Origin of the sequence: Psychroserpens sp. (assembly GCF_036960315.1) — a bacterium.
Classification (GTDB): Bacteria; Bacteroidota; Bacteroidia; order Flavobacteriales; family Flavobacteriaceae; genus Psychroserpens.
The window spans coordinates 403,700-461,370 of sequence record NZ_JBALVR010000003.1 but is presented as its reverse complement, the minus strand read 5'-3'; the positions used below and the strand labels follow the sequence as shown (position 1 = coordinate 461,370).

Genomic DNA, 57,671 nt, shown 5'->3' with positions numbered 1-57,671 from the left:
ATTATTTGTATTATACGCTTCAATGATACCTTCTGTTTTATCAAATAATACCAATCCTTTGTTTTCAGTACAGAGCCAGCTCCGTGCTGGTGTTTGCGAAAATATTCTCCAGATGGTATAGTCAGAAATAGTAGGGAAGTACTTGTATTCTCCAGAGGGTTCTAAAATATCTAAACCATAACCTTGATGTCCAATCCATAAATCATCACCAGAATGAGATAGGCTAATAATTCGGTTACTAGCCAAACCTGAATTTCGAGATGAAATCGTTTTATAGACATTGTTTTTATTATTTATAAATGCTAGTCCTTTACCGGAAGTGCCTATCCATATGTTGCCTTGATTATCGGTAGAAATGCTCCTAACAACATCAATGTTAACATTTTTGGGCATTTGCTTATTTGTAAGGACATTAAATTTAATTAAATGTTCGTCATAGTAACTTGCTCCAGCACCATCACTACCTAACCAAATGATTCCTGTATTATCTCTATATAATGATAACATATCATTGTAGTGTATGGCAAAAGGATTGGTTTTGTTCTCTTGAAAGTTAGTCAGTTTATTTTGCTCAAAATCCAGTAAATATGCACCATTACCATAACTAGCTATCCATAGACGATTTTTACTGTCTACTAGAAGATCTTCTATGTTTAAATCACTAGGAATGTCAATGTTAGAAGTTTTTTTAAATTGTGTAACCGTATCGTTTTTAAGTTTTTTATAAAAAAGACCATACCCATAACTCCCAATCCAAAGTGTGCTATCTTGAGTTTGCTCTATTGTACTATAGTGAATATTATTATCATTTTCAATTAAGCTTTGATAGGAATTGTCTTTTTTTAATCTAATAATATCACCAGAAGTAGCAATGATTAGGTCATCCTTTAATTGATGAAAATCATAAGTTATTCTGTTCAAGTCTTTTGGCTTGAAGAGCTGAATAGTGTCTTTGGTAACGGCATCTATTTTAAAAAGTCCTTTACTATATGTACCAATAAAGGTGTTAAAATATTTGTCTTGAAAAATAGTGCTTACAGCCTTAAACCGTTTTACCTCATAAAAACTATCCGTTTCTGGTTCATACAATTCTAACCGACCAGAATTGGTAATAATCCATAACTTATTTTTCTTGTCAATATATACCCTTCCTAATCGACTGAATGTAGGCCTCGTAATATCCTCAAATTGTTTATTATATATCTTAAATGAACGACCATTATATCTATTTAAACCATCTTGGGTTACAAACCACATATACCCAATACTATCCTGAACCATACTAAGGACGCTATTTTGTGAAAGCCCATTTTCTATTGATAAATGGCTAAAGGCAATTTGTTTCTCTGGAAATTTACGAAGTGAATCATTTTCTATAAGAGGTTGAGATAACAAAACGTTACTCATAAAAATTGATATGAAAACATATAAAAGTTTCACTTTATGACATTATAAGTTGGTGGCTAATACTATAAAGTTAGTGAAGAAATCATGAAAACAATAAAGGGAAGCAAAGTTTTTTATTATAAACCCTTGATAATTAGAAGTTTTATTAAAAACATTTAGATTGTACGATTAAGATTTCTTAAACATACTATCCATAATTGTTTTTAATCCTTTAAAGGCAAAGTAGATGGCTAGAATGCAAATGATGGCTGCTGCGATTAGAATTGGAATATATAAAGGCTTATCTGGATTACTGAGTCCGACATAGAACAACGTAGGGCCTAAGAACATGAGTATTACAGTAAGACCCATAGTTTTAATGCCTTTAACCAATACCTCTTTGTCGGTTCTTTTAGTTTCAGTTTCCATGATTATAGTTTTGAATTGCAGTTCTAACGTTTTTATGTTTTTCTAATAAACTCTGGGCTTCCTCAAAAGTAATATCTAATTCTTTAACAAGCATTTTGATACCTCGATCAACCAGTTTATTATTACTTAATTGCATATCTACCATTTTATTCCCTTTCACTTTATTGAGTTTAATCATGGTAGAAGTCGTAATCATATTTAGGACTAGTTTCTGCGCTGTACCTGCTTTCATTCGTGAACTTCCTGTGACAAATTCTGGTCCGACAACGACTTCAATAGGATATTGTGAGACATGTGATAGCGGACTATTTTTATTACAAGTGATACAACCCGTTATCATCTCTTTTGAATTACATTGTTCTAGCGCTGCAATAACATAGGGTGTCGTTCCCGAAGCTGCAATACCAATTACAACATCTTTTTTTGAAATATTAAATTCTTGTAAGTCTTTCCAGCCTTGTGTTGTTGAGTCTTCAGCAAATTCTACAGCTTTTCTGATTGCTATATCTCCACCTGCGATAAGACCAATGACTAAATCATGAGAGACTCCAAAGGTTGGCGGGCATTCTGATGCATCTAAAATACCAAGTCGTCCACTAGTTCCAGCTCCAATATAGAACAAACGACCACCATCTTTTAACTTGGCTACAATTTGCTCTATTAGTTTTTCAATTTGAGGAATGGCTTTTTCTACAGCGAGAGGAACAGTTTGATCTTCACTGTTCATATGTGTCAGCAATTCATTTATAGTCATTTTTTCTAAATGATTATGATTTGAATCTTGCTCAGTTGTTTTTGTGAATGTCATAGTGTAAAAATAGCTAAATTTTTCTTTTGCGTTAGTGGTAGCAGTGACATCCTTTTTGTGTTTTTTGACAAAAAGATATAACGTATGACACGACCCTTTGAAGTTTTTACTTCAAAGGGTAACGCCCAAAATCAGTTACTCAACCGTATAAATTAGTTCGGCAACTTCAGATAACCTGAAATATCCAAGTGGAAAATTCTCGGGGTTGGTTTCATTGATGCAATTGCCTCGAACGGTTGCAGGTTGTGTTTCAAAAGGGCCTCCGCCTTCTTCTGAGTTTTGTTGAAGTAGTATAAACATAAACTCGTAGAAACGTTCTGAAACACCGTAATTTCTTATGGTCACTAGGTCACCAGCTTCAAGCTCTTCTTCGGTGTAGAACCCGAAAATTTGATTACCATCGGTGAACTCATCATCATATACCTCAAGGTCTGGAATTTCTGGAATATCACTTATAAACTCAAAGAAATAGTAGTTCTCTTCGTCAACAGGATCGGTGTAAAATGCTTTAAGTTCGGTTTCATCACCTGAAAAACCACCCTCATCATTTTGTTCTACATAATCGATATCGACTACAGATTTTAAAGTTTCTGTTGCCGTATACGTTTCACCTTGATAGGTAATCTCCAAACTATAAGTTTCATTTAATTGCGGAATAAACGAACTGTTTTTATAAATTCCAGTAGTGCCTTCTTCAGTGAAAATAAAAACAGCATCACTGGCTTTTATAATACGAACTTCGGCTCCAGTTGCTGGAGGAACTGCGTCATCAAAGTAAGGTGCAGATAAGGATAATTTTACACTTTGATCATTACCAGTAGTATTTTTAAACCAATTAATTGAAGCATCAATCACTAGTTTTGGTCCAGCGTTATTTAAATCGACATCAATAACATCCTCGCAAGAAAATATCAATAGACCTAATAGTATGTAAATGTACTTTTTCATTGCTTAGAATTTAAAATTATACGAAACGGATGGAATAACGCCAAATATGGCCAATCGCGTTGCCTCATTTCTTCCAGTCATTCTATTCTCTCCAAAATTAATAGAGGCTGCGTTTCGTCTGTTATAAACATTATATATTCCAAAAACCCATTCGCCTTTCCATCGTTTTGTTGAGTTTGGTTTAGGATTATAGGTTGCTGAGATATCTAATCTGTTATATGATTGGAGTCTACTAGAATTTCTGGATTCATAATTCGGAATAGTGATTCCGTTGTATTCATATTGTCCGTTTGGAAATGTTGTAGGTTGCCCAGTTTGAAATAGGAAATTACTACCAAATGTCCATTTATCATTGAGTTCATAACTTCCAGTTAGTGAAATATCATGTGTTTTATCATAAGCTGTGCTATACCATTGACCATTATTGATGCCTGTTTCTAAAGCTGTTCTGCCTTCTGTTTTTTGTTCTGATTTTGATAGTGTATATGCGAACCAGCCTTTAAATTTTCCTTCATTTTTTCTAAATAAGACTTCTAATCCGTATGCTCTAGCTTCTCCATTTAGGATCACTTGCTCAATGGCATTGTTTGCAATTAAATCGGCACCATCTACATAGTCTATTCTATTTTTAATGGTCTTATAAAAACTTTCTACCTCTAGTGAGAATTCATTGTCTTTAAACGTTCTAAAATAACCAACAGCCACTTGATCTAGCAATTGTGGTTTTGCATATTTCCCGCTTGGTGTCCATACATCTAATGGTGTTGGTGATGTTGTATTTGATAATAAATGCAAGTACTGGCTCATTCTATTGTAGCTGGCTTTTACAGATGAATTATCATTAATTTGATACGCTAAAGACAATCTAGGCTCTAGATTCATAAATGATTCGATGACATCACTTCTACTGAAATTTTCGGTATCTATAGGCTCGGCTTTTTCATAAATTTGAAGCTCTTCATTAAAAATGATCGGATTGTTATTTTCGTAAACGTTTAATTCATCTTGGCCTAATCTCAAAAAGGAACTTAACCTCAATCCATAGGATACAGATAATTTATCTGAGATTTTATGTTCGGCATCGATATAGACGGCGTTTTCGAACGCATATTTGTCTGTTAATTTAAACGGATTAATTCCAGAGCTTTCTGTTGAAGGTTGTATCTCTCCTGGATTAAATTTATAGTAGATACTATTTAAACCATATTCCAATTTGAAATTATTATTGACGTAGTGTTTTAAATCATATTTGAAGTTGAAATTCTGAATTCCTGAATCCCAATCAAATTCTACAAAATCTAGATTTAAGCCATAGTAGTAATCCGAATAGATCAAAGACATGTTTGAGAATAACTTGTCAGAAAATAAATGATTCCATCTAAAGTTCACGACCGTATTTCCGTAGGTGTTCTCAAAGCTATCTGAGATATTAAAGACATCCCTTCCGAAGTAACCCGAAAGATAGATACTATTATTATCATTCAATCTGTAACTTAACTTGGTGTTTAAATCGTAGAAGTAAGCAATATTGTCTATATCAAAAAGCGGTAGAAATAAATGTGCATAGCTACTGCGTCCACCAAACAGAAAAGAGCCTTTTCCTTTTTTAATTGGCCCTTCGGCTAATAGTCGGCTGGATACAATTCCGATGCCACCATTCATATGAAATTCGTTACTATTACCATCCTTTTGGTAGATGTCAAGCACTGAAGATACACGTCCACCATACTTTGCTGGAATTCCACCTTTATAAAGTTTAATGTCTTTTATGGCATCTGGATTAAATACAGAAAAGAATCCAAAGAGGTGAGACGAATTGAAAATCGTTGCCTCATCGAGTAGTATTAAATTTTGATCTACAGCGCCACCTCTCACGTTAAATCCAGACGAACCTTCACCAGCATTAGTAACTCCAGGAAGTAAGGTGATGGACTTTATAACATCAACCTCTCCAAAAATCACAGGCATTTGTTTAATCGTATTAATTGACAACGCATTGACACTCATTTGTGGTTTTTTGATATTGAGCTTTTCTACATCTTGCTTTATGACAATTTCGTCAAGACTCTCTGTAGTTTCTGCTAACTTGTAGTTGATGCTTTTATCTTCGGAAAAAGATATGGTTTCAGTAATCGTCGAATATCCTAAGTAACTGATTTGTACTTTATAATTGCCTTCTGGAAGAGAAATAGAGTAGAAGCCGTATTCATTTGTATTGGTTCCTGTTTGTAAATCTGGAAAAATGATATTGACTCCGATTAGAGTTTCGTTACTATTGGTATCAGTGATCGTGCCACTTAGAGTGAATTTTTCTTGAGCAAAGACATTATTGAGAACGAATAGAAGTGAAAGTAAGAGTAGGAGGCTTTTCTTAATGGATATCATAAAGCAAAATTAAGAAAGAACTCTCTGACAATTATGACTTTAAAAGTTAATTAATTATTAAAAGGGAAGATTGTTGACGTCTACATTTCCACCAGAAATAATGACACCAATTTTTTTGTCTTTAAATTGTTCTTTTTCCTTTAAAACAGCAGCAAATGTTACAGCACTTGAAGGTTCGATGATGATTTTCATACGTTCCCAAATAAAGCGCATGGCTTCTATGATTTCATTTTCAGAAACCCTTATAATTTGTTTGACATGCTTTTGAATGATTGGGAAGTTATGATGTCCTAACTGTGTCCGTAATCCGTCAGCAATCGTATTTGTGGTAGTATTAGTTTCTATTTTTCCGCTTATTAAGGAACGATAGGCATCGTCGGCTTCCAGAGGCTCGCCTCCTAAAACTTCGCAATAATTTCCAAAATAAAAAGCCGCCAATGCAGAACCTGCAATTAATCCACCACCTCCAACTGGACAGAAAATTGCGTCTAAGTCAGGGTGTTCTTTTAGTAATTCCATACAAGCTGTTCCTTGACCTAAAATGACCTCTGGATCATTTGATGGATGAATAAATGTTGCTCCAGTTTCGTTTACAATATGATCAGCAGCAGCTTGTCGGGCTTTGATGGTTGGTTCACATTCAATAATGTGACCACCATATTCTGCGACTGCATTTTTCTTTACACTTGGCGAATTGGAAGGCATCACTATCGTAGCTTTTACATTTTGGCTTTTAGCAGCTAATGATAAGGCTTGAGCAAAATTTCCAGATGAATGCGTCACGACACCTTTTGATTTTTGATCATCTGTGAGTTGCATGATAGCATTGGTCGCACCACGCATTTTGTATGCTCCAGCCTTTTGAAAGTTTTCACATTTAAAATAGACGTCTGCTCCAACAAGATTATTAACAAGTCTTGATGATAAGACAGGTGTATTATGAATAAAGGGTTTAATTCTATTGTGGCAGGTGCTAAGATTATCTTTTGTCATAATGTAAATTTACGATATGTTTAAAACAAAAAAAAGACTGTCTCAAAAAGACAGTCTTTAAATTTATGTACTAATAGATTATTATCCTATAATCTTATTTAATGTAGTACTTGGCCGCATCGCTTTCGATGTGATTGCTTCATTAGGTTCATAGTATCCACCAATATCCATTGACTTCCCTTGAACTGTATTTAATTCTTCGACAATTTTGGCTTCATTGGCTTGTAAATCCTTATATAATTGAGCGAACTCATTCTTCAAGTCCTCATCTTTAGTTTGGTTTGCCAAAGCTTCTGCCCAGAACAATGCTAAGTAGAAATGACTTCCTCTATTATCGAGTTCGTTGACCTTTCTAGAAGGTGACTTTCCGTTAGCTAATAATTTTTCGGTAGCCTCATCTAAAGTTTCAGATAATATGATTGCTTTTGGATTACTGTTTGTCGTTCCGAAGTGTTCTAAAGACACTGCAAGCGCTAAAAATTCGCCTAAAGAATCCCAACGTAAGTGATTTTCTTGTGTAAACTGCTGAACATGCTTTGGTGCAGATCCGCCAGCTCCAGTTTCGAATAAACCACCACCATTCATTAATGGGACAATCGATAACATTTTTGCACTCGTTCCTAATTCTAAGATTGGGAATAAATCGGTTAAGTAATCACGCAATACATTTCCCGTTACCGAAATTGTATCATTGCCATCTTTAATACGTTCTAATGTGAATTCAGTTGCTTTAATAGGCGAGAGGATTCTAATATCCAATCCTGAAGTATCGTGATTTGGTAAATATATATTTACTTTTTTGATCAATTCTGCATCATGTGCTCTGTTTTCATCTAACCAGAAAACCGCAGGTGTTTGAGATGCTCTTGCTCGTGTGACAGCTAATTTTACCCAATCCTGAATTGGTGCATCCTTAACCTGACACATTCTCCAGATATCACCATCTTCAACATTGTGAGATGTTAATACATGTCCTGAAGCATCAATAACCTCAACTTTTCCGTTTGCAGACATTTCAAAAGTCTTGTCGTGTGAACCATATTCTTCAGCTTTTTGAGCCATCAATCCAACATTTGGAACCGTTCCCATAGTTGTTGGATCAAATGCGCCATGTTGTTTACAAAAGTTGATGGTTGCTGTATAAATTCCGGCATAACTACTATCAGGAATTACCGCTTTAATATCTTGTAGTTTCCCTTCGGTATTCCACATTTGTCCAGATGTACGAATCATTGCTGGCATAGAAGCATCAATAATCACATCACTAGGGACGTGTAAATTGGTAATGCCTTTGTCCGAATTTACCATCGCTACATCAGGAGCATTTGCAAATGCAGTTTTAATATCAGCTTCAATTTCAGCACGTTTAGCCTCAGGTAACTCACTTAATTTACTAATTAAGTTTCCAAAACCGTTATTCACATCTACACTAATGGCTTCGAATGTATCTCCATGCTTTGTGAATAAATCTTTAAAGAATACGCGAACAGCATGACCAAAAATAATTGGATCAGAGACTTTCATCATAGTCGCTTTCAAGTGTAATGAAAATAAAACACCTAACTCTTTAGCGTCTTTTACTTCCGCTTCTAAAAATGCTAATAATGCTTTTTTGCTTAGTACTGTAGCATCAATAATTTCGCCTTGTAATAATGCTAGACCATCTTTTAGAACAGTTGTGTTTCCAGAGTTGTCCCTATGTACAATTTTTATAGTCGTTGCTTCAGGTAAGGTTACAGAAACTTCATTATGTGCAAAATCACCATGTGCCATTGTAGAGACATGTGTTTTAGAATCTGAAGACCATGCTCCCATAGAATGCGGATTCATTTTCGCGAAATTCTTAACCGCTTTTGGAGCACGTCTGTCTGAGTTTCCTTCACGTAATACTGGATTTACAGCACTACCTTTAATTTTATCATAACGCGTTTTTATCGTTTTCTCATCATCATTTTTTGCCTCATCAGGATAGTTTGGTAAACCATAACCTTGAGCTTGCAATTCTTTGATGGCAGCTTTTAACTGCGGAATAGATGCACTAATATTTGGAAGCTTGATAATATTTGCTTCTGGGTTTTTTGCTAATTCTCCTAATTCTGCTAATGCATCTGGAACACGTTGCGACTCCGTTAAAAAATCTGGAAAATTTGCCAAAAGACGTGCAGAGAGTGATATATCTCTACTTTCGATATTGATATTAGACGATTTTGTAAACGATTTTATAATTGGTAACAATGAATGTGTAGCTAATGCAGGAGCTTCATCTGTTTTCGTATAAATGATTGTAGGAGTATTTGCCATAAACAATGTAAAATTTAGTGTATTGTAAATGCTTAATTTTTAAGCTGTGCAAATATACGAAAAACTAAGGTTTTTTTTAAACAGCTTATGTCTTTAAAATAAGTTTTTAAAATGATAGATTGAGTCTGTTCTATATCAATTTAAGCTTTGATAAACACGAAATGTCAGTAAATATAAATTTGGTGCTGAGATAGAAGTCCGAGTGCATTTTCTTTAGAAAATTTCGCATTTTTAATTTTATTTTTCTTTGGGTCGATTGTAAGATTATGAGCGCTGGTGAAATCGACTTTTTCTAAAATGGACTGGTCAAAAATAGTTTGATGCAAATCACAGTTTATGAATTTTGAACCGCTCAAATCTGTATTAGTAAAATCTGTTTGTTCTAGCTTACAAGTATTAAATGTAGTGGCTTTTAGTTTTAAATTGAAAAAAGAAGACAAGTTAAGTTGTGTCTTAATAAATGTCATAGATATCAAAAAGGGATTGCACTCATGAAACGGGAATCCTAAAAGTTTACAGTTATCAAAAACAACATCCTTTAAAATGGCACCTTTAGCCTTAGCCATACTAAAGTTGCAATCGATGAACTCACATTCTAAAAAGCTAATATTGGAGATATAAGATTCTGAAAAATCGCAATGAATAAAGGTACAATTATCATATTCCGCTTTTGGTAGATGATGGCTTGTGTAATTTTGGCTTTTAAAGGTTTTATCACTAATAAAGGGAAGCTCCATAAATACGTTGGTTTTTGCAAACCAAAGTTATAAAAAGAATAGACTCTTAAAAAACAAAAGCCATATCACTGTAGCTGACTACTTTGACATGGCTTTTTTGAGATAGTGTCGCATGACCTATTTAACATTGCTGTTAAAACCAAGACAGCTGAACTTTCGTTCCCTCGTCTCTTTTCGGTTCAAGTCTCACTATATCAATGAAACGTTTCGTAACTTTCAAAATGTATTGACATGTTACTACTTAGCTTCGGTTTAGTTTGTTTTTCTTGATGCTTATTTCTCTTAATCTTTCACTTACGTGTTAGATAGTCTGTATAAACATTGCCCATCCTTTTCACATTCGCTTTCGCTCGTGTTACTTTTTCAAAGCTTTCCACCTAAACCATATCACCTGCTTGCACATCTAATATACTTTAAACTTCATGATCTTGCCACTTACAGGCATACACCTGCAGTTTTCAAAATCTCAAAAAACATCACTATATAAAGAACGTTACTTTATTACAATTTAACACAAATTCAAAATTTCTTTCAAAACCAAACTAGGTTTGTTGTTAATTGTTTAGCTAAAGTATGTTTTTGTTTGAGGATTCCAACGCTTTGATGTGATTAGATATTCACATTTTATGAACCGCAGTTATTAACTTTTGTTAATAACCAAAAAAGCCTTGACATTAATGTCAAGGCTTTTTTAAATTTATGTGGTCGAAGCTTATTTTCTTCTAACTTCTTTGATTCTTGCTTTCTTACCAGTAAGACCTCTAAAATAGAAGATTCTTGCTCTTCTAACTTTACCTTTTTTATTCACTTCAACTTTTTGAAGTGCAGGTAAGTTAATAGGGAATATACGTTCAACTCCTACAGTTCCAGACATTTTTCTAATGGTAAATGTTTGTGAACTTCCAGATCCTTTTACTTGTAAAACGACACCTTTAAAAAACTGTGTACGTACTTTTTCACCTTCTCTAATTTCGTAATACACTGTGATTGTATCACCAGCTCCAAATTCTGGAAAATCTTTTTTTGTTACAAATTCGTCTTGTACAAATTTTACTAAAGAACTCATCTTTTATTGTTTATATAAATTATTCCAAACCAACATTCACGATTCTCGCCAGAGGTTAATCCAAAAGTGGTGCAAAGATAGTTAATAATTGATAAATCGCAATTATTAATTAGTTTTTTTTGGTCTACCAAGACTATATCGTTTCGGGTGTTCCCAAGACGAAAATGTCTTGGTCAGGCTTTCGTTACTCGCTTCCTGACTGTAAACGCCAGGAGAGCTCAAACAGGCCACTCAATCCTTAACACGGATTAAGACATTTGTCATGAGGCACTAGACATTAGAATATTAACTTATGTGAATTACTTATAACTTGAAACTAGTCGTCTAACAAGTCTGGGCGACGTTCTTTGGTTCTCTTATAAGCTTGTTCTTCGCGCCATTTTTCTATTTCAGGGAAATTTCCGCTAAATAAAACTTCAGGGACTTTCATGCCGTCATACTCTCTTGGCTTAGTGTAAATAGGAGGCGCGAGTAAACCATCTTGAAATGAATCGGTTAGGGCAGAAGTTTCATTTCCTAAAACACCAGGTATTAATCTAATAATTGCATCGCATAATACAGCTGCTCCTAATTCACCTCCAGATAAGACATAATCACCAATGGATATCTCTCTAGTCATAAACTTATCACGAACTCGTTGATCCACGCCTTTGTAATGTCCACATAAAATGATAATATTTTCTTTAAGAGACACTTGGTTGGCGATACTCTGGTTAAGGCGTTCACCATCTGGCGTCATATAAATGATTTCGTCGTACTCACGTTCGCTTTGTAATTTGGTAATGCATTTGTCTATAGGTTCTACCATCATCACCATGCCTGCACCACCACCAAATTGCGTGTCGTCTATTGCTTTGTAACCACCTGTGGCGAAATCTCTTAAATTATGAAAATGTACGCTTACCAAATTGGCTTCTATTGCACGTTTTAAAATTGAGGCTTCAAACGGGCTTCTTAGTAATTCTGGTAAAACGGTTATGATGTCTATGCGCATTGTATGAGTTTATAGAATGCAAAGATAATTTAAATGATCTATAGAGTGAAGAATATTTTTTGAAGGTCGATTAACTAAATAAATGAGGATTAGATTTCAATGAATTAGAATCGGAGTTAAATTAGTTTTGCTTTTTTTGTAATACCAGATTACTCATTCCTCCAAAAAAATTGTAAATCTGGATCTCTTACAAAACCAAGCCTTTCGTATAAATGCTGTGCAGGATTATCAAATGCGGTTTGTATAGCCAGCCCTTTATTGTTTTCAGATTGGCATAAGTGCTTTGCGCGATTAATTAAGGCTTCGCCAACACCTTGGCCTCTATAATTACTATTAACATATAAATCGTTAAGCATATAAATGGCTTTCATTGATACAGAAGAAAATAGTGGATAGAGTTGTGTAAACCCAACAGCTTGGTCATCTATATAAGCGATATAGATAATCGAATCATTTTTCATGAGACGCTGTGTTAAGAAACTTTTGGCTGCAGCTAGATTAGAATCTTGTTTATAGAAGACACGATAGCCATCAAATAAGTTAATTAGTTCATCTAAATCTTTGAGTTGTGCATGAGTTATAGTCATAAAAAAAGCGTTTCGATTGCACTTCGATTGCGCTCAGTGTGTCACACTAAACGTGATAAGGTTAACACAATCAGAATTGAACAAAAAAAATCTGTAATCGAAATTACAGATTTTATATTTAATAATCTATTAGATTCTTTGGTCGCTAAAAAGCGCCTCAGAATGACAAATTGATGTTTAAGCCTTTTTCTGCTCGTTAATCATATCTTGTAATTGACGTCTTACCTTTTGTTCACGCTCTAAAGCATTACGTCTGTGTTCTTCAAACTCTTCTTCTGTTTCTGCTAGTGTTTGCTTAGCTTGTTTTGTCGTCGAATTGCTGTTTTTGAATTTGTAGATAAAAAACAATAATAATGCCGATAATACACCAACAATACTCCACAATATCAGACTATAGTTTGGCTTGGTCATTGGTATGCCAAATAATTTCATACTATCCTTTTCAACGATTGTATCACCTAATTCGGTTTTTGTACTAGATAAATTTATCTTTAAATCTTCGATTTCTTTAGCTTGCACATCAACAATTGCTTGCGTCTCATTTAAATCTTTGTGAACAGCTTTCAATGAATCAATCGTATGAGCCTTAAGCGCATATAGCCATGTTTTCTTTACCGTTTTGTAATCTTGCCAGCTGTTTGAACGTCTAATAACAAATTCAAATTGGTTGTTGATAGTTCCACTATTTAAGGATAATTTCTCTTCTTCATCTGCCTGCTGTGCGAAAGAAGTTGAAAAACAAAGTACAGTAAATGCAGTCAGTAGGAGTGTTTTGAAAGTTTTCATCTTGGTTTGGTTGAATTTAATAGCTTAATTAATCGTTGGCAATATAATAATTTATGTGTAAATCAACATGTTAAAGTAAATATTTAGCCTCACAAAATGTGAGGCTAAATTATATACGGTTAAAAATTTATTTTAGATGTTAGTGTCTATTAGTAGTATGTAAAGCGTCTTACCTTGGCAATATACTTCGCCAATCTAATCACTTGATGGCTATAGCCATATTCATTATCATACCATATATATAGTATCGCATTTTTTCTATCGGTACGAACAATTGTTGCTTTACTATCGTAGATTGAAGGAGCAGAGCTACCAACAATATCACTAGATACCAATTCGTCACTCATCTCGTATTTAATTTGCTCAACCAAATCACCTTCGAGTGCGTATTTTTTCATAGTAGTGTTAATCGCTTCTATTGAAGTTTCCTTTTCTAACTCAAGGTTCAATATTGCTAAGGATCCATTTGGAACAGGGACTCTAATAGCATTAGAGGTCAATTTTCCTTCGAAAGATGGCAAAGCTTTTGATACCGCCTTTCCTGCACCAGTTTCAGTAATCACCATATTAAGTCCTGCAGCTCTACCACGACGATATTTACTATGGAAATTATCTACCAAGTTTTGATCGTTCGTATAGGCATGGATGGTTTCTAAGTGTCCCGTTACTACGCCAAAAGTATCTTCCATAGCCTTTAAAATTGGAGTGATGGCATTGGTTGTACAAGATGCTGCCGAAAATATATCAACTTTATCAGGATTGTGTTCCAAGTGATTAACACCATGAACAATATTTGGGACACCTTTTCCTGGAGCAGTTAATAATACTTTGTCTACACCTTTAGATTTTAGGTGTCTGCCCAAAGCTTTGTCATCTCTAAACGCACCAGTGTTATCAATAACCAAAGCATTATTGATTCCTAATGCTGTATAATCAATATCTTCAGGAGCATCTGCCGAAATTATATTGACAGTAGTTCCATTAATAATTAAGGCACTGTTTTTTGCGTCTGCAACGACAGTTCCCGAAAAATCACCATGCACAGAATCGTTTCTTAGTAAAGAAGCTCTCTTTTCCAAAACGACTTCGTCAATGGCGCCACGAGTTACGATGGCTCTTAAACGCAATTGGCTTCCTTTTCCTGTTTTGGTCATCAATTCTCTTGCAACCAAACGTCCAATTCTTCCGAAGCCATATAATACAACATCTTTAGGCTTAATGCTTTTATTCTTTTTAGCATCTTTAAGTTTTGCAGCTACAAATCCAGTAGCATTGCTATACTTTTGATCTTCTAAAAGAAACTCATAAGTTAGCTTTCCAATATCCAATTTAGCAGGAGGAAGGTCTAACATTTTAATCGCTTGAGCAATCTCTACAGAATCAAAAATCGAAATCGGTTTCTGTATAAATTCTCCAGCATATTCGTGAAGATTTAAAATTTCACTCACATTACGATCAATTAATTGGTTTCTAAAAAGCACCAATTCTATTGATTTGTCATACCAGAGGTCACTAACAATTTTAATAAATTCAACTGTAGCTCTTCTACGATCTGCCTGAAAAGCAAGTTCTTTTTCGTAAGTTCCGTTCAAACTCATTGTTTTTAATTTAGGATGTCTGATTATTAATCAGACAGGTTGTTGTGGTTAAAATTTTTGCAAAAATACTATATTTCAAACGTTTTCGTAGCGTTTTTTATAGAAAAAAACCCTTCAGAATTTTTATGCTGAAGGGTTTTATGACGTTTTTATTTCGGCCTAATTATCGAAAATAATTTCTTTTCGTTCTAGATTTCGGTTTAAGTATTCGAGTTTGTAAATTTCATCTTGGGCATTGGCTCCATGTTTTTCAGCAAACCTCGAAATATCTGTCACACTATTAATTTCTATATCATTAATTCCGGTAATAATGTATCCTGGTCGTATTCCGACACGAGAGTATAAGAATTCATTTTTATTGTCTTGAACCATCACACCATTTTTAATATCGTATTTCTTTTTTAAGCTAGTAGGAAGATTTCGTAATTCCATATTGATAAAATCGACGCTTATAATTTCACTTTTGGTGAGCTTTACAGGAATGGTCTTGATGTTGTCTTTTCTTAAAACTTCGACATTAACAATATCATTCGGGTTTTTCGTTTTTAGATAACCACTCAAATCTGAAAATTTAGAGATTTCAACATGGTCTAGTTTTTTGATAATATCTCCACTTTTAATTCCAGCTTTTTTCGCACCTGAATTATCTTCAACTTCATTTACAAAAAAGCCCTGTGTGGTTTCTATACCATTTTCATCAGCAAAGCGACTCGTTAATGCACTTCCAACAACACCAAGTACACCTACTTGAACATCACCAAACTCCATAATGTCTTCAACAACTTTACGTGCAATATTACTTGGAACAGCAAAAGAGTAGCCTATATAAGATCCTGTTTGTGATGAGATAGCTGTATTGATACCAATTAGTTCACCTCTCGAATTCACAAGGGCTCCACCCGAATTGCCCGGATTTACAGCAGCATCAGTTTGAATAAAAGATTGCGAGTTTTGACCTGATAAGTCACGCGCTTTTGCGCTAATAATTCCGGCAGTTACTGTGGAGGTTAAGTTAAACGGATTTCCAATTGCTAAAACCCATTCGCCAACTTTTGATGCATCCGAATCTCCAAAAGCTATAGACGGTAAATCTTCAGGTGCGTTTATTTTTAATAAGGCAATATCAGTTTTTTCATCTGTTCCAATAAGTTCAGCTTCATAAACACGATTATCATTTAATGTAATAGAAATGGTATTGGCTCCAGTAATCACATGATTGTTGGTAATGATATAACCATTTTTATTAATAATCACTCCACTGCCAGATCCAACTTGAGCGCGCGATGAACGTCTTCCGAAGAATAAATCTTCTAAAGATGTAGGTGAAGAAACTGTCGACATGTTCTTGACGTGTACGACTGCATCAATAGTGTTTTCTGCTGCAACCGTAAAGTCAGGATTTTCTGCATCGAGCAAATTTATCGTTTTTGCATCGTAGCTTGTATTAATAAAATTCGGTTGTTCTTGAGTGGTTTCAAGAGTTATGGTTTGTTCTTTCTCTATAAAAAGTTTGTAGGCAGATAGTGTAATAATTCCACCTAACACCGAAACAAATACTAAGGTTAAAAGCTTTTTCATATTTAAAATTGTTTAATAATTAGGTAACGATTAAAATTAGTTATTTATTGATGTTGATGTGTAACTTTAACGATTTTTAACGTCGTATTTAACGCTCATTTAACATCACAATTATCGCAGCATAATTCCTATATTTGCATCACTTATGCAACTTATGTTTTATAAATACCAAGGAACAGGAAACGATTTTGTGATGATTGATAATCGTCAACAAGTTTTTGATAAGACTAATACCCAACGTATCGCTTTTTTATGTGATAGACGTTTTGGCATTGGTGCTGACGGATTGATACTCTTAGAGAATCACGATACTTGTGATTTTAGAATGGTCTATTTTAATGCCGACGGAAATGAAAGTTCCATGTGTGGGAATGGCGGGCGTTGTATTACTGCTTTTGCTCAATTTTTAGGTGTTATAAAAAATGAAGCTACTTTTGAAGCCATAGATGGTTTGCATAAGGCAACTATTGAAAAGGGATTGGTAAGTCTACAAATGCTAGATGTGAATACCATTGAAAAATATACGTCTCATGTATTTCTCGATACGGGTTCTCCGCATCATGTTCAGATGGAAGATCATTTGACAGATTTAGATATAAAAACAGTAGGCCGACAAATTCGTTGTGGTGAGCCCTATAATGAAGCCGGAAGCAATGTGAATTTTGTGAGGAAGAATGCCGACGACAATTTTTCAGTCAGGACCTATGAGAGAGGTGTGGAAGATGAGACCTATTCTTGCGGAACAGGTGTCACAGCTGTTGCTCTAGCGATGCATTATATTGGAGAAACCGAAAAGAATCTCATCACATTACAAACCGAAGGCGGAGCACTTAAAGTGTCTTTTGAAAGTCATGGAAATGGCTATAATAATATTTGGCTCATTGGACCAGCAACTCAAGTTTTTAAAGGACATATTTTATGATAACACTCAAAGGCGAACATATTTATTTAAGAGCTTTAGAGCCTGAAGACCTAGATTTTATACATGAAATTGAGAATAATCATGAGATTTGGGAGATTAGTAATACGATAACACCATATTCTAAGTTCTTAATAAAACAGTATCTGGAGCAAGCGCATAAAGATATTTTTGAAGTTAAGCAATTGCGTTTGGTGATTTGTAATTATGAGGATGTAGCGCTTGGAATGATAGATTTATTTGATTTTGATTTTAAAAACCGTAGAGCAGGTGTAGGTATTTTAATTAAAGATGCTGAAAACCGTCAAAAAGGGTTTGGAAAAGTGGCCTTAGAATTATTAATTAACTATTGTAAATTAGATTTGGACATGCATCAGTTGTATTGCAATGTTTCCGAAGACAATGAAAAGAGTCTGAAACTGTTTGAAAATCATGGGTTTGAAATTATCGGACTCAAAAAAGACTGGAACTATGTCAATGGATCCTATAAAAATGAATACCTCTTACAAATACTATTGAATTAAATGTACATTAAAAAAATACTTTGGGCGATAGCTCTTATTGGTTTGCTTGTTGCAGCTTATTTTGCTTATTTTGTTTATGGTGCGATGATGTCACCTAACACTGCTTTTAATAATGAAGAAGCCTATATTTTTGTGCCTTCAGATGCGACCTATCTTGACGTTAGAGCGCAATTAGAACCTCTGTTAAACGATATAGAAGCTTTTGATGCTTTAGCTGTTAGAAAAAAATATACGACAAACTTGACCGCTGGTCGCTTTGTGATAAAAAAAGGAATGGGTAATAATGATATTATTAATTCTATAAGAATTAATAATCTCCCAATTAAAATTTCATTCAATAATCAGGAAAGCATAGAAAAATTAGCCGGCCGTATAAGCAACCAAATAGAAGGAGATAGCCTATCATTATTAAATGCTTTGACAAATGAAGCCTTTTTAAAAGAAAGTGGATTTACTAGGCAAACTCTACTTGGGATGTATATTCCTAATAGTTATGAGTTTTTCTGGAATACGTCTCCCGAACAGTTTAGAGATCGAATGTTAAAGGAGTACAATCGCTTTTGGAATACTGACCGAAATTCAAAAGCCAAAGCTATTGGTTTAACAAGAGATGAGGTTATGGCATTAGCATCTATAGTGCATGAAGAGTCTAAAGAAGCCAGCGAACAACCAAGAATTGCTGGAGTTTATTTGAATAGAATTAGAATAGGAATGCCGCTTCAAGCCGATCCTACTCTAAAGTTCGCAGCTTACCAATTACCAGAATACAAAAACACAATTATTAAACGTGTCTTAAATAAGCATAAGGAAATCAAATCGCCTTATAATACCTATTTGAATGCTGGACTTCCACCAGGTTTAATTGCTATGCCAGATATTTCTGCAATTAATGCAGTACTTAATTATGAAAAGCATAAGTATCTCTATTTTGCTGCTGATGCCAAAAAATTTGGCTTTCATAAATTTGCTAAAACACTGTCTCAGCATAATGTTAATGCAAGACAATATCAACGTTACTTATCATCACAAGGCATAAATAAGTAAGCGTGAAAAGGCGTTACATATTCATTTTAATATGTGGGTTGTTGACCCATCCTGTACTATCACAATCTAAATCGAATTTATTTTTAAAGCCTAGTGACACCCTTAATACCTCACGGCGAAATGCTGTTGTGATTACTGAAGCTTCTTTGGCTACACTAACCTTAGTTGGACTCGATCAATTATGGTATGCTGATTTCCCAAGGTCTAGTTTTAAAACTATAGATGATACAGACGAGTGGTTACAAATGGATAAATTGGGTCATGTCTTTTCTTCGTATCAACTGGGAAGATTAGGTGCCAGTGCTTTAAATTGGGCAGGTGTCAGAAAAAAGGACCAGCTACTTTATGGTGCAACTTTAGGTTTGGGATTTTTAACTGCTGTTGAAATCTTTGATGGTTACTCTGATGAATGGGGGTTTTCATGGTCAGATATGGCTGCTAACGGATTAGGAACCGGTTTATACGTCGGGCAAGAATTACTTTGGGATGAACAACGGATTCTAATGAAATATTCATTTCATCAAACCCAATTTGCAAATCAACGTCCAGACAAATTAGGAGAAGGGTTTTTAGAAGAAATGCTAAAAGATTATAATGGTCAGACCTATTGGTTAAGTCTTAATGTGCATTCTTTTTTTAAAGACAGTAAATTTCCTAAGTGGCTAAACGTTGCATTTGGTTATGGAGCTGAGGGAATGCTGACCGGAAAAACAGAGGGCGTTGATAACTTATTTATAACTCAAAGTAGAAGACGTCAATTTTACCTCAGTTTAGATGTAGATTTATCTAGAATTAAGACAAATTCTCGAGTGTTGAAAACTATTTTTGACGTTTTGAACGTCATAAAAGTGCCAGCTCCAACGTTTTCGTACGACGGAGAAAATGGCGCAAAGCTCCACTACATCTACTTTTAACAACACTTTAACAGCTTATTTTCAGAGATATAGAAAAAAGCGTATATTTGCATCCGCAATTTGTAAGTCATACAAAGGGATGATTTTGGCTTACTAAAATTAACTATTATGTTTAAAAAAGTAGGTAATTATTTTGTTGTACCATTAGCTATTTGTGTCACACTTTACTTGGCACTAAAACCAGAAGCATCGTTAAATTATGACGATTATTCTACAAATGGTTTAGACCTTGACTATAACATTTCTAAGGAAATAGCTTTTAATGAAGAAATGTCTAATGACGATATGTCTTATGATGTATCTAATTATGAGTTGTCAAACCCATTTCAATCTTCACATATTTATTTTCCACATCTAGGGAAGTCATATAACGGATTTAAAGAAGCATTGGCATTTAAAGAATCTAGAGGAGACTATTTTACAGTTAATACTTTAGGATATTTAGGAAAGTACCAATTTGGAGCTGAAACTTTAAAAATGATTGGTATTTACAATCCAACACAATTTTTATATAATCCAGAATTACAAGAAAAAGCATTTTTAGCTAATGCTGAGCGTAACAAATGGATTTTAAGAAAAGACATTAAACGTTTTGAAGGGAAAAAGATTAATGGTGTTTTAATCACTGAATCTGGTATTTTGGCTGCAGCGCATTTAGCTGGCCCAGGAAGCGTTAAGAAGTTTTTAAGAAGCTACGGAAGTCAGAATGTTTCTGACGCCTATGGATCGTCTGTACGATACTATATGAAGAAGTTCTCAGGTTATGATACGTCTTTTGTTGAAGCTGATAGGAAAGCTAAGGCTATCTTGTAGGGAATAGATATTTATTGAAAAACACAGAAACAGGAAAGCTAATTATTTAGCTTTCCTGTTTTTATTATTAATACTGTTCCATAAAGGCACTTATAAAGATTGTTTTTAATGATCCTTATGTATCACAAAAATAGCAGGACGTTTATGTAAATCGACTTTGGCGTGTTTCCATTCGTTTACAGTCATTGTACGGATGTATTCTGTAGGTAATGTAATATCACAAGCTATACATACCCTGGTGTTAGGATGTAATATTGCACAAATGTCTTCTAAGATTTTATTATTACGATAGGGTGTTTCAATAAATAATTGTGTTTGATCTTGCTCATACGATAAACGTTCTAAGCGTTTTAAAGTAGCTTTGCGTTCCGACTTATCGATAGGAATATAACCGTTAAAGGCAAAACTTTGACCGTTCATACCAGAACTCATCAAAGCTAAGACAATAGACGATGGGCCAACTAAAGGCACAACCTGAATATTATTGTCATGAGCTAATCGTACAATATCAGCTCCAGGATCTGCAATACCAGGACAGCCTGCTTCAGAAAGCAAACCCATAGGTTTTCCATTCTTACAATCGTCTATAAAATTTTGGATTTCTTCGGGTTGGGTGTATTTATTTAAAATTTTGAAGTTTAAGTTCGATTGTTGTTTCCTAGAATCTACCTTTTTTATAAAGCCTCGTGCTGTTTTTTCATTTTCAACAATGTAGTCATCGACCAATTCAATGATTTTTTTTACTGAAATAGGCAAGACTTCCAATGGTGGATTGTCTCCAAGACGTGTTGGTATGAGGTAAAGTTTTCCAAAGTTTTGATTCATAGTTTACTCAATAATCAGTTTACGTATACTTTTATTTCCTTTCGTATTAATGATTTCTACAATGTAAATACCACTAGTTAGTGTTTTAGTAGAAATGGTAATTAATTGATTGTCAAACTCAGAATACGACTGAATGAATTTTCCTTGAACATCAAGAATGTTAATATGACTCAATTGATTGGATGTGTCTAATACATCAAAGGTCAAACTATTTTTAGCTGGATTAGGATACATTTTGATTGTATTAATAGAAGCTTCGCCTACACTTAAGTTGCCATCTACTATTCTATATATTCCACCATTTAATAAACTACAAACAAATAATTCATTATTTACATCTTCACCAAAAGCAGAAAATCCGCCAGGAGAAAATACTTCAAAAAATGTCAAACTAAAATTGTCTGGGTTCGTTTCTTCAACGTATCCAATTTCATCACTACAAAAATCCGCAAAAAAGAAGAGTCCTTGTAGACCAGATTGCATAGTGCCTCTATAGCGGTAACCGCCTGTGATAGAGCATTTAAAAGGGCTTCCTCCATAGTTGTACTCAGCAACAGGAGGCGTGTGCGTGATTGTACTACATCCAGAAACAGTACTAAAAGTGGAGGTGCCTTCAAAACATTTCCAGCCATAATTTTCACCACCTGTACTAGTTCCAAGTGTTCTATTAATTTCCTCTCTATTGCTTTGACCAACATCTGCAATCCACATATCTCCATTTGAGCTATCGAATGAAAACTTCCAAGGGTTTCTTAAACCATTAGCCCAGATTTCATCTAAAACTGCTGTATCACTTACAAAAGGATTATTTGCTGGAATTAGGTATGTTGTACCTGTATCAATCTGTAATTGAGTAACATCAACATCTATTCTCAATATTTTTCCTAAAAGTAAGCTCTGATTTTGAGCTATGTTTCCAGGATCACCACCAGAGCCACCATCTCCAGTAGAGATATATAAATACCCGTCATTGGGTCCAAAATGCATATCGCCTCCATTATGATTTGGAAAAGGTTGTGATATATTTAGAAGTATAACTTCAGAACTTGCATCTGCAGTATCGAACGTGCTTCGGGTAAATCTTGAAATTACTGTATCACCACTGTTATCGATATAATCGACATAAAAGAAACCATTAGTCACATAATCTGGGTGAAATGCCATGGCCAAAAGCCCTTGTTCATCACCATTATTAGACACACGACCATCAATATTTAAAAAAGGCGTTGAATTTAGAGAGCCATCCGTATTTACAATTTTTATAAGTCCACTTCTCTCAACAACAAAAAGACGATCATCACCAGCATGTTTCATGTTTACAGGACTTGATAAACCAGAAGCATAAAGTTCTAAGGTAATATCTTGAGCGTAAGCAAAAGACATAAATAGGCAGGCTAGGAAAAGGGTAATATTTTTCATTTTTCTAGATTTTATGGGGTTTTTTTTGGCAAAATACGAAAAAATTAAGGATTTAATAAAGAATTTCTTAGGTCTCCTTCTCGATTAGTGCTTTTGAAATTATTGCGCATGCCGCATCTAAAAGTGAAAATACATGTTCAAAATCTGAAATATTTCCATAATAAGGATCGGGAACTCTTTTGGTATTTATGCTATCATCAACTTCTAAGATGAGTTTAACTTTTGCTATATCGTCAGTGGTTCTAGAAAGTTTGATAACATTTTCAAAGTTAGACTGATCCATCACATAGATGTAATCAAAAGAGTCAAAATCTGAAATCTTAAACTGTCTCCCTCTTTGGTTAGAGATATCTATTCCGTTACCACTTGCCACTGAAATAGAACGATGGTCAGGTAAGTCGCCAACATGATAATTTGCCGTTCCAGCAGAATCTACGTAAAAGGTGTCTTTAGGTAATTTTGATTCTAAAATTCCATGAGCTAATGGAGAGCGACAAATATTGCCTAAACAAACCATTAGAATGCTTGTCATTGTAAAGTGTTTAAAGCGATAATTTTTTTGCGAGATCTTCTACGTATTTTCTAAATTGTTTATCTGTAGAAGATAGATTATCTACTGTTTTACATGCGTGAAGTACAGTAGCGTGATCGCGCTTTCCAATTTGAGAGCCAATACTTGCTAATGACGCTTTTGTATATTTCTTTGCAAAAAACATAGCCAATTGTCTAGCTTGTACAATGTGACGTTTTCTTGTTTTAGATTGAAGTGTACTTACATCCATTTGAAAATAATCAGAGACTACTTTTTGGATATAATCGATTGAGACCTCACGTTTGGTGTTTTTAACAAACTTCTCTACGATCTCTTTTGCAAGATTTATTGTAATTTCCTTTTTGTTGAAAGACGATTGAGCGATTAATGAAATAATAGCACCTTCTAATTCACGAACATTGGTTTTAATATGTTTTGCAACATACTCTATAATGTCATCTTCCATTTCAACACCATCACGATAGAGTTTGTTTTTTAATATCGAGACTCTAGTTTCAAAGTCTGGGCTTTGTAATTCTGCTGAAAGTCCCCATTTAAAACGCGATAACAGGCGTTGTTCGATATCTTGCATATCAACAGGAGCCTTGTCGCTGGTTAAAACAACTTGCTTTCCATTTTGGTGCAAGTGATTAAATATGTGGAAGAAAACGTCTTGTGTTCCAGATTTTCCAGATAAAAACTGAACATCGTCAATAATCAATACATCTATAATTTGATAGAAATGAATAAAGTCGTTACGATTGTTCTTCTTAACTGAATCAATATATTGTTGTGTAAATTTTTCCGCAGAAATATATAAAACAGTTTTTTCAGGATACTTGTCTTTGATATCAACACCAATAGCATGTGCTAAATGGGTTTTTCCTAAACCAACACCACCAAAAATCAATAATGGATTAAATGATGTGCCTCCAGGTTTGTTAGCCACAGCGATACCTGCATTTCTAGCTAAACGGTTAGAGTCACCTTCCAGAAAGTTTTCGAAACTGTAATTAGGATTGAGTTGTGATTCAATCTTTACATTTCTAATACCAGGAATAACGAACGGGTTTTTAAGCTCTGGACTTTTATTATTTAATGGAACATCAACATCTTGAGATTTTAATGCGCCACGATTTGAACTTGGAATCTTTTCAGTAAATGGTTGTTTGTTACCATAGGTGTTTTCCATTTTGATAACGTAAACCAATTTTGCAGTCTCTCCTATTTGTTTGGTTAATGCAACCTTTAGGATTTTCACATAGTGTTCTTCTAACCACTCATAGAAAAATTTACTTGGAACTTGGATACTTAAAGCATTGTCGGTAAGCTTAACTGCTACTATAGGCTCAAACCAGGTTTTGTAGGCTTGAGGTTGTATGTTGTCTTTTATAAATGAGAGGCAGTTACTCCAAACCGATTGCGCAGTTACATCCATTCTCTAAGTTAATTTTAAGGGTTGTTAGTTAGTCAGCAAAAAAAAGAGAAATTTAAGTTTCTCCTGTGTGATTTCTACATGACAAATATGTGAACAAATTTTTTAATAAAAAAATCAAAAGGTATTGATTTTCTAGAATTTTTTCCTCATGTTTAAACCTGTTCGAAAATACAACAAAAATATCGAAAACTATGGCCAATCTTTCCAAATCTGATGAAATACAATTTAGAGTGCGTTATGGTGAAACCGATCAAATGGGGGTTGTATATCATGGTAATTATGCACAGTATTTTGAAATGGGAAGAACAGAATGGTTGCGTAAAATGGGATTTTCTTACAAAAAAATGGAAAAGGAAGGTGTCATGTTGCCTGTAATTTCTTTAAATATAAATTACAAAAAGTCAGCGTGTTATGACGACCTCATTAAAGTAAGAACTAAACTCGTAAAAAAACCAGGTGTAAAAATTGAATTCGATTATGAAATCGTAAATGAAAGTGACGAAATTTTAACGACTGGAAATTCGGTTTTAGTATTTATGGACATAAATAGGAATCGTCCTACAAGGTGCCCAGATTATATTTTAGACCAACTGCAAATTTAATCGTTTAAATTCTTTATGTTTATCTCATAAAGTGAGTTGAAAATTTCAAATATTGCTTCGGCGTCTTTCAATCGTACCGAAATTATAATCTCACAACTTAATTCTAAAGTTTGATTAATCACATTTAGATGTTTCTCTTTGATGATTCTCATGACTTTATTCATGTTTTTATAATCAAAAGAGATAGAAAATTCGATGTTTACAGTTTTCGTTACAATGTTTGAAGCTTCAAGAGCCATTTGAGCTCCACTGCGATAAGCATTTATTAATCCTCCAACACCAAGTTTAGTGCCTCCAAAATACCGCACGACCACCATAAGGACATTGGTGACTTTAAAGGATTGGATTTGCCCATAAATTGGCATTCCAGCACTATTACTAGGTTCTCCATCGTCATTTGCTCTAAAAACGTGATCTTTTTCTTGCATTCCGAACTGGTATGCATAACACCAATGCCTCGCTTGATGGTGCTGTTTTTTTAGTTCTTCGAGGCGTGTCTTGACCTCATCTTCCGAAGTTACGGGAAATGCATACCCAAAAAACTTACTGTTTCGGTCTTTAAATAAGACTTCAGGAGAAGGTTTTATTATGGTTTTATAAATATCACTATCTTCCATTAGGCCAAAGTTATTAATAGTATCGAGATAATTGCTAAAACAATACCTAGCCAATTCATTTTTGATACCTGCTCTTTAAAAATCCATAAGCCTAAAAGTGTAGACACCATGATTATGGCAACATTATTTATGGTAAATAAGGTTGAGCTTTCTAAATTCTCATGGTTTAGTGCTTTCAGTAAATAATAAATAGAAAAGTAATTGGTAATACCCAAAACGGCGCCTCCTAAAATGGTTTTTAACGGAAACCTGAAAGGTTTCTTTATCATTTTAATAATAAGAATAGTTACTCCAATTATAAATGCAAATCCGAAGATTGTGGCTGAGAAAATCGGAATTCCGTTTTCAGCCAAATACCTCGTTTCAATATATTTTATAGATGTATCAATGATTCCACCTCCAAAAAACAATAATATTGGTAACAAAAGCCCTTTGGATACGTTTCCTGTGATTTTAGGCTTTGCAGAAGTCAAGTACACGGCAATTAAGGCTAGAATGATTCCAGCGATTTTTTGAAAACCAGCACTTTCATTATAAACATAAACTCCGAAAATTACCGGAATAATTACACTCATTTTTGTAGCTACAGAAGCAACCGTAAGTCCATTACGCTGGGCAGTTATTGCCATAATATTAAAAACAGCAATAAACAAAAAACCTAAGGCTAAGGCACCATAAATCCATTCGGATTCCAGGATTTCACCCACTTTGACAGGTGCATCATAACTCCAAATTCCAAAGAGACAAGCCGTGAAATAATTAACAACAATAGCCTGTAATGCATTGATATTGTATTTATCAAATAATTTAAAAATGATAAAGATGAGCGTTGAAGCCGTAATGCTGAGTAAGAGATATATCAAAATAAATGGTTGTTAATAGTGAATAGGTTGATAATATCTTCTTTGGTTTCGTCAATGTTCCAAATATGAATTCCTAGTGCAGATGCTGTATCCGTATTATCTTTGGTGTCATCAATGAAGAGACATTCTTCTGGTTTTAGGTCATTTTCTTTGAGTACAAATTGATAAATATCCGTATTTGGTTTTCTTAATCGGATTTCGTGTGACAAATAGAATTGATCAAAGCATGCTTTAAACTCTTCATAAAAAGATAGCTTATCTTTTACCCAACTGATATGTAAATCGTTTGTGTTGCTCAATAGAATGAGCCTGTGATCTTTATTTTTTGCAAGTTTTTTAATGAATTCTAATCTGTTTTCAGGGAAATCCTTTAATATGTAGTTCCAAGCATCTATGATCTCTTTTTTTGATAGCTTCGGAAAATTATCTATATAAAAATCTACAAATTCTTCCGTAGATAGGAAACCTTGCTCGTATAAGGTGTTAATCGCAATCAAGTCTTCAGGGAATTCTTCTAACTCGAATATGTTGAGCGCATTTTCCATAGCGCCTTGTTTGTCTAGATTGATGAATACATCACCAAAATCGAATATGAGTGTTTTAATTGTTGACATATATTTTTAGTGTATCATCGATAATAGGTTCTTCGGAAATGAGTGTTCCTGAAAATTGAGGCGCTTTAATTCCGTCTTTAAAGCTAGAGTTTCCTTTAAATACTCGAGCTTCATCCCATAGGTTTTCGTCTATAAAGGTTTGAAGCGTTTGTGCACCACCTTCTATAATAACAGAATTGATATCCTTTAAATGTAGTAAGCTTGCAATTTGCTGTGCAATAGGTTGATTAAAATCAGTTTCGTTTTTAGTGATTATGTGTGTTTCAGCTTCAGTATTAAAAACCGAATGTTCTTTTGATAGTTTTAGTTCTCGATCAATGACAATACGAATTGGGTTGTTTCCAGTCCAATCTCTAACCGTTAAACTCGGATTATCCTCTAAAACGGTATTAGTGCCTACTAGAAGTGCTTGTTCTTCTGCTCGCCATTTATGAACCAATTGTCTAGAAAATTGGTTGGTAATCCATACAGGTGCTTTCTTGTCTTTGGTTTTTGGAGCGATATATCCATTACTGGTTTCTGCCCATTTTAATATAATATAAGGGCGCTTTTTATTGTGAAATGTAAAAAACCGTTTGTGATGTTGCTTGCATTCAGTTTCTAGAATTCCGATGGTTACATGACATCCAGTAGCCTTCAGTTTGGCAATTCCTTTTCCTGCAACTTGTATGTTGTCATCTATGCAACCAATAACCACATTAGGGATTTGATGCTTGATTATTAAATCACTACAAGGGGGCGTTTTTCCGAAGTGAGAACAAGGCTCAAGAGTCACATATAATGTAGCGTCTTTGAGTAGGTCATTATTTTTAACCGAAAGAATGGCATTTACTTCTGCATGATTACCACCATAGGGACTTGTATAGCCTTCACCAATGATTTGATTATTATGCACAATAACGCATCCAACCATTGGGTTAGGAGCCGTAGTGCCTAATCCATTTTTGGCAATTTCTAAACAACGTTTTATGTAGGTTTCGTGAATTGTCAAAACTTAATTTTTACCATTTCAGTTTCGTCTACAGGATAGGTGTATGAAAACCCAAAGGATTTATAAACGATTTCTCCTTTATAGTGAACTTTGATTTCTTTATTGAGAACGCTATTTAAAATACTGCTTAATAGGTTATTACCATCTCCTTTTAAGATGCTATCTATGCTCACCTTAACTTTTAAAGGAATGGTGAATTCTTTTCTGGCTGGGACTTTAAAGCTTTCAGATGAAACATGAGCAACCATAACGTCGTTCACATATACCGAAATATCATCACTTTCTAGCGAACCACCAAGGTCATTGGGGTTTTCAAAAATCGCATCGGCTTTTAAAGTCAGTGTTTTAGAGTTTGATTCTACTAATTCAATGTCTTGAACTGCAATAAACAAAGGTTTTTCTTTAACGCTACAACTTAGTACTGTTAAGGTAAGTGTTAATAATAAAATGAAATTTCGCATGTTTATAAAATGGATTTATCTGTATCTTCACCACAGCAAAAATACTATAATAAAGTGAGTCAAGACCATATCATTATTAGAGAAATTCGGCCTGGTGATAATCCGCAAATAGAAGCTGTAATTAAGGACTGTTTTCCAGAATTTGAAATTCCTTTAAAAGGTACCGCTTACGAAGATTCTGAAACTCCTCATATGTACGAATCTTATCAAGGTGAAAGAGAAGTGTATTTTGTTGTAGCCTCAGAAAACGAAGTTCTAGGAGGCGCAGGCATAAAGCAACTTCAGAATTTTGATGATAATGTATGCGAGCTTCAAAAGATGTATTTTTCACCAAAGATTAGAGGAAAAGGTTTTGGGAAACAGATGTTCGAGAAATGTTTGAAAGCCGCCAAAGACTTTGGATATGAGACATGTTATTTAGAATCGGCTTCACAATTAAAAGCTGCGATTCATATTTATGAGGAATTTGGGTTTACACACCAAACAAAGCCTTTAGGGAATACAGGACATTATTCTTGTGGTGTTTGGATGACGAAAGCGTTATGAGATTAAAAGATATTCAGGATATTTATCATAAGGAATTAGATGAGCTCTACGGAAAAAATGAAGTCGATTCTTTTTTCAACTTGGTTATGGAGCATTATTTGAAATTGGATAGAATGCATCTTTTTATGGAACCTGAGCATGTTGTGACCAAAACTGAAGAACAGCCACTCTTTGAAGCTTTAAATCAGTTGAAATTAGAACAACCCATTCAATATATTCTCGGCGAAACAGAATTTTATAGCTTGCCTTTTAAAGTAAATGAGCACACATTAATTCCACGTCCAGAAACAGAAGAATTAGTCGCTCTTATTATAGATAATGTCACTTCGAGTGCAGTCAAGAAGCCTCTCAAGATTCTCGATATCGGAACAGGAACAGGATGCATTGCGATTTCATTAGCAAAACATCTTATAAAAGCACAAGTTTCTGCGATAGATGTTTCCGAAGGTGCGTTAGAAATTGCGAAACAAAATGCTGAGTTAAATGAGGTTGGTGTGGCGTTTATCCAAGACGATATTCTTAAAACCTGTTATTCCGCATTTGATGCGGAATCCAATTATGACATCATCGTCTCCAATCCACCATACGTTCGCAACTTGGAGAAAGCTGAAATACAACCCAACGTTCTCAATAACGAACCCCATTTAGCCTTATTTGTGGATGATGAGAACCCTTTGCAGTTTTACAACGCTATTTGTGAATTTGCACAACTAAATTTAAAAAATGGCGGCACCTTATATTTTGAAATCAACGAATATCTAGGAGAGGAGATGGTCGAGCTATTAAAAGCGTTCAGTTTTAAAAACGTTGAATTAAAAAAAGATCTATTTGGAAAAGATCGAATGATAAAAGGTGTGAAATAACTAATCCATTAAATCATTCAACGTTTTAATCTTCAAATCATTCAATGTATTCACTTCAGTTTCAAATTCAATTGTAACGGTTTCATTAGGTGTCAAATCAAAATAGTTATCGCTAAAATGACCTTTGACTTTCGTGTATAGATACACATTTTTTTGAAGTGTTGTACTTCGTAATGTTATTTGAAATCCGTTAACAGTTTTGGTTATGGTTTGTTCTATCGGCGCTTTTTGGAGTTTTAAATCTTTGGGTTTTGCTAGATAAAAAGAATAGATTTTATTATTAAAGGAAGAGCTAACAAAGACTTCATTTTTATTCAAGTTAAGTGATGACAAATTTAATTGATGTTTGATTTCGCTAGAATTACCTTCAATGTTTAATCCTTTTGAGTATTCCTTAATAATAGTGCCATTAAAATCTAAAATTTTAATCGATAACATATCATAGAATGATCCAGTATTATCATTAATGATATACGTTTTTAAAATATTATCTTCTTCAATATTAGAAACCAATACATTCTCAAAACTCTTTTTAGCCTGATAATGCAAAGCTTTCCAATTTCCGAAGTAATCAATACTCGACCAAGACACAGCTGGCCAACAGTCGTTCAATTGCCAAAACAAAGTTCCCATATTATAAGGTCTCGCCCTGCGGTGTGCTTCAATACCTTTCGTAATACCATAGGCTTGTAATAACTGACTCACATACACATAATCTTCAGCGTTATCTGGAACAGAAAAATCGCGTTGCATATACTCGTCTATAAGTTGAAATCCGCGAATATGCTTTTGATGATTTTTAAAACCTTCCGAAGCTATTTCAATAGAATCACTTTGATTGATATACCGAATAGCTTCATAACTTGGAAACGACTGAAATCCAAACTCACTCATAAAACGAGGGACATTCTCTTCTAAATGTTCAAAAGGGTAGGCGTCATGCCAAATCCACCAATCGTGAGCATCGCCTTCGGTTTTATATTTTGGATTGCCTCGACCATAACGTGGGGAAGATTGCCAGTAACTGACATTTGAGTATTTACGCACTGTTGCAGGAAGAATACTATCAAAGACTTTTAGGTAGTTGCTCCAGATTTCTTCTTTTTCCGAATCACTTCTTCCATCCTGCCAGCCCCAACGACGCCAACCTTCGGAGTTTTCATTATTGCCACACCATAAAGCAATTGAGGCGTGGTTACGTAAACGTATGACATTTTGAGTAGCTTCTTCTTGTACATTCTCAAGGAAGTCTTTGTCTCCAGGATACATGGCACAAGCAAACATAAAATCTTGCCAAATTAAAATGCCTTTTTCATCACATAGATCATAAAAGATATCATTTTCATAAATGCCACCTCCCCAAACACGGAGCATATTCATATTGGCATCAACCACATCATTTAATAGATTTTCATAATGTGCATCAGTGACTTTGTTTTGCATACTGTTTTGCGGAATGTAATTTGCACCTTTCATATACACAGGAACGTCATTCACTATAAAATAGAAGGATTCGCCAATCGTATCTTGTTCGTTAACCAGCTCAATTGTTCTCAAGCCTCTCTTAATTTCAATACTGTCTAAAACTTTATTTTCGTTTCTAACCTTAATCTTTATATCGTATTGATAAGGCTCTCCTATATTGTGAGGCCACCATCGTTTTGGGTTTTTAATTTCAAAAAGAAATGGTAAACCGTCACCAGTCATTTTAAAACCATGTGATTTATGAAAAATGTCGTTTATATACAAATCAGCGTAAATGTCACCTTTTAGAGATATGTTATAAAGTAAATTTGCACTAAGTTGAGCAACAGAGTCATTTAATTTAAGTTGTTGGATTTGCAGTTGATTAATTTTAAAATCGTTCCAAGCACTTAAAGAAACAGGTTTCCAAATCCCACTAGTATTCAGTTTCGGTCCCCAATCCCAACCATACTGAAATTGTGCTTTTCGCGTAAATATGCGATTGCCTTCTGGAAGTTGATAAGCGAGTTTGGATTTCTCTTGTTCTTCGGAAATGGATGTGCGTTCAAATACAATGCGTAAATCATTTTGAGGTTTTAGAGCCGATTTAACATCTACTGAAAACTCTCTGAATGCATTATCTGTTTTCAGAATTAAACTATCATTTAAAAAGACTGAAGCATAAGTGTCTAGGCCTTCAAAATTGAGTTCGATGTGTTTTTTCTGAAGTGTTGCTTTGTCAACTAAAAATGTGGTTTTGTATTCCCAATCGGTATCTGAAATCCATTGTAAGCTGTCTTCATTGGCTCCAATAAATGGATGATCGATTAACTTATGATCTAACAAATCGGAATGTACATTTCCCGGAACCTTAGCCGATTCCCAAACCGAATCTTTTACAGCTTTAAATGACCAGCCCTCTTGTAACTCAATTGTCAAAGGCATATCGTGCTTCGGTTGACAGCTCATTAACGTTATAAGAATGATTACTAAAACACTATGCTTCATTTGCAATCGCTTTTAAAATGGCTTTAATTTCTTCTGTACTAGATTCCGTTTGAGGTGTGTTTCCAAAATATGCTGAAGATTCTGTATGTATAACTTCGGAAGCAGACGCATGGATTTCATCAAAACCAGCGTCTTTGAATGTCTTAACATTTTTCGAAGAGACACCACTTCCAACCAAAATCGTAATTCGGTTTTGAGCTTGTCGCTTTAATGCTTTTAATGTGTCTAAACCACTAATAGCTTTGGGCTGTTGGCCTGAGGTTAAAATTTTATCAACACCTAATTTGATGAGTCTTTTTAAAGCATTTTCTGGGTTGGGAACTAGGTCGAAGGCACGATGAAAGGTAAAGGATAATGGTCTTGATAATTCTATAAGCTCTCGAGTTCTTTCAATATCTATGGTGTTGTCGGGATTTAAAACACCAGACACAATACCTTGGCAACCTAGTTTTTTACAGATTTGAATATCATTTTTCATGACTTCAAATTCTTGTTCGGTATAACAGAAATCCCCACTTCGTGGCCTAATTAAGACAAAGGTTTCTATTGCTAATTCATGAGCTACTTGTTTAATCAAACCATAACTTGGCGTAATGCCTCCAATGGATAATTCGCTACAAAGTTCGATACGATGAGCTCCAGCATCTTTTGCGTTTTTAGCAGACTGGTATGAGTTGGCGCAGATTTCTAATTTCATATGTATTTCCTGCCAAGGCAGGAGTCTTTTAATTATTTTTCAATTTATATAGATTCCGCATCAAGTGCGGAATAACAGGTCAGTTAATTATGATTTCGTCAATAAACGTCCAAGCTTTTTGTCCTGCACCTTGTTTACCATCTGGAATAATGCCGTAGTTTGGGATTTTTAAATATATATATCTAGTATTTACATTGGCTTTAATAACAATATCAACGATCGTTTTTTCTGAATTTTGTATTTCAACTTTTGAATCTATTCCATGTGAACTGAATCCAAATTCAATTACTTCAGGTGCATAAATCCATTGTCCGTTGCCATTATGAAATCGCGTTTCTATAGAATTAATTTTTGTGTCTTCTCCCAAATCAATTGTAATCTCAATATCTTCTCCCCAAAATCCTAACCATTCTTTATCACCAAATCTAGAATCGCTTCCAGAGACCCCATTAATTAATCCTTGAGGTCCACTTCCAGAATAAGAGTTATGTGGTGTTTTGTTGATGGTTATTGTTTTGCCAACCGCTTTATGGTAATTAATGGTTTCAGAAAATATATTTCCAAGGCCTTTTTCGGAATTGAAGACAGCAGCTTTAATAGTACTGCTTTTAGTTATAGGAATTGATTGCGTATATATTTCCGAAGACAAACTAGGTTTAGAACCATCTAAAGTATATCTAATGGCTTTGTCATCTATAGTTGTTGAAAGCGCATAAGATGTTGTATTATTCTCTGAAATGAGTTCACCTGAAATCTCATATAAATGATTCGCATAGTTGATATCCAATGCATCGAGTCGTTTATTGAAATGCTCTACACGCTTGGTGAAATCTGAATACACTTTATTTTCATTTTTAGACCAAACCACTTCACTCATAGCCAGTAGTCGCGGGAAGACCATATACTCAACTTGGTCTTCAGTTGGCATGTATTCGGTCCAGATATTTCCTTGTGCGCCTAAAATGTATTTAGCTTCGTCTTCATTTAATTCTGAAGGAATCGGATTAAACCCATACACTTTTTCTAAAGGTAGAAATCCGCCAATAGCCGTTGGTTCATCAGGATCTGTTGACTGATAATAATCAAAGTAACAATGCGACGTTGGTGTCATTACGACATTGTGTTTTTGTTTTGCGGCTTCTACTGCGCCTTTAGTTCCTCGCCAAGACATGACTGTGGCGTTAGGAGCAAGTCCGCCTTCTAAAATTTCATCCCAACCAATAATTTGTTTGCCTTTGGCGTTGAGGTATTTCTCTATACGAGTGATAAAATAATTTTGAAGTTCATGTTCGTCTTTTAGGCCTTCCGTTTTAATACGGTTTTGACATTGTTCACAGGTTTTCCAATTGGTTTTTGGTGCTTCGTCACCACCAATGTGAATATATTCACTTGGAAATAGCGAAATCACTTCATCTAAAACATCTTCAAGAAATTCAAAAGTTTCATCTTTGGAGCAATAAATATGTTCGAAAACACCCCATTTAGTTGCAACGTCGACTTGCTCTCCAGTACAACCTAAATTAGGATACGCAGCGATAGCCGCTTGTGCATGTCCAGGGAGTTCAATTTCGGGAATTACAGTCACATAGCGAGATTGCGCATAAGCTACGATGTCTTTAACTTCTTCCTGTGTGTAAAATCCGCCATAGCGTTTCCCGTCAAATTGATGCGGTTGATCACTGTAATGGCCAATTAAGGTTTCATTTCTGTAAGCTGCAACCTCTTGAAGTTTTGGGTATTTTTTAATTTCTATTCGCCAGCCTTGATCTTCGGTGAGGTGCCAATGGAACGTATTCATTTTGAGCATGGCAAGCGCATCAATATAGGATTTGATAAAGTCTACCGAAAACATATGTCGTCCCACATCTAAGTGCATACCACGATACTGGAATTGAGGAGCATCTGTTATCGTCATGCATGGAATGCTTACTTTTTCTTCTGAAATTGAATTGTTTTCAAATCCTGTAGGTAACAATTGTCTTAAAGTTTGTACAGCATAAAAAGCACCTTGATCTGTTTTTGCACTAATTGTTATTTGATAAGGTTGAATATCGAGTATATAACCTTCAAGATTTTCAATGGTGTCATCTAATACAAATTGAATATCATTATTGTCTTCTAATTGTATGTCACTGCCTTCATGTATAAAATTCCAAAGAAAGTCGCCAGAGACTTTAAAGGTGTCGTCGTAAGAAATTCCGATACTATTATCTAAAACGAAATGTCCTTTGTTTAAGATTTGACTAGTTGGTACAGGAATAATTTGCGGAATTTCAGGCACATACCCTTCAGATTTACAATTGAATAAAAAGCTGATAAAAACACTGAGTGCTACAATTTTTTTGAAAGACATTTTAGTATATTAGAAGCTTTAAAGATAACTTTTTTCACGACGATTTTAATGAGTGTAGAACAAAAAATAAATAGCCTTCGCGAAGAGCTTCGCGAGCATAATTATAACTATTATGTCCTCGATAATCCAACCATTAGCGATTATGACTTTGATATCAAATTAAAGGCGCTTCAATCTCTAGAAGAAACACATCCAGAATTTCACGATGCCAATTCACCAACCTTAAGAGTGGGAGGAGAAGTCACTAAAAATTTTAATACTGTGGTTCATGAGCATCGCATGTATTCGTTGGATAATTCGTATTCTAAAGAGGATTTATTAGATTGGGAAAAGCGCATTAAAAAAATGGTTGATGGCCAAGTGAATTATACCTGTGAATTAAAATATGATGGAGCATCTATTAGTTTAACCTATGAAAATGGAAGTTTATTAAGAGCTGTAACACGAGGCGACGGAACTCAAGGTGATGAAGTGACTGCTAATATTAAGACTATTAATTCTGTGCCTTTGCAACTGAAAGGTAATTTTCCACAGAAGTTTGATATTCGCGGTGAAATCGTTTTACCGTTTGAAGGCTTCAATAAAATGAATGAGGAGCGATTAGAAGCAGGAGAGGAGCTTTACCGGAATCCGAGAAATACAGCCTCTGGTAGTTTGAAATTACAGAATAGTGCCGAAGTAGCCAAACGACCTTTAGAATGTTTATTATATAGTATAAAAGGAAATAACTTAGGTTTTTCAAGCCAGTTTGAAAGTCTGGAGAAAGCAAGGCAAATGGGATTCAAGGTTCCTAAAGCGGCAAAATTGACAACTTCTATAGATGAAGTATTAGAATTTGTAGAGTATTGGGATATACATCGACACGATTTGCCTTATGAAACTGATGGTGTAGTCATTAAAGTGAATAATCTTCAGCAACAAGAAGAATTAGGTTATACTGCAAAAGCACCTCGTTGGGCAATGGCTTATAAGTTTAAGGCAGAGCAAGTATCGACACGTTTAAATGAAATCACGTATCAGGTTGGTCGTACAGGAGCGATTACTCCTGTAGCCAACTTAGAGCCGGTAGAATTAGCAGGAACAACGGTTAAGAGAGCTTCTTTACACAATGCAGATCAAATAGAAAAACTGGACATTAGAGAAGGCGATGAGGTCTATGTTGAAAAAGGCGGAGAGATTATCCCGAAGATTATTGCAGTCGATTTAAGTAAACGTCCAGCAGGTTCTGTGCCTACATTATATATAGCGCATTGTCCTGAATGTGAAACTGAACTCATAAGGCAAGAAGGTGATGCAAAACATTATTGCCCGAATTATAATGGTTGTAATCCGCAAATCATTGGTCGGATTCAGCATTACATTTCTAGAAAAGCCATGGATATTGAAGGTTTAGGAGGTGAAACTGTAGCCCTTTTGGTTAATGAAGGTTTGATTTTAGATTATTCAGATTTGTATACATTAACAAAGGATGACGTGTTGCCATTGGAGCGAATGGCAGATAAAAGTGCCGAGAATTTGGTAAATGGTATTGTAGCGTCTAAGCAAATTCCGTTTGAGCGTTTGCTATTTGGTTTAGGAATCAGATATGTTGGAGAAACGGTTGCTAAGAAATTAGCAAAACACTATAAACGTATTGATGCTATAGCAAATGCTTCGGTTGAGGATTTGATATCGGTTGATGAAATTGGTGACCGAATCGCAGAGAGTGTAATAGAGTTCTTTTCTTCCGAAGCGAATAAAGACATTATTGAGAAATTAAGACATCATGGACTTCAGTTAGAGATATCTGCGGAAAAATTAGCCAACCAAACTGATATACTTAAAGGATTATCTATAGTAGTCTCTGGTGTGTTTCAATCGGTTTCGAGAACCGAACTCAAAAAATTAATTGAAGATAATGGCGGGAAGGTCTCATCTTCAATATCTTCAAAGACGAGTTTTTTGGTTGCAGGTGACAAAATGGGACCGAGTAAGCTTGCTAAAGCAGAAACTCTGGGAGTGTCAATAATTTCGGAAAATGATTTCTTGTTAAAATTGAAATAAAATTCCTACTTTTTGATTAATTTCATCGATTAAATGCGTTTTTATTCGTTTACATGTCATTTTTACATATATTTGTTTTGCTATTAACAAACAGATTATGAACATAAGTAAAATTTTAGGAATCATTATTATAGTTCTAAGTGTGCTATTTTTAGGACTTCAAGCTCTAGGACGAGAGCTTGATGCTTTTGGTGTAAAAGCACTTGCGATGACTTTATTAACCTTGCTCTATTTTTTTAGTGCAAAGCAGAGGAATGTCCTTTTTATTCTGTTTTTAGTAACCTATTCTGGAGCCGAGATTCACAATTACTTGACATATAATACCTTTCCGTCTGAAGACGCGAATTATGACATGCCTTATTTAATTGGTAACGCACTATATGTCTCAGCATACTTGTTTTTAATTGCTAGAATATTTACAATAATGAACTTTAAGAGATCAATTTCACGATTCCCATTTCAATCATTATTGCTTTTTGTATTGGGAACATTTGTAGTTTACATGATTACAGATCTATCAAAGCTTGAGTTAGGTTTCGACTATACTTATGCTGTAGAGATGATATATAATACTGTGATTATGTTTTTAGTTTGTTTAGCGTTGATTAACTATATGTATAACGATACAAAAAAATCAATGAATCTACTTATTGGCTCTATTTGTATTGTGTTTTCTGAAGTCATACAAATCGCTTATTTTTACATATCAAACGTGGACAATACCTTAAGTGTGGTGTATTCTTTATTTCTTGTGTTGGCTTTCGTGTTCTTTTACTGCCAATCTAGATTAAAACAAGAGTATAATACAGTTTACGAAGCGCATCAAGAATTAAATATCTAGAGTTTCTCACCAATTATTGGAATATCCCCTTTCTGTAAATGCATCATTATCGCGCCACCAACGCTACCAATGACTAGCATTGCTCTAGTCTCAAGCTGTTTTTTTTAAAAGTAAGAGTATGTCGGCAATGAGTTCTGCTATACCGATTCTGGTAATAGGTTCAAGACCAACCTTAGTAAATATGTAAACACTGTCTGGATGTATATTAAATTTAAACCCCAAAGTTTGTATCAAGATAACTGCAATAAATAAGTCGCAAAAGTTATTGGAAGATTTTTTTCATAATATAAGTGTATTGTCTATTAGATAATTATAAAATATAAACATACGCTAAGAGTTCAAAAAATCAAAAAAATCGATAAAATGTATATTTTTAACGTTGAAATACATATATTTCACTATATTTACCTTAGCCTATTATAAAATCTATCATGCGAAAAACGAAGAAATTAAAGCCAAATATGGTGTTAGTTATCGTCTTATGTACGTTGTTGCTATGTATTTCAATGGCGACATACTATGACCTTATTATTTTGCCAAAGATTTCAAAATTGATTACGGTCACTATTTTGTTCTCCTTCTATTTTTGTCAACTCAATAAGATGGCTAATGTATTTCTCTCTATTTTCTTAATATTCTTTATTGGAGATGCACTATCGGTTTTTGATTTTGGTGAGATCTCTTCGCAGCTTTCTAAATCTATGTATATAGGCGCATATTTGTTATTGATTTTTGTGCTATTAGGAAAATTGAAGAAGGTGAAATTCGAAGGTTTAGTTACAGTTTACCTAGCATTGGTGCTATTGCTTAATTCATATTTTTTATATGCACTGTATGGTGTTGCAAAAGAAAACTTTATAGACGATATAGATTTGGTATTATATATATGTCATGGCATTACGCTCATTGCAATGACTTATTTTGCTTTTGCAGTCTATTTGAGTCGTGAAACAGTACAATCAATCACATTCTTGTTAATGGTATTTTGCTTTGTGTTTTCTGATGTGTTGTATTACATCTGTCAGTTATATGTCTATTTCTGGATATTTGAGGTATTCGAAGGTATTTTGCATACTAGTGGTCTGTTCTTACTTTATAAGTATGTATACGATCATCACACGCACAGAAACAGTGATAAACGTATCAATTTTTCAGAATATTTTATACCTACAACCGAAAAGTTAAAACAGATTAGAGTCAATTTCTAATTAGACAATTATTGAGGTGCCCTTTGCTGCTTTATTTTTATCGGCATCAAAATAGAAATCTATTTTCCCTAAATTAATTCCGTAACATCCAACCTGGTTAACGAGTAAATTTTTTCCTTCGGAATTCTTTACAACCGTAGGTTTCTTTAAAAAGGTATGTGTATGTCCACCAATAATCAAATCGATGTCTTTAGTGACTTCAGCCAATTTAAGATCACTTATTTTTTCCGAATTACGGTAGTTATAACCCAAATGTGACAAGCAGATAATCAGATCACAGTGTTCATTCTGTTTTAAAATTCGGGTCATTTCTTGAGCGCTTTCAGTAGGATCAAGGTATTTGGTTTCCTTATACATTTTTTTATCTACAAGTCCGCCGAGTTCAATTCCTAATCCGAAGATACCTATCTTAATACCATTTTTAACAATAATACGATATGGCTTTACGTGTGTATCCATAATTGTATTAGAAAAATCATAATTAGCCGACACAAAATCAAACTTCGCGTGAGGTAATTGAGCGTAGAGTCCGTCAATACCATTGTCAAAATCATGATTTCCAATGGTTGCGACATCATATTTAAGCATACTCATAAGCTTAAACTCCAATTCGCCACCATAATAATTAAAGTAAGGTGTCCCTTGAAAAATATCTCCAGCATCCAATAATAAGGTGTTTGGGTTTTCTTTTCTAATCGCTTCAATTAAACTTGCACGTCTTGCAACACCACCTTGATTAGGGTTTCGTCCATCGTCTGGTCCAAAAGCATCAATATGGCTATGTACATCGTTAGTATGTAAAATGGTAATTTTTTTAGATGCTGGTGCAAATGATGTTAAACCCATTCCGCCAAGACCAATTAAAGTCGAAGCTACAGCTGTTTGTTGTAAAAACTCTCTTCTTTTCATTTGATTAATTTTTTAGCTGAATAAATCGGTTATCAATAACTGGATTGAGTGTGTCTGTTTTTTTGAAATAGTCTATGAGTACATTTCTAATCTTATAGTCTAAAACGTAAAGGCTATCATTGGGTTTAAAGAAATCCATGTGGTCACCTCCATTATATAAATAGTCATTAGTAGCCACATTATATGTTTTACTAAAATCTAATGCTTTGCCATTAAGACCTGCAGACTTAAAATTGCCGTCGATATCTAAAACAATATTTAATTTTGAAATAGGATGAGCTCGCTTGGCTCTTACTAAATAATCGATGAGCTCTTTCACTTGCGCTCCTTTGAGTTTAACGACAACAATCGAGTTATCGAAAGGCATGACTTCGTAAGCAGTTCTAGACGTAATATTTCCTTTGGAAATAATAGAGCGAATACCACCATGATTTAATAACACAAAATCAATGTCTTTACCAGATCTGCTTTTAAAAATAGGATTAGATTCTTCGTATACAGCGTCTGCCATCATATTGCCAATTGCGGTATTGAATTCACCATCAGATTTAGTATAGGTAGCTACTGCGTAAGTTAAAATACTATCGAGGTTTTTATTAACGTTCTCTCTATAAGGTTTAATGAAGTTTTCAATGTCAGAATTTGTTTGTAAGCTATCTGAAATATTAATTTGTTGACCTTCAATTTTATAAAGATGAACGTCTTTTTTGCATGAGCTGAAAATTATCAGGCAAATGATAAGCAAACTATGTTTATAATTCATGGAATATTTTTGAATGAGTTCAAAATCGTACAAGGTGTTTTTACTACTTTTGTACAAAGCATAAATATAAATGATTTTAAAGGCATTTAAGACAAAATCAAATCAAAAATACATCAACAAATTGTTAAATGCTAGACGTGTTGAGGTGCGTCATACTAAAATGAATACTGTTGGTGTGATTTTAAATAGAAGTGAGTTCTCAGATTTTGAGGCGTTTAGAGCCTATTTTAAGAGCTTGGGGATGCAGCAAGCTCGGACAAAAATTATTGCTTTTGTAGAAGATCCAAAAGATTCAAATGAACTTTGGGATACCTATTTTAATCCGAAGGATTTTGGATGGAAAGGAAAGATAAAGAATATCGACCTACAGAGCTTTATTGATACAAAGTTTGATGTTTTAATAAGCTTTTATAGAGAAAGTCATCTAGAGCTTGATATGATTACGGCATCATCAAAAGCCAATTTTAAAGTTGGATTGACAGACGAAGATGACAGATTATATGATTTGATGATAGATGTAGAAACGAAAAATTTCAATGTTTTTAAAGAAGAATTAAAAAAGTATTTAACAGTTTTAAATAAATTATAATGACTAAATTTCATGGTACTGGTGTCGCCATTATTACACCATTTAATGCAGATCTTACAGTAGATCACAATGCGTTGTCAAACTTGGTGAATTTCAATATCGAAAACGGTACAGATTATATCGTGATTTGTGGTACAACAGGAGAAAGTGTAACCATTACCAAACGTGAAAAACAGGATATTATAAAGACGATTATTAAAACTAATAATGGTCGTGTGCCCTTAGTTTTAGGAATTGGTGGAAATAATACGGCTCAAGTTGTCGATGAAGTTAAAAACACCGATTTAAACCAAATAGACGCCCTTTTATCTGTGTCGCCATATTATAGTAAACCAACACAGGAAGGGATTTATCAGCATTTTAAAGCCATTTCAGAAGCATCACCAATTGATATTATTATGTACAATGTTCCTGGTCGTACATCATCTAATATGTCACCAGAAATGACCTTGCGTTTGGCAAAGGATTTTAAAAATATTATTGCTGTAAAAGAGGCTGGAAATAATGTACATCAGTATTTAAAACTACTTCGTGATAAGCCAGAAGATTTTTTAGTTATTTCAGGTGATGATGATTTGGTTTTAGGTGTTGTGTTAGCTGGTGGAGCAGGAGTTATATCTGTTTTGGGTCAGGCAATTCCTAAGAAATTTACAACAATGATTAACTTAGGATTAGCAGGGAAAGCTAAGGAAGCTTACCAAATTCATTTTGATTTAATGGATTTAACCTCTCTTATTTTTTCAGAAAACAATCCAGCAGGTATCAAAGCGGTTTTGGAAACTTTAGGTCTGTCTAAATCTGCAGTGAGATTACCATTGGTTGAAGCCACTGATGAACTTAAAGAAAAGATTAAAATTGCACTACAAAAATTAGATTAAAATTTTAAAAGTTAAATATTACTTAAACATAACAAGAGCCTAATTTCAACTGTTATTTTTGGGTAGAAATTTTTGTTTTTATTATACGTTATAAATACGTACTTTTGCAACCTGTTTTTATTTATGAAGAAATTAGTTTACTTATTAGCGATTTTATTAGGACTCAACTCCTGTAGCGAATACCAAAAGGCGTTAAAGTCTGAAGATATCAAAACCAAGTTTGAGTTAGGGACCAAGTTGTACGATGCTGGCAAATACAATAAAGCCAATAGGCTGTTTGCACAGATTGTGCCTAATTATGTTGGTAAGCCTCAAGCGGAAAAGTTAATGTACATGTATGGGATGACATTCTATTACACCAAACAGTATTTAGCGGCAGGTTATCAATTAGCTCGTTTTGAAAAGAGTTATCCTAATAGTGTGAAAGCTGAGGAGACCGGATATTTTTCAGCAAAAAGTTATTATGATGTTTCTCCTATTTACAGTAAAGAGCAACAAGAAACGGTTGAAGCTTTAGAAAAACTGCAGTTGTTTGTCAATAAATATCCAGATTCAGAATATTTGCCTAAAGCGAATAAGTTAATCAAAGAATTGGATTACAAATTAGAACGTAAAGCATTCGAAATTGCTAAACAATATAATCAGATTGCTTATTTTGAGTCCTCAGATTATGAAGCAGCTATTAAGGCATTTGATAATTTCTTGGCAGATCATCCAGGAACAAGCTTTAGAGAAGCAGCAATGTATTACAGATTGGATTCTGCTTACAAACTCGGAATTAATAGTATTAAGGGAAAAAAGCAAGCGCGATTAAATACAGCAATCAATTATTATAATTCTTTCAAGAAGTTTTATCCGAATTCTGAATTCAATGAAGACATTGATAAAATGAACGAGGAAATGACAACAGCTTTGCAACAATACAATACGAAAAGTTAATTTACATATACAATGGATTTAAAAAAGACCGATGCTCCTGTATCAACAGAAACTTATGATAGAAATATCATTGACGCTCAAACAGATAATATCTACGAAGCAATTTCTGTTATAGCTAAAAGAGCAGAACAGATTAACACAGATATCAGACGTGAATTGGTTGACAAACTAGAAGAGTTTGCAACTTACAATGATAGTCTTGAAGAGATCTTTGAAAACAAAGAGCAAATCGAAGTGTCTAAATTCTACGAAAAATTGCCTAAGCCACACGCTTTAGCTGTTCAAGAATGGTTAGACGATAAGATTTATTACAGAAATACTGACGACGACGTTCAGGAATAATACAAGCATGTCTTCTATACTAAGTGGCAAAAATATATTACTAGGCATAACTGCTGGTATTGCTGCTTACAAGACAGCTAACCTAGTTAGGTTATTTATAAAAGCAGGCGCAAACGTAAAGGTCGTTATGACGCCTGCTTCTAAAGACTTCATTACACCTTTAACACTTTCAACATTATCTAAAAATCCAGTCTATTCTTCGTTTACTAATGAAGATGATGATAAAGAGATGTGGAATAACCACGTAGAACTAGGCCTTTGGGCCGATTTGTTTATCATCGCACCAGCAACTGCCAATACCATGTCTAAAATGGCAAATGGCACTTGTGACAACTTGTTAATGGCAACGTATCTTTCAGCTAAATGTCCTGTGTATTTTGCACCTGCAATGGATTTAGATATGTATAAACACCAATCCACTAAAAATTCTTTTGAAAAATTGAATTCCTACGGAAATGTTATGATTCCAGCGACATCTGGAGAATTAGCAAGTGGACTTGTTGGTGAAGGACGTATGGCAGAACCTGAAGATATCATTTCGTTTGTTGAAAATGATATTTTGGATACACTTCCGCTTCGCGGAAAAAAACTATTAATTACTGCTGGTCCAACTTACGAAGCTATAGATCCTGTTCGATTTATAGGGAATCATTCTAGTGGTAAAATGGGTTTCGAAATAGCTAAAGCGGCAGCCAATTTGGGTGCTGAGGTCATCTTAGTTTCTGGACCATCACATCAAACAGTAACCCATAGTCTAATTGATGTGATTCGTGTAACTAGTGCTCAAAAGATGTATGACGAGTGTCATAAGTTTTTTGATACTGTAGACATCGCTATACTTTCGGCAGCAGTTGCAGATTATAGACCAAAAAATATTGCAGACCAAAAAATAAAAAAGAAGGAAACAACGTTTACTATTGAGTTAGAAAAAACTAAAGACATTTTAAAATCTTTAGGAGCGATTAAAAAACAACAATTTCTTGTTGGTTTTGCATTAGAGACTAATAACGAACTGGAGTACGCTAAAAGAAAACTAGAGGCCAAAAATTTAGATTTAATTGTACTAAATTCATTAAACGATAAAGGTGCAGGTTTTGGTGGTTCGACAAATAAAGTTACTTTTATAACAGCGTCGCTTGAAATCATTCAACATGAGTTGAAATCGAAAACTGAAGTGGCACAAGATTTAATGCAGCAAATTTTAAAACAAACACATGCGTAACTATTTAATTATTCTTTTAGTACTGGTTTCATTAGGTTCTTGGTCTCAAGAACTCAATTGCAATGTTGTCGTAAATGCTCAACAAACAGGTAATGAAAATAACCAAGTTTTTAAAACATTGGAACGTCAACTAAGAGAATTTGTGAACAATACACAATGGACAGACAAGAGTTATAAAAGTCAGGAGCGTATTGATTGTAGTATGGTCATTACCATAAATAGTTATGATACCGATCTTTTTCAAGGTACAATACAAGTGCAAAGCACTAGACCAATTTTTGGATCTACTTACGGTTCTCCTATCTATAATTATAATGATAAAGACTTCGGTTTTCAATATTTAGAATTTCAGAATTTTGTATACAATCCAAATCAATTTGAATCCAATTTGGTTTCTATGATTGCATTTCATGTGTATATGATATTGGGTTTAGATGGAGACAGTTTTTCTCAAAATGGAGGTCAAGAGCATTTTAAGCAAGCGCAAACCATTTTAAATTACTCACAACAAAATAGTGCAAAAGGATGGAAGCTTTCCGATGGTCAACAAACCCGTTTTGTGTTAATTGATAATATACTTTCACAAACTTTTAAAGAGTTTAGATCTGTATTGTATGGCTACCATCGTTTAGGTTTGGATATAATGAGTACCGAGGCAAAAGAAGGAAAACAGGCTATAGCTGAATCTATGCTAACGCTTCAATCCTTAAATAACCGTCGCCCGAATTCATATTTATTACGAGTGTTTTTTGATGCTAAAGCCGATGAGATTCAACAGGTATTTACTGGTGGTCCAAATGTTAACGTTTCTGACTTGATATCTACATTGACCAAAATTGCTCCTATGCATGCTTCTAAATGGCGTGAAATAACGTTTTAAGCTCCTGTATTATTGCTTTGATTATCAAGTTTAGTAATTTCAATTTGTAAAAATTCACAAACCATTCTTAGTAATGTTTGCATTTAATGGTTGGTAATGAGTAAATTTGTTTAATGCCCATTATGGGCCTTTATTGGTTTTATGCTTACACAACTCACCATAAAAAACTATGCACTTATTGACGAACTTCAAGTGAGTTTCAATAATGGCCTAACTATTATTACTGGTGAAACAGGAGCAGGGAAGTCGATTTTGTTAGGAGGCTTGTCGCTCATTCTTGGGAAACGTGCCGACTTAAGCACAGTGAAAGATGCCTCTAAGAAATGTATTATTGAAGCGACTTTTGATATTGCTAAATACAATTTAAAATCCCTTTTTAAAATAGAAGGCCTAGATTACGAGTCACTTACAATCATTAGAAGGGAAATTTTGCCTTCAGGAAAGTCGAGAGCATTTATTAATGATACTCCAGTAAATCTAAGCAGCCTTCAGTTGTTGGGTGAATGTTTGTTGGATATCCATTCGCAACACCAAACCTTACAGTTGACTAATGATGATTTTCAATTTCAGATCATTGATGCATTAGCAGAAAATAATAAATCGCTTACCAATTATACGCAATCTTTAAAAATCTATAAAAATTTAGCACGTGAGCTGGACAATCTTCAGCAGCAAAAATCAGAATCACTAAAAGAATTAGATTATAATTTGTTTCTTTTAAAAGAGTTAGAAGAGGCAAAACTAGTAGCAGGAGAATTAGAGTCTTTAGAAGGTGAGTATGAAACGCTCAATAATATAGAAGAGATTGAAGAAAAATTATCGCAATCACATCAGTTATTAAATAATGAAGACATTGGCATCATTACCAATTTAACCGAAGTTAAAAACCAATTGGCTAAGTTATCAAGCTATGGGGAGTCTTATGATGCTATTTATCAACGTATCAATAGTAGTTTGATTGAATTGGATGATATGTTTTCTGAAATTGAAAACCTAGAAGAACAGCTTGAAGCAGACCCTAGCAGATTAGGATTTGTAAACTCCAAATTGCAAGTGCTTCATAATTTGATGCAAAAGCATACCGTAGCTTCCGTTGAAGAATTGATTATCATAAAGGATGAACTCTCCAATAAAGTATCGATTACAGAAAACCTGGACGTCACTATTTCAGCAAAAGAAAAAGAAATTGAAATAATAAAAAGCGAATTAAGATCCATTGCAGATACCATACATAATAATAGGACTCGAATTATTCCGAAGTTAATAGCGCAATTAGAATCTGTTTTGGCAACATTAGGAATGCCAAATGCGAAGTTTAAAATTGAATTGCAATCTTCAGATGCATTTTTGGCTAATGGGACAGATGTGCTGCAGTTCTTGTTTTCAGCAAATAAAGGCGGACAATTTAACGATCTAAAAAAGGCAGTTTCTGGAGGAGAGTTATCAAGAATAATGTTGGCTATTAAATCTATTTTATCGAAATACACGCAATTACCTACCATAATGTTTGATGAGATTGATACAGGTGTTTCTGGTGAAATATCTAATAAAATGGCGAACATCATGCAAGGTATGAGTAAAGCCATGCAAGTATTTACGATTACGCACTTGCCTCAAATTGCAGCAAAAGGCGATTCGCATTTTAAAGTTTATAAAGAAGATATTAATGAGATAACCCAAACCCAACTCAAAAAGCTAACTCCAGATGAGCGCATCGTCGAGATTGCACAAATGCTTGGTGGCACTAATGTTTCTAATTCGGCTTTAGAACATGCAAAGCAATTACTCAATTAATACTATCTTTGAACACATAAAATAATCAACTAACATCTTAATTATAATAGCATGTCATACAATTTATTAAAAGGAAAACGCGGAATTATATTTGGAGCCTTAGACTCGAATTCAATTGCATGGAAAACAGCTGAGCGTGTTCATGAAGAAGGAGGTACGTTTGTGTTAACTAATGCACCAGTCGCGATGAGAATGGGTCAAATTAATGAATTGGCTGAACAAACAGGCTCTCAAATTATTCCTGCTGATGCAACTTCTATTGAAGATATAGAGAATTTAGTGAAGCAATCAATGGAAATTCTTGGTGGCAAAATTGATTTTGTATTACATTCAATAGGCATGTCTATTAATGTTAGAAAAGGAAAGCATTATACGGATCAAAATTATGCATGGACTCAAAAGGGAACGGATGTTTCAGCTGTGTCATTCCACAAAGTAATGCAAACACTTTATAAAGAAGATGCCATGAACGAATGGGGAAGCATTGTGGCTTTAACCTATATGGCTGCTCAACGTGTATTTCCTGATTATAATGATATGGCAGATAATAAAGCCTATTTGGAGAGCATAGCACGTAGTTTTGGGTATTTCTTCGGAAGAGATAAAAAAGTAAGGGTGAATACGATTTCTCAATCTCCAACACCTACAACAGCTGGAAGTGGTGTTAAAGGATTTGATGGGTTTATTGCTTATGCAGAAAAAATGTCGCCTTTAGGAAACGCAACCGCCTTAGATTGTGCGAATTATACGGTTTCTATGTTTAGCGATCTTACCAAACGTGTGACACTTCAGAACTTATTTCATGATGGTGGATTTAGTAATATGGGAGTCAGTGATGCGGTAATGGAGATTTTTGTTGGTGACGAATAAAAAAATAATAGAATATAATAAAAAACCGATGTTTAGCATCGGTTTTTTTCATTTCAACGATTGAAAAAGGATACGAAGAGAATTTTTTATAAGTTTGATAAAAGCAAATAATGAAAAAGGAATTCTTTATACTACTAATTTTTCTATCAACATACTCGTTACAATCGCAAGTACAATTTGAAAATCAGGCAACTGCTTTAGGAATAAATGTAGCCACAGGTTTCACATTTCTCGGTAATGGCGTGTCTTTTTGTGATTTTGATAATGATGGTTGGGATGATATAACACTAACTTCTGAAGACGGAGATGAGGTGCGATTTTTTAAAAATTTCAATGGTAGTTTTGTAGAGCAAAACTTTAATTTACAGTATTTAAATTATGAAACCAGATCTGTAACATGGGTTGATTTTGATAATGATGGTGATAATGATTTATTTGTAACAAGTGAGACCGATGGAAACAAGCTCCTTGAGAATCTAGGAAATATGACCTTTCAAGATATGACATCTACTTCAGGGATATCAGTTAATAATCTGTACACTTATGGAGCGTCATGGGGTGACTATAATAATGATGGGTTTTTAGATGTCTTTTTAAGTAATCGAACATTTCTTGTACCAAACAAATTATATAAAAACGATGGTGACGGCACATTCACAGATGTATCATTACAAGCAGGTATAGACTTAAATCCGGTCCTGTCTTTTTGCTCTGCTTTTTTGGATATCAATAATGATGGACTTCAAGATATTTACGTGTCTAATGATAAGGTGAATTTAAAAAATAAACTTTATAAAAATAATGGCGATGACACTTTTGAGGACATAAGTATGTCTTCAGGAACAGATATGTCTATTGACGCCATGACTGTTACGGTTGGTGATTATAATAGTGATGGCTATTTTGATATCTATGTTACTAATAATTCTACTGGAAATTATCTTCTCCAAAATAATGGCGATGAAACCTTTACAAATGTTTCAGGCCCGTTAGGAACCATATTAAATTACTTTAGTTGGGGTGCTGTGTTTTTTGATGCTGATAATAATAAAGCTCTCGATTTATATGTGAGCACCGCAGCTCAATCAATTACTTCAGCAGGATTTTATCTTAATAACGGTAACGAAAGTTTCACATTGAGTAATTCGAGTTTTCCTAATAATAACAGGGCAAGTCATTCCAATGCCACAGGAGACATTAATAACGACGGTTTGATCGACGTAGTTGTTACTAATAATTATGATGAGGATATTTTTTTATGGAAGAATACGTCAGTCTTGTCTAATTCAAATTGGATTAAATTAAAGCTCATAGGTACTACCAGTAATAGAGATGGTGTGGGTACTCGCATCGAGATTTTAATAAATGGAGAAAAACAATATCGATATACTCACTGTGGTGAAGGGTATTTAAGTCAAAATTCTAAATTAGAACATATTGGTCTTGGAGATAATACAATTATAGATTATGTCAAATTGACGTGGCTCAGTGGTGTTGAGGATACCTTTTATAATGTTCAGGCTAATCAAGTATTAACGGTAACTGAAGGGAGCAATACATTGGGGCTTTCAAATGTATCTCAAGCTGAGAGTTATATCTATCCCAATCCTGTAGGTGATATCTTGAAAATTAATTCAGACACAACCATAAATAAGGTTAGGGTTATTAATGTATTAGGTCAAGATGTTTTAGTGGTTAATTCAATAGAAAACAATAGTTTAGATATGTCTTCACTTCAAGCAGGACACTATATCATAATATTAGAATCTGATATAGGGATATCGAATCATAAGTTGATTAAATTCTAAGTTTGATTTCTCAATCTCCAATACCTACAACAGCCAGAAGCAGCTAAAAGGATTTGATGGGTTTATTGCTTATGTAGCAAAGATGTCGCCTTTAGGAAACGCAACCGCCTTAGATTGTGCGAATTATACGGTTTCTATGTTTAGCGATCTTACCAAACGTGTGACACTTCAGAACTTATTTCATGATGGTGGATTTAGTAATATGGGAGTCAGTGATGCGGTTATGGATACCTTTGTCGATAATCAATAAGAAGAACTCATAAAGTATATAGAAAGCCGATGTAAAAACATCGGCTTTCTCTTTTTAATCTTGGTTTTACTTATTTTTAACCTTAAAAAAAATACCAAAATATTTTTTTTTAAATTTGAGAAAACGACTTATGAAATATAACTACTTCTTATTACTATATTTTTTGTTTTTAGGGAATTGCATGCATTCGCAAATAGCATTTGAAGACCAGAGCATCACATTAGGCGTTGATGTAACAGTTGGAGATACCTTCTTAGGCAACGGAGTATCCTTCTATGATTTTGATAATGATGGATGGGATGATCTTACAATCACATCTTCGAATAATGATGCTGTGAGATTCTTTAAAAATATTAACGGGACTTTTGTAGAGCAATACTTTGTTGGACTAATCTTTAATTATGAAACAAAATCAGTAACCTGGATAGATTATGATAATGATGGTGATAATGATTTATTTGTAACTAGTGTTGTCCTTGGAAACAAGCTATTAGAGAATCTTGGTAATATGACGTTTCAAGATATTACTTCTAGTTCAGGAATATCTCAAAGTAACCTCTATACTTATGGTGCATCATGGGGAGATTATGATAATAATGGGTATTTGGATGTCTTTTTAAGTAATAGAACGTCTATTGTATCAAATAAACTATATAAAAATAATGGTGATGGCACATTTACCGATGTGACATTGCAAGCTGGTATAGATTTAAACCCTTCATTTTCTTTTTGTTCTGCTTTTTTGGATATTAACAATGATGGATACCAGGATATTTATGTTTCAAATGATAAACTAAGTTTTGAGAACAAACTTTACAAAAATAATGGTGACGGAACCTTTGCAGACATAAGTGGCTCTTCAGGAACTAATATATTAATTGACGCAATGTCTGTTACTGTTGGGGATTACAACTCTGATGGTTTTTTTGATATTTATGTTACAAATAATCCAGAGGGAAATTTTCTCTTAAGAAACAATGGTGATGAAACCTTTACCAACGTGGCAGGTTCTGCAGGAACTACGTTTAATAGTATTGGCTGGGGGGCTTCATTTTTTGACGCTGATAACGATATGGATCTTGATTTATATGTTAGTGGGCAGTTAGATGGAAGCGTTCCAAGTTTGTTGTCAGCTGCGTTTTATGAAAGCAATAATGGTAACAACTTTACAGTAAATAATAGTTATTTCCCAGGAGATAACAGGTCGAGTCATTCAAACGCTATTGGAGATATCAATAACGATGGATTGATTGATGTAGTGGTTATTAATAATGATGATCTTATATTTTTGTGGAAAAATGTTTCTCCTAATCCATTAAATTGGATAAAACTAAAATTACTAGGAACTGAAAGTAATAAAAATGCTGTAGGAGCCAAGATTGAGATATCCATTAATAATGAAAAGCAATATCGATATACTTTCTGTGGTCAAGGTTATTTGGCACAATATGGTAGTAAAGTACATTTTGGAGTTGGAACTAATACCGTAATAGATTATATAAAAATAAATTGGCCTAGCGGAATTGAAGAAACCTATTTTAATGTTCCGGCTAATCAAACGATGAATATTATTGAAGGCGATGGTACATTAAATATTGGTGATATTTCAAGTAATAAAAGTTATATATATCCCAATCCAGTTGGAGATATCTTAAGAATTAATTCAGATAGAACCATAAATAGAATCAAAGTGATAAACACACTTGGCCAAGACGTTTTAGTTGTTAATTTAATAGAAAACAGTTGTTTAGATGTGTCTTCACTTCATGCGGGACACTATATCATATTATTAGAATCTGATAGGGGTATATCGAATCATAAGTTGATTAAATACTAAGTACGATTTTTCTTTCACCTACGTATATTGCTACTGGTCAAATAGTTAAGTATTTGGTGACTTTATGCAGTATTTAAAGAACAGGTCACTTTAGCGAATTGGTATTACAATTAGACTATGCCAACGCGGTCCAAAAATGCTGTTATTTAGTGACTTAACGAAGTTAGTGAATTCTTAAAAATTTTCTAATGTACTGGTTTTAGTGCTATGGTGTGAGTGATGCCGTTATGAATATTTTTATTTATGAACAGTGCGCTATAGTAATTACAAAATAAAATCCTTGCATTTTACGGGCAAGGATGTTTTATTTATACCAGTATGATATCGATAAATATTTATGGTATTTTCTAGGTATTTAGGATATAGTACCATCTACATTTTGTCGGTGTTTATTGCGTTTAATCGATTAGTGTGTTCAGCTTATTTTAATTAGAATTAATTAGGTTAATTTCAGTCAAAATTAATTTAAAACTAAACTTATTTATGAAAAAAATTACATTATTATTTATGCTTATGTCCTTTGCGTTTACGTACGGACAAACAACTGTTACTTGTGGAGGAGCTCCTGTAAACACAACGTATTGTTATGATGATAACGAAGATACACTTTGGACGTTTACGTCTAGTGATGGTTCGGCTTTAAAAGTAGATTTTATTGAAGGATACTTTGAAGATTGTTGCGATGATATCATCATTTATGATGGAGTAGATACTACAGGAACTGTTTTATTTACGAGTGATACTAACTTTAATAATGATGCTACTGGGATTAGCGCATTTTCAATTGGCGATTCCATGACAATACGTCTAACGTCTGATGGATCTGTAAGTTGTGCTGCTGGTTCTGGTACACCAGACCTTAGCTTTGATGTAGTATGTGCAGCTTGTTTACCAGCTACAGGAACAGCTGTCCTTGGAACAACAGATTGTGTTGCTGGAACATTTATGGTTGATGTAGATGTAACAGATTTAGGAACTTCTACAACAGTTACCGTTAGTAATGATGGAGGTGTTGCCTCTACAGTTGTTATGGCTATAGGTATAATAAACGTTGGACCTTTTGCATCTGGAACATCACCTGTCTTTACTTTAGAGCATGAAACAGATCTTACCTGTGATGCGATTTTAGGGACTGTTTCATTTACTTGCCCTCCTACAAATGATAACTGTGCAACTGCCGAGATGTTAACTGTTAATTCAGGGAGTTGTGCGGTGACTACTGCAGGAACATTAGAAGCTTCTACAGAATCTGCTATTGACCCTTCTTGTGATACAGGAACTGAATGGGATGTATGGTATAGTTTTGTTGCTCCAGCATCTGGAATAGTAGAATTTACGATTACACTTGGTACAGGAAACCCTTTAGAATATGCAGTATTTGATGATTGCGCAGGAACAACTGAATTATTTTGCAATGACCCATTAAATGGATCTCAAGTAACAGGCCTAACTTCTGGAGTTACGTATTATTTAATGGTTTGGAACGATGGTTTTGAAACTCCTGGAGATTTTACTGTTTGTGCTTTTGAACCAACATGTTTACCTGCGACTGGAACTGCCGTTCTAGGAACTGAAGATTGTGGTGGTAATACGTTTATGATAGATGTAAATGTTACTGATTTAGGTGATTCTACTACAGTTACAATTGCCAATGATGCAGGTATAACTGCTACAGATGTTATGGCAACTGGAGTTGTTTCGGTTGGGCCTTTCCCAATAAGTACTCCAGTGGTAATTACATTAGAACATGAGTCTGATGCATTTTGTAATGCTGTATTAGCAGAAGTTGCGGATAATTGCCCAGTAGTAATAATGGCTGCAGTAGATTGTGCTTCGGGTACGCCTCAAAATGTTACTTACTGTTATGATAATAACGATGATATAGTTTGGACGTTTACATCTAGTGATGGTTCGGCTTTAAGAGTAGACTTTGTTGAAGGATACTTTGAAGATTGTTGCGATGATATCACTATTTATGATGGAGCAGATACTGCAGCTTCAATTTTATTTATGAGTGATGCTAATTTTGGTAATGATGCTACTGGTATTAGTGCCGTTTCAACTGGCGATTCTATCACAGTACGTATGACGTCTGACTCGTCGGTAAGTTGTGCTTCCGGATCAGGGTCGGGTATCCCACTTAATTTTGATGTAACATGTAATTCTTGTACTCCTGCAATTGCGACAGCTTCGGTTGTTGATGACTGTGCAACCTCAGGTGGATTTAATATTGTAGTAGATATAACAAATTTAGGATCTGCTACTTCATTAACTATATCTGATGATCAAGGAAGTGCAGACCAATCTGCTGCGGCAATTGGTATGTATACATTTGGTCCTTTTGTAAATGGTACTGCGGTTACAATTACTGTAACAAGTGACCAAGATGCAGCATGTACTGAAGCATTCGCAACATTAACACAAACATTTTGTCCTGAAACAGGTAATTGTGGTGCTTACTCAAGTTCTCCTGGAACTGCAGTTACTGATGCAGCACCAGTTAATGATGTAATCACTGTTGCTGGGACAGCAGGTGATATTCTTACAGATTTAAATGTTATTATTGCAATCGATCATACATTCTTGGCTGATTTAGATATTACACTTACAAGTCCAACAGGAACAGTTATTGGAATTATGTTTGACCAATGTGGCGGTTCTGATAATATGAATATTCAATTTGATGACGAAGGTATAGCTATAGTATGTGGTTCACCAACTGCAGGAATTTTTAATACTGTTGGTGTTGGTTCTGGTGCATTATCTGGATTTGATACTGAAGTTTTTGATGGAGATTGGACACTAAATGTTGTTGATGATGCTGGTGGAGATAATGGAACTTTAATACAATGGTGTTTAGTTCCTACTTTATCGACTCTAGGTGTTGATGATGAATCACTTAATAGCTTTACTTACTATCCAAATCCAGTAAAAGATAGCTTGGTGCTAAAATCACAAAGTAATGTGCAAAGTGTAACTGTTTATAATGTCTTAGGACAAGAAGTATTAAGCGTTTCGCCAAATACAACAAATACTTTAGTAGATATGTCTCAATTAACTACTGGAGCTTATTTTGCGAAGGTTACTATAAATGATGTAACTGAAACAGTAAGAATTATTAAACAATAAATTATTATCTTATAGTTTAGATTAAAAAGCCACCTTTATAAGGTGGCTTTTTTATACCTATGATAGATAATGCTTTAATTAAAAGCATTAGTTTCGTTTCGTTCATAATCAATAAGAACTCATAAATTTTATTAAAAAAGCCGATGTTTTTGCATCGGCTTTTTTGTGTTTAAAGGTGGCGTGATTTTTATTCTGAAACGTATTGAAGGACAATAATCTAATATAAATTCGTCGATTAGACAAAATACATTTAAACACGGTGTATCTCGACTTTTGTATTGTGTAATTCATATTAAATCGTTATAAAAAGTATGATTATGATAATTATTTAGCCAAATAATGAAGTATTCATAAAAACACTCAGGTATTTTATCGGCTTTTTTTTTATGATTCATCGAATTGTTAATATTTTATTAAGTCTTTTTTCGACGTAAAGCTTTTAATATGAATAACTTATAACGGACTAATTAATTTATTAACTTTAAACTCACCAAGACCAATTGATACTATAGAAGTATTTAATATGTTAGGACAACGTATTATTGGTGTTGACAGCCAAAATACAATCCAAAACATTGATATGTCTAATGTGCAATCTGGAGCTTATATAGTTATGGTGTCTATAGGAGATCAAACTAAAGCTATTAGAGTTATTAAGCAATAACAAAACAGATAATTGAATTTAATAATGAGACCTCGCTTCATTGAAGCGAGGTCTTTTTTTTAAGGCTTTGACTGACAAAGAGATGTGCGTATTATGTCGATATTATCAGTGTTTAATCGATTATATAACTTTCGCTTGACTTTGTTAGAGAATTATCATATTTTTAAGACTTAAATTAATTAAATTCAACTAAATATGAAAAAAATTACTTTTATTTTATTATTTGCTATGATGAGTAGTTTGACTTTTGCTCAAACTTTCACATCTGATTCTGTTAGTGATCCAGCTACTTACCCTGCAGATATGCAAAATGGAAACGGAGGTACAGGTGCCACTTGTGGTACTATTGATGAATTAACTTTGCCTTCAACAGCAGTTGCTGCTGTAGGTACTCTTGGTACAACTAACATTTTAGCAAGCGTAACACTTAATGTAACGCATACATGGAATGCTGATGTTACTGTTAGTTTACAAGATCCATCAGGAGCTGTAACAGTATTATTAGTAGATGCTGTTGGTGGAAGCGGAGATGATTTTGTTGATCTTGTTCTTCAAGATGGAGCTAGTGCATTACCAACGGGAGCTACGAGTCCTCTTACTGG

At 34.2% G+C, this 57,671-nt stretch carries 52 protein-coding genes and 1 pseudogene (2 of these 53 running past the window's edge); 25 read left to right on the top strand and 28 right to left on the bottom strand.

The window, feature by feature from the left end:
- The 14 genes from V7719_RS07950 to V7719_RS07885 all read right to left on the bottom strand — a co-directional run.
- Window positions 1-1,407 carry the beginning of a hybrid sensor histidine kinase/response regulator transcription factor gene (locus V7719_RS07950; RefSeq protein WP_335729348.1) on the bottom strand. The gene continues 2,511 nt to the left of window position 1, outside the view, so 1,407 of the gene's 3,918 nt are visible here — the first part of the coding sequence; the start codon lies at window positions 1,405-1,407; the stop codon falls past the left edge of the window.
- 168 nt (window positions 1,408-1,575) lie between these two features.
- A complete protein-coding gene (locus V7719_RS07945) occupies window positions 1,576-1,815 on the bottom strand; it encodes a DUF6095 family protein (RefSeq protein ID WP_335729347.1) in 240 nt (79 codons plus the stop codon).
- Complete coding sequence (gene murQ / locus V7719_RS07940) at window positions 1,805-2,623, bottom strand: N-acetylmuramic acid 6-phosphate etherase (RefSeq protein ID WP_335729346.1); 819 nt, start codon at window positions 2,621-2,623, stop codon at window positions 1,805-1,807. Before murQ ends, V7719_RS07945 begins: the two co-directional genes overlap by 11 nt.
- A 135-nt stretch (window positions 2,624-2,758) precedes the next feature.
- On the bottom strand, window positions 2,759-3,571 hold the full coding sequence (locus V7719_RS07935; RefSeq protein WP_335729345.1) for a DUF4249 family protein: 813 nt from the start codon (window positions 3,569-3,571) through the stop codon (window positions 2,759-2,761).
- A 3-nt stretch (window positions 3,572-3,574) separates the two neighbouring features.
- Window positions 3,575-5,956 (bottom strand): TonB-dependent receptor, encoded by a 2,382-nt coding sequence (locus V7719_RS07930; RefSeq protein ID WP_335729344.1) that lies wholly within the window; start codon window positions 5,954-5,956, stop codon window positions 3,575-3,577.
- A 57-nt stretch (window positions 5,957-6,013) separates the two neighbouring features.
- Window positions 6,014-6,949, bottom strand: a complete 936-nt coding sequence (locus V7719_RS07925; RefSeq protein WP_335729343.1) for a threonine/serine dehydratase — start codon at window positions 6,947-6,949, stop codon at window positions 6,014-6,016.
- Window positions 6,950-7,030: 81 nt separating this feature from the next.
- Window positions 7,031-9,250, bottom strand: coding sequence for an NADP-dependent isocitrate dehydrogenase (locus V7719_RS07920; protein ID WP_335729342.1), 2,220 nt, complete (start codon window positions 9,248-9,250; stop codon window positions 7,031-7,033).
- Window positions 9,251-9,414: 164 nt separating this feature from the next.
- Window positions 9,415-9,987 carry a pentapeptide repeat-containing protein gene (locus tag V7719_RS07915; protein WP_335729341.1) on the bottom strand — a complete coding sequence of 191 codons (573 nt, stop codon included), beginning with the start codon at window positions 9,985-9,987 and terminating at the stop codon, window positions 9,415-9,417.
- Window positions 9,988-10,699: 712 nt separating this feature from the next.
- A complete protein-coding gene (gene rplS / locus V7719_RS07910; RefSeq protein WP_335729340.1) occupies window positions 10,700-11,053 on the bottom strand; it encodes a 50S ribosomal protein L19 in 354 nt (117 codons plus the stop codon).
- Window positions 11,054-11,369: 316 nt separating this feature from the next.
- Window positions 11,370-12,047 (bottom strand): tRNA (guanosine(37)-N1)-methyltransferase TrmD, encoded by a 678-nt coding sequence (gene trmD / locus V7719_RS07905; RefSeq protein WP_335729339.1) that lies wholly within the window; start codon window positions 12,045-12,047, stop codon window positions 11,370-11,372.
- Window positions 12,048-12,196: 149 nt separating this feature from the next.
- Window positions 12,197-12,634, bottom strand: coding sequence for a GNAT family N-acetyltransferase (locus V7719_RS07900; RefSeq protein ID WP_335729338.1), 438 nt, complete (start codon window positions 12,632-12,634; stop codon window positions 12,197-12,199).
- 177 nt (window positions 12,635-12,811) lie between these two features.
- The gene (locus tag V7719_RS07895) at window positions 12,812-13,420 is read right to left on the bottom strand and encodes a tRNA (guanine-N1)-methyltransferase (RefSeq protein ID WP_335729337.1); all 609 of its coding nucleotides are present in this window, start codon (window positions 13,418-13,420) and stop codon (window positions 12,812-12,814) included.
- Between the two features lie 149 nt (window positions 13,421-13,569).
- Window positions 13,570-15,018: a glyceraldehyde-3-phosphate dehydrogenase gene (locus tag V7719_RS07890; protein WP_335729336.1), complete on the bottom strand. Its 1,449-nt coding sequence runs from the start codon at window positions 15,016-15,018 to the stop codon at window positions 13,570-13,572.
- Between the two features lie 159 nt (window positions 15,019-15,177).
- Window positions 15,178-16,596: a trypsin-like peptidase domain-containing protein gene (locus V7719_RS07885; RefSeq protein ID WP_335729335.1), complete on the bottom strand. Its 1,419-nt coding sequence runs from the start codon at window positions 16,594-16,596 to the stop codon at window positions 15,178-15,180.
- A gap of 145 nt (window positions 16,597-16,741) precedes the next feature.
- On the opposite strand from V7719_RS07885, the gene dapF reads away from it, so the two are divergent.
- The 5 genes from dapF (at window position 16,742) to V7719_RS07860 (ending at window position 20,810) form a co-directional block, all read left to right on the top strand.
- The gene (gene dapF / locus V7719_RS07880) at window positions 16,742-17,518 is read left to right on the top strand and encodes a diaminopimelate epimerase (protein WP_335729334.1); all 777 of its coding nucleotides are present in this window, start codon (window positions 16,742-16,744) and stop codon (window positions 17,516-17,518) included.
- Window positions 17,515-18,039, top strand: a complete 525-nt coding sequence (locus V7719_RS07875) for a GNAT family N-acetyltransferase (protein WP_335729333.1) — start codon at window positions 17,515-17,517, stop codon at window positions 18,037-18,039. The genes dapF and V7719_RS07875 overlap by 4 nt, the downstream gene beginning before the upstream one ends.
- On the top strand, window positions 18,040-19,083 hold the full coding sequence (mltG, locus tag V7719_RS07870) for an endolytic transglycosylase MltG (protein ID WP_335729332.1): 1,044 nt from the start codon (window positions 18,040-18,042) through the stop codon (window positions 19,081-19,083).
- A gap of 41 nt (window positions 19,084-19,124) precedes the next feature.
- Entirely contained in the window at window positions 19,125-19,997 is an 873-nt protein-coding gene (locus tag V7719_RS07865; RefSeq protein WP_335729331.1) for a DUF2279 domain-containing protein, read from the top strand.
- Between the two features lie 108 nt (window positions 19,998-20,105).
- A complete protein-coding gene (locus V7719_RS07860) occupies window positions 20,106-20,810 on the top strand; it encodes a peptidoglycan-binding protein LysM (RefSeq protein ID WP_335729330.1) in 705 nt (234 codons plus the stop codon).
- 105 nt (window positions 20,811-20,915) lie between these two features.
- Here the strand turns inward: V7719_RS07860 and V7719_RS07855 are convergent, their stop codons facing one another.
- The 4 genes from V7719_RS07855 to dnaA form a co-directional block, all read right to left on the bottom strand.
- Complete coding sequence (locus V7719_RS07855) at window positions 20,916-21,635, bottom strand: SAM-dependent methyltransferase (protein WP_335729329.1); 720 nt, start codon at window positions 21,633-21,635, stop codon at window positions 20,916-20,918.
- 3 nt (window positions 21,636-21,638) lie between these two features.
- Window positions 21,639-23,054 carry a PQQ-dependent sugar dehydrogenase gene (locus V7719_RS07850; protein WP_335729328.1) on the bottom strand — a complete coding sequence of 472 codons (1,416 nt, stop codon included), beginning with the start codon at window positions 23,052-23,054 and terminating at the stop codon, window positions 21,639-21,641.
- Between the two features lie 67 nt (window positions 23,055-23,121).
- Window positions 23,122-23,586, bottom strand: a complete 465-nt coding sequence (locus V7719_RS07845) for a low molecular weight protein-tyrosine-phosphatase (RefSeq protein WP_335729327.1) — start codon at window positions 23,584-23,586, stop codon at window positions 23,122-23,124.
- A 10-nt stretch (window positions 23,587-23,596) separates the two neighbouring features.
- On the bottom strand, window positions 23,597-25,024 hold the full coding sequence (gene dnaA, locus V7719_RS07840) for a chromosomal replication initiator protein DnaA (protein ID WP_335729326.1): 1,428 nt from the start codon (window positions 25,022-25,024) through the stop codon (window positions 23,597-23,599).
- A gap of 191 nt (window positions 25,025-25,215) precedes the next feature.
- Here dnaA and V7719_RS07835 point away from each other — a divergent pair, with 191 nt between their 5' ends.
- Window positions 25,216-25,626 (top strand): acyl-CoA thioesterase, encoded by a 411-nt coding sequence (locus V7719_RS07835; RefSeq protein ID WP_335729325.1) that lies wholly within the window; start codon window positions 25,216-25,218, stop codon window positions 25,624-25,626.
- Here V7719_RS07835 and V7719_RS07830 read toward each other — a convergent pair.
- Genes V7719_RS07830 through V7719_RS07810 form a run of 5 tightly spaced genes read right to left on the bottom strand, consistent with a single transcriptional unit; the run spans window position 25,623 to window position 29,172 of the window.
- Window positions 25,623-26,243: an IMPACT family protein gene (locus tag V7719_RS07830; RefSeq protein ID WP_335729324.1), complete on the bottom strand. Its 621-nt coding sequence runs from the start codon at window positions 26,241-26,243 to the stop codon at window positions 25,623-25,625. The genes V7719_RS07835 and V7719_RS07830 overlap by 4 nt on opposite strands.
- Window positions 26,243-27,106 carry a DMT family transporter gene (locus V7719_RS07825; RefSeq protein ID WP_335729323.1) on the bottom strand — a complete coding sequence of 288 codons (864 nt, stop codon included), beginning with the start codon at window positions 27,104-27,106 and terminating at the stop codon, window positions 26,243-26,245. Before V7719_RS07825 ends, V7719_RS07830 begins: the two co-directional genes overlap by 1 nt.
- Window positions 27,103-27,720, bottom strand: coding sequence for an HAD family hydrolase (locus tag V7719_RS07820; protein ID WP_335729322.1), 618 nt, complete (start codon window positions 27,718-27,720; stop codon window positions 27,103-27,105). The genes V7719_RS07825 and V7719_RS07820 overlap by 4 nt, the downstream gene beginning before the upstream one ends.
- Window positions 27,707-28,711: a bifunctional diaminohydroxyphosphoribosylaminopyrimidine deaminase/5-amino-6-(5-phosphoribosylamino)uracil reductase RibD gene (ribD, locus tag V7719_RS07815; RefSeq protein ID WP_335729321.1), complete on the bottom strand. Its 1,005-nt coding sequence runs from the start codon at window positions 28,709-28,711 to the stop codon at window positions 27,707-27,709. The genes V7719_RS07820 and ribD overlap by 14 nt, the downstream gene beginning before the upstream one ends.
- On the bottom strand, window positions 28,708-29,172 hold the full coding sequence (locus tag V7719_RS07810) for an LEA type 2 family protein (RefSeq protein WP_335729320.1): 465 nt from the start codon (window positions 29,170-29,172) through the stop codon (window positions 28,708-28,710). Before V7719_RS07810 ends, ribD begins: the two co-directional genes overlap by 4 nt.
- 9 nt (window positions 29,173-29,181) lie before the next feature.
- On the opposite strand from V7719_RS07810, the gene V7719_RS07805 reads away from it, so the two are divergent.
- Together V7719_RS07805 and prmC are read left to right on the top strand one after the other, a co-directional pair.
- Complete coding sequence (locus tag V7719_RS07805) at window positions 29,182-29,718, top strand: GNAT family N-acetyltransferase (RefSeq protein WP_335729319.1); 537 nt, start codon at window positions 29,182-29,184, stop codon at window positions 29,716-29,718.
- The gene (prmC, locus tag V7719_RS07800) at window positions 29,715-30,581 is read left to right on the top strand and encodes a peptide chain release factor N(5)-glutamine methyltransferase (protein ID WP_335729318.1); all 867 of its coding nucleotides are present in this window, start codon (window positions 29,715-29,717) and stop codon (window positions 30,579-30,581) included. The genes V7719_RS07805 and prmC overlap by 4 nt, the downstream gene beginning before the upstream one ends.
- Here the strand turns inward: prmC and V7719_RS07795 are convergent, their stop codons facing one another.
- From V7719_RS07795 to V7719_RS07785, 3 genes are all read right to left on the bottom strand, one after another.
- Window positions 30,582-33,053, bottom strand: coding sequence for a beta-mannosidase (locus V7719_RS07795; protein WP_335729317.1), 2,472 nt, complete (start codon window positions 33,051-33,053; stop codon window positions 30,582-30,584).
- A complete protein-coding gene (locus tag V7719_RS07790) occupies window positions 33,043-33,750 on the bottom strand; it encodes a copper homeostasis protein CutC (protein ID WP_335729316.1) in 708 nt (235 codons plus the stop codon). Before V7719_RS07790 ends, V7719_RS07795 begins: the two co-directional genes overlap by 11 nt.
- Window positions 33,751-33,829: 79 nt before the next feature.
- The gene (locus V7719_RS07785) at window positions 33,830-36,103 is read right to left on the bottom strand and encodes a family 20 glycosylhydrolase (RefSeq protein ID WP_335729315.1); all 2,274 of its coding nucleotides are present in this window, start codon (window positions 36,101-36,103) and stop codon (window positions 33,830-33,832) included.
- Window positions 36,104-36,151: 48 nt separating this feature from the next.
- Between V7719_RS07785 and ligA the strand changes: the two genes are divergently transcribed.
- From ligA to V7719_RS07770, 3 genes are all read left to right on the top strand, one after another.
- Complete coding sequence (gene ligA / locus V7719_RS07780; RefSeq protein WP_335729314.1) at window positions 36,152-38,146, top strand: NAD-dependent DNA ligase LigA; 1,995 nt, start codon at window positions 36,152-36,154, stop codon at window positions 38,144-38,146.
- A 97-nt stretch (window positions 38,147-38,243) separates the two neighbouring features.
- A complete protein-coding gene (locus V7719_RS07775; RefSeq protein ID WP_335729313.1) occupies window positions 38,244-38,987 on the top strand; it encodes a hypothetical protein in 744 nt (247 codons plus the stop codon).
- A gap of 431 nt (window positions 38,988-39,418) precedes the next feature.
- Window positions 39,419-40,195: a hypothetical protein gene (locus tag V7719_RS07770; protein WP_335729312.1), complete on the top strand. Its 777-nt coding sequence runs from the start codon at window positions 39,419-39,421 to the stop codon at window positions 40,193-40,195.
- Here V7719_RS07770 and V7719_RS07765 read toward each other — a convergent pair whose 3' ends face one another.
- A complete protein-coding gene (locus V7719_RS07765) occupies window positions 40,196-41,104 on the bottom strand; it encodes a bifunctional metallophosphatase/5'-nucleotidase (RefSeq protein WP_335729311.1) in 909 nt (302 codons plus the stop codon). It abuts the gene before it with no gap.
- A gap of 4 nt (window positions 41,105-41,108) precedes the next feature.
- Window positions 41,109-41,867, bottom strand: coding sequence for a 5'-nucleotidase (locus V7719_RS07760; protein ID WP_335729310.1), 759 nt, complete (start codon window positions 41,865-41,867; stop codon window positions 41,109-41,111).
- A 70-nt stretch (window positions 41,868-41,937) separates the two neighbouring features.
- Between V7719_RS07760 and V7719_RS07755 the strand changes: the two genes are divergently transcribed.
- The 14 genes and pseudogenes from V7719_RS07755 to V7719_RS07690 form a co-directional block, all read left to right on the top strand.
- On the top strand, window positions 41,938-42,456 hold the full coding sequence (locus V7719_RS07755) for a DUF6913 domain-containing protein (RefSeq protein WP_335729309.1): 519 nt from the start codon (window positions 41,938-41,940) through the stop codon (window positions 42,454-42,456).
- Window positions 42,456-43,334, top strand: a complete 879-nt coding sequence (dapA, locus tag V7719_RS07750; RefSeq protein WP_335729308.1) for a 4-hydroxy-tetrahydrodipicolinate synthase — start codon at window positions 42,456-42,458, stop codon at window positions 43,332-43,334. Before V7719_RS07755 ends, dapA begins: the two co-directional genes overlap by 1 nt.
- A gap of 123 nt (window positions 43,335-43,457) precedes the next feature.
- Window positions 43,458-44,273, top strand: coding sequence for an outer membrane protein assembly factor BamD (locus V7719_RS07745; protein WP_335729307.1), 816 nt, complete (start codon window positions 43,458-43,460; stop codon window positions 44,271-44,273).
- A gap of 12 nt (window positions 44,274-44,285) precedes the next feature.
- The gene (locus tag V7719_RS07740) at window positions 44,286-44,615 is read left to right on the top strand and encodes a DNA-directed RNA polymerase subunit omega (protein WP_335729306.1); all 330 of its coding nucleotides are present in this window, start codon (window positions 44,286-44,288) and stop codon (window positions 44,613-44,615) included.
- Window positions 44,616-44,622: 7 nt separating this feature from the next.
- Window positions 44,623-45,837, top strand: a complete 1,215-nt coding sequence (gene coaBC, locus V7719_RS07735) for a bifunctional phosphopantothenoylcysteine decarboxylase/phosphopantothenate--cysteine ligase CoaBC (protein WP_335729305.1) — start codon at window positions 44,623-44,625, stop codon at window positions 45,835-45,837.
- Window positions 45,830-46,717: a type IX secretion system protein PorD gene (gene porD, locus V7719_RS07730; RefSeq protein WP_335729304.1), complete on the top strand. Its 888-nt coding sequence runs from the start codon at window positions 45,830-45,832 to the stop codon at window positions 46,715-46,717. Before coaBC ends, porD begins: the two co-directional genes overlap by 8 nt.
- Window positions 46,718-46,858: 141 nt before the next feature.
- Window positions 46,859-48,511 (top strand): DNA repair protein RecN, encoded by a 1,653-nt coding sequence (recN, locus tag V7719_RS07725; protein ID WP_335729303.1) that lies wholly within the window; start codon window positions 46,859-46,861, stop codon window positions 48,509-48,511.
- A gap of 51 nt (window positions 48,512-48,562) precedes the next feature.
- The gene (locus tag V7719_RS07720; RefSeq protein ID WP_335729302.1) at window positions 48,563-49,381 is read left to right on the top strand and encodes an enoyl-ACP reductase FabI; all 819 of its coding nucleotides are present in this window, start codon (window positions 48,563-48,565) and stop codon (window positions 49,379-49,381) included.
- Between the two features lie 110 nt (window positions 49,382-49,491).
- Window positions 49,492-51,189 (top strand): FG-GAP-like repeat-containing protein, encoded by a 1,698-nt coding sequence (locus tag V7719_RS07715; RefSeq protein ID WP_335729301.1) that lies wholly within the window; start codon window positions 49,492-49,494, stop codon window positions 51,187-51,189.
- A pseudogene (locus tag V7719_RS07710) lies at window positions 51,186-51,439 on the top strand (SDR family oxidoreductase); the annotation flags it as partial. The gene V7719_RS07715 and the pseudogene V7719_RS07710, both read left to right, overlap by 4 nt.
- A gap of 130 nt (window positions 51,440-51,569) precedes the next feature.
- Entirely contained in the window at window positions 51,570-53,276 is a 1,707-nt protein-coding gene (locus V7719_RS07705) for an FG-GAP-like repeat-containing protein (RefSeq protein ID WP_335729300.1), read from the top strand.
- A 483-nt stretch (window positions 53,277-53,759) separates the two neighbouring features.
- Window positions 53,760-56,405 (top strand): T9SS type A sorting domain-containing protein, encoded by a 2,646-nt coding sequence (locus V7719_RS07700; RefSeq protein ID WP_335729299.1) that lies wholly within the window; start codon window positions 53,760-53,762, stop codon window positions 56,403-56,405.
- Window positions 56,406-56,853: 448 nt separating this feature from the next.
- Window positions 56,854-57,069 carry a T9SS type A sorting domain-containing protein gene (locus tag V7719_RS07695; RefSeq protein ID WP_335729362.1) on the top strand — a complete coding sequence of 72 codons (216 nt, stop codon included), beginning with the start codon at window positions 56,854-56,856 and terminating at the stop codon, window positions 57,067-57,069.
- 195 nt (window positions 57,070-57,264) lie between these two features.
- A protein-coding gene (locus V7719_RS07690; protein ID WP_335729298.1) for a T9SS type A sorting domain-containing protein crosses the window boundary here: on the top strand, window positions 57,265-57,671 show its start. The gene runs 1,159 nt beyond the window's last position; the window shows 407 of its 1,566 coding nt (coding positions 1-407); it begins with the start codon at window positions 57,265-57,267; the stop codon falls past the right edge of the window.

Excerpts from the sequence above, each read along its gene's own strand:
- V7719_RS07945 (WP_335729347.1), bottom strand. The coding sequence starts at position 1,815 with ATGGAAACTGAAACTAAAAGAACCGACAAAGAGGTATTGGTTAAAGGC.
- murQ (WP_335729346.1), bottom strand. The coding sequence starts at position 2,623 with ATGACATTCACAAAAACAACTGAGCAAGATTCAAATCATAATCATTTA.
- V7719_RS07935 (WP_335729345.1), bottom strand. The coding sequence starts at position 3,571 with ATGAAAAAGTACATTTACATACTATTAGGTCTATTGATATTTTCTTGC.
- V7719_RS07930 (WP_335729344.1), bottom strand. The coding sequence starts at position 5,956 with ATGATATCCATTAAGAAAAGCCTCCTACTCTTACTTTCACTTCTATTC.
- V7719_RS07925 (WP_335729343.1), bottom strand. The coding sequence starts at position 6,949 with ATGACAAAAGATAATCTTAGCACCTGCCACAATAGAATTAAACCCTTT.
- V7719_RS07920 (WP_335729342.1), bottom strand. The coding sequence starts at position 9,250 with ATGGCAAATACTCCTACAATCATTTATACGAAAACAGATGAAGCTCCT.
- V7719_RS07915 (WP_335729341.1), bottom strand. The coding sequence starts at position 9,987 with ATGGAGCTTCCCTTTATTAGTGATAAAACCTTTAAAAGCCAAAATTAC.
- rplS (WP_335729340.1), bottom strand. The coding sequence starts at position 11,053 with ATGAGTTCTTTAGTAAAATTTGTACAAGACGAATTTGTAACAAAAAAA.
- trmD (WP_335729339.1), bottom strand. The coding sequence starts at position 12,047 with ATGCGCATAGACATCATAACCGTTTTACCAGAATTACTAAGAAGCCCG.
- V7719_RS07900 (WP_335729338.1), bottom strand. The coding sequence starts at position 12,634 with ATGACTATAACTCATGCACAACTCAAAGATTTAGATGAACTAATTAAC.
- V7719_RS07895 (WP_335729337.1), bottom strand. The coding sequence starts at position 13,420 with ATGAAAACTTTCAAAACACTCCTACTGACTGCATTTACTGTACTTTGT.
- V7719_RS07890 (WP_335729336.1), bottom strand. The coding sequence starts at position 15,018 with ATGAGTTTGAACGGAACTTACGAAAAAGAACTTGCTTTTCAGGCAGAT.
- V7719_RS07885 (WP_335729335.1), bottom strand. The coding sequence starts at position 16,596 with ATGAAAAAGCTTTTAACCTTAGTATTTGTTTCGGTGTTAGGTGGAATT.
- dapF (WP_335729334.1), top strand. The coding sequence starts at position 16,742 with ATGCAACTTATGTTTTATAAATACCAAGGAACAGGAAACGATTTTGTG.
- V7719_RS07875 (WP_335729333.1), top strand. The coding sequence starts at position 17,515 with ATGATAACACTCAAAGGCGAACATATTTATTTAAGAGCTTTAGAGCCT.
- mltG (WP_335729332.1), top strand. The coding sequence starts at position 18,040 with ATGTACATTAAAAAAATACTTTGGGCGATAGCTCTTATTGGTTTGCTT.
- V7719_RS07860 (WP_335729330.1), top strand. The coding sequence starts at position 20,106 with ATGTTTAAAAAAGTAGGTAATTATTTTGTTGTACCATTAGCTATTTGT.
- V7719_RS07855 (WP_335729329.1), bottom strand. The coding sequence starts at position 21,635 with ATGAATCAAAACTTTGGAAAACTTTACCTCATACCAACACGTCTTGGA.
- V7719_RS07850 (WP_335729328.1), bottom strand. The coding sequence starts at position 23,054 with ATGAAAAATATTACCCTTTTCCTAGCCTGCCTATTTATGTCTTTTGCT.
- V7719_RS07845 (WP_335729327.1), bottom strand. The coding sequence starts at position 23,586 with ATGACAAGCATTCTAATGGTTTGTTTAGGCAATATTTGTCGCTCTCCA.
- dnaA (WP_335729326.1), bottom strand. The coding sequence starts at position 25,024 with ATGGATGTAACTGCGCAATCGGTTTGGAGTAACTGCCTCTCATTTATA.
- V7719_RS07835 (WP_335729325.1), top strand. The coding sequence starts at position 25,216 with ATGGCCAATCTTTCCAAATCTGATGAAATACAATTTAGAGTGCGTTAT.
- V7719_RS07830 (WP_335729324.1), bottom strand. The coding sequence starts at position 26,243 with ATGGAAGATAGTGATATTTATAAAACCATAATAAAACCTTCTCCTGAA.
- V7719_RS07820 (WP_335729322.1), bottom strand. The coding sequence starts at position 27,720 with ATGTCAACAATTAAAACACTCATATTCGATTTTGGTGATGTATTCATC.
- V7719_RS07810 (WP_335729320.1), bottom strand. The coding sequence starts at position 29,172 with ATGCGAAATTTCATTTTATTATTAACACTTACCTTAACAGTACTAAGT.
- V7719_RS07805 (WP_335729319.1), top strand. The coding sequence starts at position 29,182 with ATGGATTTATCTGTATCTTCACCACAGCAAAAATACTATAATAAAGTG.
- prmC (WP_335729318.1), top strand. The coding sequence starts at position 29,715 with ATGAGATTAAAAGATATTCAGGATATTTATCATAAGGAATTAGATGAG.
- V7719_RS07795 (WP_335729317.1), bottom strand. The coding sequence starts at position 33,053 with ATGAAGCATAGTGTTTTAGTAATCATTCTTATAACGTTAATGAGCTGT.
- V7719_RS07790 (WP_335729316.1), bottom strand. The coding sequence starts at position 33,750 with ATGAAATTAGAAATCTGCGCCAACTCATACCAGTCTGCTAAAAACGCA.
- V7719_RS07785 (WP_335729315.1), bottom strand. The coding sequence starts at position 36,103 with ATGTCTTTCAAAAAAATTGTAGCACTCAGTGTTTTTATCAGCTTTTTA.
- ligA (WP_335729314.1), top strand. The coding sequence starts at position 36,152 with ATGAGTGTAGAACAAAAAATAAATAGCCTTCGCGAAGAGCTTCGCGAG.
- V7719_RS07775 (WP_335729313.1), top strand. The coding sequence starts at position 38,244 with ATGAACATAAGTAAAATTTTAGGAATCATTATTATAGTTCTAAGTGTG.
- V7719_RS07770 (WP_335729312.1), top strand. The coding sequence starts at position 39,419 with ATGCGAAAAACGAAGAAATTAAAGCCAAATATGGTGTTAGTTATCGTC.
- V7719_RS07765 (WP_335729311.1), bottom strand. The coding sequence starts at position 41,104 with ATGAAAAGAAGAGAGTTTTTACAACAAACAGCTGTAGCTTCGACTTTA.
- V7719_RS07760 (WP_335729310.1), bottom strand. The coding sequence starts at position 41,867 with ATGAATTATAAACATAGTTTGCTTATCATTTGCCTGATAATTTTCAGC.
- V7719_RS07755 (WP_335729309.1), top strand. The coding sequence starts at position 41,938 with ATGATTTTAAAGGCATTTAAGACAAAATCAAATCAAAAATACATCAAC.
- dapA (WP_335729308.1), top strand. The coding sequence starts at position 42,456 with ATGACTAAATTTCATGGTACTGGTGTCGCCATTATTACACCATTTAAT.
- V7719_RS07745 (WP_335729307.1), top strand. The coding sequence starts at position 43,458 with ATGAAGAAATTAGTTTACTTATTAGCGATTTTATTAGGACTCAACTCC.
- V7719_RS07740 (WP_335729306.1), top strand. The coding sequence starts at position 44,286 with ATGGATTTAAAAAAGACCGATGCTCCTGTATCAACAGAAACTTATGAT.
- coaBC (WP_335729305.1), top strand. The coding sequence starts at position 44,623 with ATGTCTTCTATACTAAGTGGCAAAAATATATTACTAGGCATAACTGCT.
- porD (WP_335729304.1), top strand. The coding sequence starts at position 45,830 with ATGCGTAACTATTTAATTATTCTTTTAGTACTGGTTTCATTAGGTTCT.
- recN (WP_335729303.1), top strand. The coding sequence starts at position 46,859 with ATGCTTACACAACTCACCATAAAAAACTATGCACTTATTGACGAACTT.
- V7719_RS07720 (WP_335729302.1), top strand. The coding sequence starts at position 48,563 with ATGTCATACAATTTATTAAAAGGAAAACGCGGAATTATATTTGGAGCC.
- V7719_RS07715 (WP_335729301.1), top strand. The coding sequence starts at position 49,492 with ATGAAAAAGGAATTCTTTATACTACTAATTTTTCTATCAACATACTCG.
- V7719_RS07705 (WP_335729300.1), top strand. The coding sequence starts at position 51,570 with ATGAAATATAACTACTTCTTATTACTATATTTTTTGTTTTTAGGGAAT.
- V7719_RS07700 (WP_335729299.1), top strand. The coding sequence starts at position 53,760 with ATGAAAAAAATTACATTATTATTTATGCTTATGTCCTTTGCGTTTACG.